The sequence below is a fragment of the Lysinibacillus sp. IITD104 genome (genome assembly GCF_036698265.2).
Lineage (GTDB): Bacteria > Bacillota > Bacilli > Bacillales_A > Planococcaceae > Lysinibacillus > Lysinibacillus boronitolerans.
Window position 1 is genome coordinate 2,825,655 of the sequence record NZ_JBAHYH020000001.1, and the last position, 50,630, is coordinate 2,876,284.

49 protein-coding genes (1 of these 49 only partly in view) are annotated in these 50,630 nt (G+C 39.6%); 14 read left to right on the forward strand and 35 right to left on the reverse strand.

What is annotated here, in order from left to right; all coding sequences use genetic code 11:
• From V1L66_RS14525 to V1L66_RS14550, 6 genes are all read right to left on the reverse strand, one after another.
• Window positions 1-26, reverse strand: partial view of a hypothetical protein gene (locus tag V1L66_RS14525; RefSeq protein ID WP_333005759.1) — the 5' portion only. It extends 232 nt beyond the left edge of the window; 26 of the gene's 258 nt are visible here — the first part of the coding sequence; it begins with the start codon at window positions 24-26; its stop codon lies beyond the left edge, outside the window.
• Between the two features lie 139 nt (window positions 27-165).
• Complete coding sequence (locus tag V1L66_RS14530; RefSeq protein ID WP_333005760.1) at window positions 166-1,410, reverse strand: ABC transporter permease; 1,245 nt, start codon at window positions 1,408-1,410, stop codon at window positions 166-168.
• Window positions 1,394-2,299 (reverse strand): ABC transporter ATP-binding protein, encoded by a 906-nt coding sequence (locus V1L66_RS14535; protein WP_036076356.1) that lies wholly within the window; start codon window positions 2,297-2,299, stop codon window positions 1,394-1,396. Before V1L66_RS14535 ends, V1L66_RS14530 begins: the two co-directional genes overlap by 17 nt.
• Before the next feature lie 13 nt (window positions 2,300-2,312).
• Window positions 2,313-2,843, reverse strand: coding sequence for a DUF2812 domain-containing protein (locus tag V1L66_RS14540; RefSeq protein ID WP_333005761.1), 531 nt, complete (start codon window positions 2,841-2,843; stop codon window positions 2,313-2,315).
• Window positions 2,844-2,920: 77 nt separating this feature from the next.
• Window positions 2,921-3,418: a DUF2812 domain-containing protein gene (locus V1L66_RS14545; protein ID WP_333005762.1), complete on the reverse strand. Its 498-nt coding sequence runs from the start codon at window positions 3,416-3,418 to the stop codon at window positions 2,921-2,923.
• Between the two features lies 1 nt (window position 3,419).
• Window positions 3,420-3,734, reverse strand: a complete 315-nt coding sequence (locus V1L66_RS14550) for a PadR family transcriptional regulator (protein WP_009374222.1) — start codon at window positions 3,732-3,734, stop codon at window positions 3,420-3,422.
• 153 nt (window positions 3,735-3,887) lie between these two features.
• Between V1L66_RS14550 and V1L66_RS14555 the strand changes: the two genes are divergently transcribed.
• Both V1L66_RS14555 and V1L66_RS14560 read left to right on the forward strand, forming a co-directional pair.
• Window positions 3,888-4,475 (forward strand): TetR/AcrR family transcriptional regulator, encoded by a 588-nt coding sequence (locus tag V1L66_RS14555; RefSeq protein ID WP_036076372.1) that lies wholly within the window; start codon window positions 3,888-3,890, stop codon window positions 4,473-4,475.
• A gap of 58 nt (window positions 4,476-4,533) precedes the next feature.
• Window positions 4,534-5,706: an ABC transporter permease gene (locus V1L66_RS14560; RefSeq protein ID WP_333005763.1), complete on the forward strand. Its 1,173-nt coding sequence runs from the start codon at window positions 4,534-4,536 to the stop codon at window positions 5,704-5,706.
• Window positions 5,707-6,251: 545 nt separating this feature from the next.
• Here V1L66_RS14560 and V1L66_RS14565 read toward each other — a convergent pair.
• On the reverse strand, window positions 6,252-6,833 hold the full coding sequence (locus tag V1L66_RS14565; protein WP_333005764.1) for a TetR/AcrR family transcriptional regulator: 582 nt from the start codon (window positions 6,831-6,833) through the stop codon (window positions 6,252-6,254).
• 155 nt (window positions 6,834-6,988) lie between these two features.
• Here V1L66_RS14565 and V1L66_RS14570 point away from each other — a divergent pair, with 155 nt between their 5' ends.
• Window positions 6,989-7,747 (forward strand): SDR family oxidoreductase, encoded by a 759-nt coding sequence (locus V1L66_RS14570; RefSeq protein WP_016994382.1) that lies wholly within the window; start codon window positions 6,989-6,991, stop codon window positions 7,745-7,747.
• Window positions 7,748-7,795: 48 nt separating this feature from the next.
• Here the strand turns inward: V1L66_RS14570 and brnQ are convergent, their stop codons facing one another.
• Both brnQ and V1L66_RS14580 read right to left on the reverse strand, forming a co-directional pair.
• On the reverse strand, window positions 7,796-9,136 hold the full coding sequence (brnQ, locus tag V1L66_RS14575) for a branched-chain amino acid transport system II carrier protein (RefSeq protein WP_333005765.1): 1,341 nt from the start codon (window positions 9,134-9,136) through the stop codon (window positions 7,796-7,798).
• Between the two features lie 166 nt (window positions 9,137-9,302).
• Complete coding sequence (locus V1L66_RS14580; RefSeq protein ID WP_048390156.1) at window positions 9,303-10,055, reverse strand: carboxylesterase; 753 nt, start codon at window positions 10,053-10,055, stop codon at window positions 9,303-9,305.
• A gap of 284 nt (window positions 10,056-10,339) precedes the next feature.
• On the opposite strand from V1L66_RS14580, the gene V1L66_RS14585 reads away from it, so the two are divergent.
• Window positions 10,340-11,221 (forward strand): LysR family transcriptional regulator, encoded by an 882-nt coding sequence (locus tag V1L66_RS14585; RefSeq protein ID WP_016994379.1) that lies wholly within the window; start codon window positions 10,340-10,342, stop codon window positions 11,219-11,221.
• 90 nt (window positions 11,222-11,311) lie between these two features.
• Window positions 11,312-11,878 (forward strand): DUF5412 family protein, encoded by a 567-nt coding sequence (locus tag V1L66_RS14590; RefSeq protein WP_333005766.1) that lies wholly within the window; start codon window positions 11,312-11,314, stop codon window positions 11,876-11,878.
• 142 nt (window positions 11,879-12,020) lie between these two features.
• On the opposite strand, the gene V1L66_RS14595 is transcribed toward V1L66_RS14590, so the two are convergent.
• Both V1L66_RS14595 and V1L66_RS14600 read right to left on the reverse strand, forming a co-directional pair.
• Window positions 12,021-12,809, reverse strand: coding sequence for a DUF1835 domain-containing protein (locus V1L66_RS14595; protein WP_333005767.1), 789 nt, complete (start codon window positions 12,807-12,809; stop codon window positions 12,021-12,023).
• A gap of 12 nt (window positions 12,810-12,821) precedes the next feature.
• Window positions 12,822-13,445: a LysE family translocator gene (locus tag V1L66_RS14600; RefSeq protein WP_016994376.1), complete on the reverse strand. Its 624-nt coding sequence runs from the start codon at window positions 13,443-13,445 to the stop codon at window positions 12,822-12,824.
• Window positions 13,446-13,659: 214 nt separating this feature from the next.
• Between V1L66_RS14600 and V1L66_RS14605 the strand changes: the two genes are divergently transcribed.
• The 6 genes from V1L66_RS14605 to V1L66_RS14630 all read left to right on the forward strand — a co-directional run bounded on the left by V1L66_RS14605 (window position 13,660) and on the right by V1L66_RS14630 (window position 19,136).
• Entirely contained in the window at window positions 13,660-14,043 is a 384-nt protein-coding gene (locus tag V1L66_RS14605; RefSeq protein ID WP_004229554.1) for a hypothetical protein, read from the forward strand.
• 390 nt (window positions 14,044-14,433) lie between these two features.
• Window positions 14,434-15,528 (forward strand): glutamate 5-kinase, encoded by a 1,095-nt coding sequence (gene proB, locus V1L66_RS14610; RefSeq protein WP_333005768.1) that lies wholly within the window; start codon window positions 14,434-14,436, stop codon window positions 15,526-15,528.
• 13 nt (window positions 15,529-15,541) lie between these two features.
• Window positions 15,542-16,792 (forward strand): glutamate-5-semialdehyde dehydrogenase, encoded by a 1,251-nt coding sequence (locus tag V1L66_RS14615; protein ID WP_333005769.1) that lies wholly within the window; start codon window positions 15,542-15,544, stop codon window positions 16,790-16,792.
• Window positions 16,793-16,836: 44 nt separating this feature from the next.
• Window positions 16,837-17,721: a DMT family transporter gene (locus tag V1L66_RS14620; RefSeq protein ID WP_004229564.1), complete on the forward strand. Its 885-nt coding sequence runs from the start codon at window positions 16,837-16,839 to the stop codon at window positions 17,719-17,721.
• Window positions 17,721-18,683: a carbohydrate kinase gene (locus V1L66_RS14625; RefSeq protein ID WP_279494563.1), complete on the forward strand. Its 963-nt coding sequence runs from the start codon at window positions 17,721-17,723 to the stop codon at window positions 18,681-18,683. Before V1L66_RS14620 ends, V1L66_RS14625 begins: the two co-directional genes overlap by 1 nt.
• 63 nt (window positions 18,684-18,746) lie before the next feature.
• Window positions 18,747-19,136, forward strand: coding sequence for an RDD family protein (locus V1L66_RS14630; RefSeq protein ID WP_036076345.1), 390 nt, complete (start codon window positions 18,747-18,749; stop codon window positions 19,134-19,136).
• A 129-nt stretch (window positions 19,137-19,265) separates the two neighbouring features.
• Here the strand turns inward: V1L66_RS14630 and V1L66_RS14635 are convergent, their stop codons facing one another.
• Together V1L66_RS14635 and V1L66_RS14640 are read right to left on the reverse strand one after the other, a co-directional pair.
• On the reverse strand, window positions 19,266-19,940 hold the full coding sequence (locus tag V1L66_RS14635) for a hypothetical protein (protein WP_333005770.1): 675 nt from the start codon (window positions 19,938-19,940) through the stop codon (window positions 19,266-19,268).
• A gap of 100 nt (window positions 19,941-20,040) precedes the next feature.
• Entirely contained in the window at window positions 20,041-20,472 is a 432-nt protein-coding gene (locus V1L66_RS14640; RefSeq protein ID WP_333005771.1) for a GNAT family N-acetyltransferase, read from the reverse strand.
• Window positions 20,473-20,594: 122 nt separating this feature from the next.
• On the opposite strand from V1L66_RS14640, the gene V1L66_RS14645 reads away from it, so the two are divergent.
• Complete coding sequence (locus tag V1L66_RS14645) at window positions 20,595-21,047, forward strand: MarR family winged helix-turn-helix transcriptional regulator (RefSeq protein WP_016994368.1); 453 nt, start codon at window positions 20,595-20,597, stop codon at window positions 21,045-21,047.
• A gap of 43 nt (window positions 21,048-21,090) precedes the next feature.
• Here V1L66_RS14645 and V1L66_RS14650 read toward each other — a convergent pair whose 3' ends face one another.
• Complete coding sequence (locus V1L66_RS14650) at window positions 21,091-22,446, reverse strand: aspartate aminotransferase family protein (RefSeq protein ID WP_016994367.1); 1,356 nt, start codon at window positions 22,444-22,446, stop codon at window positions 21,091-21,093.
• Window positions 22,447-22,586: 140 nt separating this feature from the next.
• Between V1L66_RS14650 and V1L66_RS14655 the strand changes: the two genes are divergently transcribed.
• Entirely contained in the window at window positions 22,587-24,224 is a 1,638-nt protein-coding gene (locus tag V1L66_RS14655; RefSeq protein WP_004229580.1) for a PucR family transcriptional regulator, read from the forward strand.
• Here V1L66_RS14655 and V1L66_RS14660 read toward each other — a convergent pair.
• The 13 genes from V1L66_RS14660 to V1L66_RS14720 form a co-directional block, all read right to left on the reverse strand.
• Window positions 24,213-25,040, reverse strand: a complete 828-nt coding sequence (locus V1L66_RS14660) for an ABC transporter permease (protein ID WP_103117800.1) — start codon at window positions 25,038-25,040, stop codon at window positions 24,213-24,215. The two genes, V1L66_RS14655 and V1L66_RS14660, sit on opposite strands and share 12 nt — an antisense overlap.
• Before the next feature lie 12 nt (window positions 25,041-25,052).
• Window positions 25,053-25,994 (reverse strand): ABC transporter permease, encoded by a 942-nt coding sequence (locus V1L66_RS14665; RefSeq protein ID WP_009374228.1) that lies wholly within the window; start codon window positions 25,992-25,994, stop codon window positions 25,053-25,055.
• 16 nt (window positions 25,995-26,010) lie between these two features.
• Window positions 26,011-27,567 carry an ABC transporter substrate-binding protein gene (locus V1L66_RS14670; RefSeq protein ID WP_036076341.1) on the reverse strand — a complete coding sequence of 519 codons (1,557 nt, stop codon included), beginning with the start codon at window positions 27,565-27,567 and terminating at the stop codon, window positions 26,011-26,013.
• Window positions 27,568-27,584: 17 nt separating this feature from the next.
• A complete protein-coding gene (locus V1L66_RS14675; protein ID WP_333005772.1) occupies window positions 27,585-28,556 on the reverse strand; it encodes a P1 family peptidase in 972 nt (323 codons plus the stop codon).
• A gap of 3 nt (window positions 28,557-28,559) precedes the next feature.
• Window positions 28,560-29,573, reverse strand: a complete 1,014-nt coding sequence (locus V1L66_RS14680) for a dipeptide ABC transporter ATP-binding protein (RefSeq protein WP_333005773.1) — start codon at window positions 29,571-29,573, stop codon at window positions 28,560-28,562.
• Window positions 29,542-30,576, reverse strand: a complete 1,035-nt coding sequence (locus V1L66_RS14685; protein WP_016994360.1) for an ABC transporter ATP-binding protein — start codon at window positions 30,574-30,576, stop codon at window positions 29,542-29,544. Before V1L66_RS14685 ends, V1L66_RS14680 begins: the two co-directional genes overlap by 32 nt.
• A gap of 15 nt (window positions 30,577-30,591) precedes the next feature.
• On the reverse strand, window positions 30,592-32,046 hold the full coding sequence (locus tag V1L66_RS14690) for an aldehyde dehydrogenase family protein (protein WP_333005774.1): 1,455 nt from the start codon (window positions 32,044-32,046) through the stop codon (window positions 30,592-30,594).
• Window positions 32,047-32,056: 10 nt separating this feature from the next.
• Window positions 32,057-32,803: a glucose 1-dehydrogenase gene (locus V1L66_RS14695; protein ID WP_333005775.1), complete on the reverse strand. Its 747-nt coding sequence runs from the start codon at window positions 32,801-32,803 to the stop codon at window positions 32,057-32,059.
• A 1-nt stretch (window position 32,804) separates the two neighbouring features.
• Window positions 32,805-33,893 carry a tartrate dehydrogenase gene (locus V1L66_RS14700; RefSeq protein ID WP_036076337.1) on the reverse strand — a complete coding sequence of 363 codons (1,089 nt, stop codon included), beginning with the start codon at window positions 33,891-33,893 and terminating at the stop codon, window positions 32,805-32,807.
• A complete protein-coding gene (locus V1L66_RS14705) occupies window positions 33,890-35,122 on the reverse strand; it encodes a M20 family metallopeptidase (RefSeq protein ID WP_333005776.1) in 1,233 nt (410 codons plus the stop codon). The genes V1L66_RS14700 and V1L66_RS14705 overlap by 4 nt, the downstream gene beginning before the upstream one ends.
• 484 nt (window positions 35,123-35,606) lie before the next feature.
• Entirely contained in the window at window positions 35,607-36,734 is a 1,128-nt protein-coding gene (locus V1L66_RS14710) for a virulence factor (protein ID WP_016994356.1), read from the reverse strand.
• A 12-nt stretch (window positions 36,735-36,746) separates the two neighbouring features.
• A complete protein-coding gene (locus tag V1L66_RS14715; RefSeq protein WP_333005777.1) occupies window positions 36,747-38,633 on the reverse strand; it encodes an ABC-F family ATP-binding cassette domain-containing protein in 1,887 nt (628 codons plus the stop codon).
• A 124-nt stretch (window positions 38,634-38,757) separates the two neighbouring features.
• Window positions 38,758-39,108 (reverse strand): hypothetical protein, encoded by a 351-nt coding sequence (locus V1L66_RS14720; protein ID WP_016994354.1) that lies wholly within the window; start codon window positions 39,106-39,108, stop codon window positions 38,758-38,760.
• A 33-nt stretch (window positions 39,109-39,141) separates the two neighbouring features.
• Between V1L66_RS14720 and gmtX the strand changes: the two genes are divergently transcribed.
• Window positions 39,142-39,420 (forward strand): gamma-mobile-trio protein GmtX, encoded by a 279-nt coding sequence (gene gmtX, locus V1L66_RS14725; RefSeq protein WP_333005778.1) that lies wholly within the window; start codon window positions 39,142-39,144, stop codon window positions 39,418-39,420.
• 230 nt (window positions 39,421-39,650) lie between these two features.
• Here gmtX and V1L66_RS14730 read toward each other — a convergent pair whose 3' ends face one another.
• The 8 genes from V1L66_RS14730 to V1L66_RS14765 all read right to left on the reverse strand — a co-directional run bounded on the left by V1L66_RS14730 (window position 39,651) and on the right by V1L66_RS14765 (window position 50,201).
• Window positions 39,651-40,229, reverse strand: a complete 579-nt coding sequence (locus V1L66_RS14730; RefSeq protein ID WP_333005779.1) for a GNAT family N-acetyltransferase — start codon at window positions 40,227-40,229, stop codon at window positions 39,651-39,653.
• Between the two features lie 277 nt (window positions 40,230-40,506).
• Window positions 40,507-41,349 (reverse strand): DUF5700 domain-containing putative Zn-dependent protease, encoded by an 843-nt coding sequence (locus tag V1L66_RS14735; RefSeq protein ID WP_036076332.1) that lies wholly within the window; start codon window positions 41,347-41,349, stop codon window positions 40,507-40,509.
• Between the two features lie 392 nt (window positions 41,350-41,741).
• A complete protein-coding gene (locus tag V1L66_RS14740; RefSeq protein WP_333005780.1) occupies window positions 41,742-42,356 on the reverse strand; it encodes an HD domain-containing protein in 615 nt (204 codons plus the stop codon).
• A 703-nt stretch (window positions 42,357-43,059) separates the two neighbouring features.
• Window positions 43,060-44,103 (reverse strand): DUF917 family protein, encoded by a 1,044-nt coding sequence (locus V1L66_RS14745; RefSeq protein ID WP_333005781.1) that lies wholly within the window; start codon window positions 44,101-44,103, stop codon window positions 43,060-43,062.
• A 16-nt stretch (window positions 44,104-44,119) separates the two neighbouring features.
• Window positions 44,120-45,694 carry an OPT/YSL family transporter gene (locus tag V1L66_RS14750; protein WP_016994349.1) on the reverse strand — a complete coding sequence of 525 codons (1,575 nt, stop codon included), beginning with the start codon at window positions 45,692-45,694 and terminating at the stop codon, window positions 44,120-44,122.
• A 22-nt stretch (window positions 45,695-45,716) separates the two neighbouring features.
• A complete protein-coding gene (locus tag V1L66_RS14755; protein ID WP_036076329.1) occupies window positions 45,717-46,469 on the reverse strand; it encodes an IclR family transcriptional regulator in 753 nt (250 codons plus the stop codon).
• Window positions 46,470-46,481: 12 nt separating this feature from the next.
• Entirely contained in the window at window positions 46,482-48,161 is a 1,680-nt protein-coding gene (locus tag V1L66_RS14760; RefSeq protein WP_016994348.1) for a hydantoinase B/oxoprolinase family protein, read from the reverse strand.
• Window positions 48,162-48,164: 3 nt separating this feature from the next.
• The gene (locus tag V1L66_RS14765; RefSeq protein ID WP_333005782.1) at window positions 48,165-50,201 is read right to left on the reverse strand and encodes a hydantoinase/oxoprolinase family protein; all 2,037 of its coding nucleotides are present in this window, start codon (window positions 50,199-50,201) and stop codon (window positions 48,165-48,167) included.
• Window positions 50,202-50,630: the final 429 nt, after the last annotated feature.

Consider the following 50,630-nt stretch of genomic DNA (forward strand, 5'->3'; position numbering starts at 1 on the left):
GCCTCCACCTCTGATTTAGCTAACATCGTCTCATCCCCTTTTATAAATTATAGCCTCTTTCTATCCAAAATTCGACTCATTCCGTAAATTCCTTTACATTGTTTGCTAACAATGGCATCATCTCACTAAAAAAGCAGCTACATTATCCATGTAGCTGCCATTATGTTATGTTGTTACTTTTAATACCGTTTTAATTTTTTGAATGACACCGCCAGAGCTATATGTCAATACACTACGTTTATAGAACGATAAACTAAATAGGTACACAACAACAATCGTTACGATTAAAATTCCTAATGAAAGTAATGGTACAATGCCACCGATATCTGTAGCGCCAATACGCATTGGCATGATCATGCCAGAAGTTAGTGGGATATAAGAGAATATTTTGATAATAATTGTATCTGGATTACCCATGCCTGTCAGCATAACATAGAAGCCGATGATCGTAATAATCATCGCAGGCATTAATACTTGACCCGCCTCTTCTACTTTCGATACTAAAGAGCCGAATAATGCACCGATGATAAGATAAAGAATAACTGTTAACAGTAGGAATACGATAGCATAGATGACATAGCCAACGGACAATTCCTTGACAATGCTAGCAGCTGCATCCCAAACCATCCCACCTTTGATAAACTTCGCATAGATAAGGAACACGGCCGCAATAATGCCCATCTGTGTTAAAGCAAGCAATAAAACGCCAGCAATTTTTGCTTTAAAATGTGTCCCAGGTTTGACACTTACTAAGAGCATTTCCATTGCGCGTGAGCCCTTTTCAGAGGCTATTTCAGTCGTAATCATCGATAGGAATGTAGAGATAAAGAAATAGATTAAAATCCCAACCGCATAGGAAACCACTAAACCAGATTGCTTTTCTTCCTCACTTTTTCCTCCTGCTGATTCCTCATTTAAGTTTTTCGTTGAAATCGTTGTTTGAGCCGCCATAATTTGTGCTGCTTGCTCTGGCGAAAGCGATAATTGCTGAACAGCATAATGCTGACCAGCATACTGTAATAAGGATGATAATGTAGATTGATCGTTCAATTTCAGTGGTGTGAACGTAGCAATTTCCGCATGTAGCTGACCATTTTGATCGTTAATCGTTACAATAGCATCAAGCTTGCCGTCCTTTACCCTTTTTTCAAGGGCTGAAACATCTTGTTCATCCTGAATAAAGGCCATATCTCCATTCGAGACAAAAATACCACTTAAATCGGCAGAGGTTTCATTGATAATCGCGATTTGCTGTGCTTCATCATCACCTGTGAATAGTTCCTTAATTTCTGACCAGAAGACAGCCACAGACATGACAAGGACATATAAACAAGTCATTAAGATAAAGGATTTTGATTTAATTTTAGCTTTATATAATTGCTTCATTAATAAATTAAACTTCGACAACATGGCCACCTACCTTATCTTTAAAGATTTCATCTAAGGATAAATAATCTAAGCTGAATTTTTCAATATACTTCCCGTTGGATAGCTGCTCAAAGATACTTTGAGCAAAGCTTTCGTCTGCTAATGTAAGCACTGTTTGTTCCTTCTCTACGCGCACATCCTTGACACCCTCTAGTGCCAATAACTGTGTCGTTGACCAATCCGTACGAACAGCAAGCTTTGTTTTACCATATTGTTTCTTTAAATCTAGTAAGCTTCCAGAAAATAAAGAAACACCTCGTTTTAATAAGCATAAATGATCACAAAGCTCCTCGACATTGTCCATTTGGTGACTGGAGAACAAAATCGTCGTACCCTGCTCTTTCAATAGTAAAATAGCATCCTTTAGTAAATCTTTGTTGACGGGATCTAGCCCACTGAACGGCTCATCTAAAATTAAAAACGCTGGTTTATGGATAAAGCTCGCAATTAGCTGTACCTTTTGCTGATTCCCTTTTGATAAAGTTTCTGCTTTATCCTTGCGTTTTTCTTCCAGTTCAAAACGTTGAATCCAAAAATCAATTTCCTTTTTCAGCTCTGCTCGTTTCATGCCACGTAGCTCACCAAAAAAGTAAAGCTGCTCTTCTACCTTCATTGTTGGAAAAATACCACGCTCCTCAGGCAAATAACCAAGGACATCTCGGTTTATGGCATTAACTGGCCGGCCATCCCACGTAATTGTTCCCGCCGTCGTCTCCTGTAAATCTAAAATCATTCGGAATGTTGTTGTTTTCCCTGCACCATTTTGACCAATTAGACCGAAAATTTCACCCTTTTCAATGGTAAAATTCAAATCATCCACAGCTGTAAAATCCTTATACTTCTTTGTAACATGCTGTAACTGTAACGTCATGTTGTCATCCTCCTTATCCTTCAAATATATGTAAGTCTTGTTTCAAGCCCTTTTTACGATTTCCATTTTTCACTATAGGAATGAATAGCAGTAAGGCTACAATCAAATTTATGCACCCCACGCTTGTGTTCATAGGTCCTGCAGCGAATTCCTGTAAACCTAGCGATAGATTGTAAATACCAATGATTAAATTTAACAGTAACACAAATATAAATATGCGATTCATGGATTTAATATAGTTTATTTTCGAGGAAGCATCTGAAAATATCTCAAAAGGCCCCTCCGATTTTGGTTTTCGATAATAGGCCCACCCACCAAACTTAGACACACACTCGATATTCATTTCGTCTAGAAACTCAAAGTAATCCTTCGATTTTCTATTGACAAATTCATTTCGATAAATATATTGACCTGGTGTTCCTTTTTCAAAAACAAAGTAGCCTACCACTGTCTTTTTAAGATTCCACCCCCAATCTGCCATGTCATTGACCCATCGTTCTTCCTTTTCGTAATCAATAAAAAAACGAAACATTCTTTTTTTCATTTTGCATCACCCCTACTATAAAATCACGCTTCCTTTTTCATTATTTTCTGATTTCCCGGAAAATAATAGACGCTTCGTTAATCCGAAAATACATTTAATTCTCTCTTTAATCGATTACGTATACGCATAAGCTTATAGAATGGGAGGGTGAATAATACAACAACCACAAGATTCAGCGTATTTAACATGAAACCAACCCAGTCTGTTGTTTTCTCCGAAAAATCACCAATTAAACCGATGAGACCAATGAACAAATTAAGTAGAATAAGAGAAAGTAAGAGCATCATCTTTTTTGACAGGTTACCAATTTTCGTTTTTTTATCAAATGGACCTTCCTGTGCTGCTTTTCTAAAAAATACAATATGGCCAGAGCGATCTACTTGCTCATAGTCCTCTTCATAGGGCGAACCGAATCGCCCTAATTCATCATGGCGATAAATATTACTATTTGGCGCTCCCCGTTCAAATGTAAAGCGAATCCATGTGAATTTTTTCAAATGCCAGCCCGCACAAGCCATGTCATTGACCCACTTCTCTATTGCATAGGGATTAATCATCAATCGATATTTATGCATATTATTCAACTCCTCTCGTTATACGGATACCATTGTCAAAAAGTTCCCTTAATCGTAAAATTTCATATTCCACCACTGTTTTTCCAGTTTCAGTAATAATATATTCTTTCTTTCTGCCATCTCCATCAAGTGCCTCTATCCATCCTCGTTCCAACAATGTTTTAATCGCACCATATATGGTTCCGGCCCCTAAGCGCACTCTTCCATTGCTCATTTCTTCCACCAATTGCATAATGCCATAGCCATGCCTCGCCTCATATAATGCTAACAAAATATAATAAACGCCTTCTGTTAATGGCGGATGTTCCTGCGTCATACAAATCCTCCTTTATATCGCCTATCAATATATCGTCAGTCGATATACTTAAAATATATCAGCAGTCGATATAATTGTCAACGTTCATTCATGGTGTTGCAGTTCACCGTACATTATGCTAGGATGTAAGTAATTACTTGCATGGAAGGAAGTATGTTTTTGACAACGAAAGGAACTGCACAACGAATTATCGAAGCTGCTCTACAATTGATCAGTGAAAAAGGCTATACAGCTGCAACTACCAAAACCATTGCAGAATTAGCAGGTGTCAATGAGGTCACTCTTTTCCGTCATTTTGGCAACAAACGTGGTTTATTAAAGGCCATCATTGAGCAATTTTCTTATTATCCTCTTCTACAGCAGGAGATCAATCAAAATGTAACGTGGGAATTAGAAAAGGATTTATTAAATTTCTCATTGAAGCATTTTCATTTTTTAATGTCGATTAAAGATTTTGTCATGATCGGCTTTAAGGAATCCATTCAATTTCCTGAAATTAGTGAGGAAATCGCCAATATCCCTCTCCTCATCAAAAAGGAGCTCATTCACTATTTTCAAGAAATGCATCAGCAAGGGAAAATAAGAGAAGTTGATTTTGAAGCAGCAGCGTTATCGCTTATTGCTTTGAATTTTGGTCATTTTATGTCACGTGCTCGACTTGGAACTATCGTGTCTGACTTACCAACTGAAGAACTTTTACAAACTAGTGTTGCTATTTTTTCTAGGGGACTTGTTTCCTAGAAAAAATTTTTCCAATCAATGCAAGTAAGTACTTACTTAATATTAGGGGGAATAAAAAATGACAGGTTTACAAGCACTATTGCGAGTTCGTGAAACCTATATCGGCATTGTTGCAACCATTGCCTTTCAATTAATCTTTTTTACGATCTGGATGACTGCCTATGATGGTGTCAATGAAAGAGCTGAACAGTTAAGCATTGGTCTTGTTGTGGAAGATTCTGCAATGGGTCAGCAGGTAGCACAGAACATCAAAGGCTCCATCCCCTTTTCAATGGAGGACTATCCATCAATGAAGAAAGCTGAGAGCGCATTAAACGAACGACAAATTAATATGATAATGCAAATTCCTGCCGATTTTACAAATCAAATACAAGCAGGGAAAGTGGCTGAAATTATTTATGCGATTAATCAAGCCAATGCAAGTGTAGCGAAAAATATGATGGAGGGGGTAGCAAAGCAATTAACAGAAGAGATCAATCAAGCCCTTTATCCAATGCAACAAAATCAAGCAGTTGAGGTCTTCGCTCAACAATTTGCTCAGCTTCCCTTTGAGCAACAAACTGCCCAACAAATTACCACTTCTGTCAAAACAACTGTAATGAATGTCAAAGACCATGTCGTCGATGGGACCATTATAAAAACAAATAATGTAAAGGGATTTGCCGCAAACTTTGTCCCACTTATGGTCATCATCTCTTCCTTCGTAGGAGCGATGGTCATGATTATGCAACACCAGCAAGCAGCACAGCTCGTTCAAGAAAGCCTATCAAAATGGCAATTGTTCCTCGCCCGACAACTACTCAATGTGGGCGTAGCCTTTACATTACCATTCATAACAATTGGTTTGATGCACCTTTTTAATATCGCTAGTCAGGAAAGCCTACTGTCGATTTATTTCTTTCAATCTGTAATGTATCTTGCTTTCCTTAGCTTGGCCCAAGTATTTGTGATTGCCTTTGGGAATATGGGGATGGTATTTAATATTTGTGCTCTCTCACTCCAATTAGTAACATCAGGCGTACTTGTTCCAAAAACCATGCTATCTGAAGGATACAAGCAGGTCGCTGCTATGCTACCTGCCACTTATGGAGCAGATGGCTACTACACGATCATCTTTGGTGGTAGTACCGACAATCTCCTGCAAAACAGTAGCTCCTTAGGCATCATTATCTTCGTAACACTAGCCATTGCTACGCTGATCGTCACATTTAAGCCAGCTCCAGTCCGATGATTTAATAGAAAAAAGAAGGTCTACATGCTGATGTAGACCTTCTCTTTGCGTGGTTATCCGCTACTTTTTCTGTTCTATCCTTCACTTTGAGCTGGCTATCCGCTACTTTTTCTCTTCTATCCTTCAAATCGGGCGTTCTATCCACTGCTTCTCTCACTATCCTTCAAATTGAGCGTTCTATACGCTACTTTTTCTCTTCTATCCTTCAAATCGAGCGTCCTATCCGCCACTTTTCTCTCTATCCTTCAAATCGAGCGTTCTATCCACCACTTTTTCTCTTCTATCCTTCAAATTGGGCGCCCTATCCGCTACTTCTCTCTCTATCCTTCAAATCGGGCGTTCTATCCACTGCTTCTCTCTCTATCCTTCAAATTGAGCGTTCTATCCGCTACTTTTTCTCTTCTATCTTTCTATTCTGGCGTCCTATCCGCCACTTCTCTCTCTATCCTTCAAATCGAGCGTTCTATCCGCCACGTTTTCTCTTCTATCCTTCAAATCGGGCGTTCTATCCGCCACTTCTCTCTCTATCCTTCAATTCAAGCGTTCTATCCGCCACTCCTCACATTCTTTAAAATAGCTGCTAGCTGCTGATTTAACATGGTCACGCTATCGCTGAAATCGCCGCGATACCATTGGATGATGAGTCCGATGATGGCGTTTGCTTGATAGGCACTATAATAGTCGATCGAGATATGATCCTCCATTTGATGCAGGTGATGTGTGGTAATATCTCGTTTTAGTAGGGAATAAATACCATCAAAAAGCATGTAATAGTAGGTCAACGGGACATTTTTAGAAAAGACGATACGATAAAACATTTTAAAGCGTTCAATATGATGAAAAATACGGATAGTATTGGGATCTAATTGATTTGTGTCCAATGTCGTGACGGCACGATAGGGTTCTTCATAGGATTGATATAAATCCTCCATAATCTCCTGAAAGTATTCTTCAAAGAGTCCCTCTTTTTGCTCGTAATGTAAATAGAACGTTCCTCTATTGACCTTTGCTTCTCTACAAATTTCAGCAATGGAGATTTGCTCCAATGGCTTTTGGCTAAGCAAGGTCAATAAGGCATCGTGGAGAGCTTGCTTCGTTTTAATAATCCGTAAATCCGTTGTACGCAATTTTTTCAGCTCCTTAATAAACAGTTTGTCCAAATGTGTTGATTACTCAACACATCCCGCTTTTTTGCATATTGAAATCGCTTTCATCTTTATTATATGATTTTAATGAACAGATGTTCAATAACTAATGAAATTACTATGAGGAGGTCTTTGAGATGAGATTAGCAGGTAAAGTAGCCATTGTGACAGGTGCAGCTTCAGGTATGGGGAAAGCCATTGCAGAAGGATATGCAAAAGAAGGCGCTAAGGTTGTCGTTTCAGACTTAAATTTAGAGGGTGCCCAAGCGGTTGTGGAGGGTATTCAAGCGGCTGGAGGAACAGCATTTGCCATTCAAACCAATGTCGCATCAACAGAAGACTTACAACGTTTATTTGATGAAACAAAAACGAACTATGGTCAATTAGATATTTTAGTCAACAATGCAGGTATTATGGATGGTATGGAGCCAGTTGGAGAAATTTCTGATGAACGATGGGAAAAAGTATTTGCAGTAAACACAACAGCTGTTATGCGCTCTATGCGTATGGCGACAGAAATCTTCCTTGCGCAAGGACACGGTGTCTTTGTCAATAATATCTCTGCTGGTGGCTTATATGGTGCACGGGCTGGGGCTGCTTATACAGCTTCAAAACATGCGGTAGTTGGTTTAACAAAAAATACAGCCTTTATGTATGCTGATAAAAATATTCGCTGTAATGGTATTGCGCCAGGAGCAGTGATGACCAATATCGCCTCTTCTATGACAAATATGAGCCAAACTGGTGCTGCACGACAAGCACTAGGACTATCCATTAATCCACGTGCTGGTCAGCCAGAAGAAATCGCTCAATTAGCGATCTTCCTAGGCTCAGATGAGGCTAGCTTTGTGAATGGACAAGTTATTGCCGTTGATGGTGGCTGGACAGCTTACTAATCCATAAGGAAACACGCACAGAGACATTTTCTGTGCGCGTTTCTTTCATTATATAACTTTTCGAGACGGAATCATGCTTCCAATTACTGCCCCTATTAACGCTGGCAGTATCCATCCTAAGCCAATATCATAAAAAGGAAGTATCGCAGAATAGTATTTCTCTACTGCATCCAATATACCTAACTTCGCATCTGGCACACTTTCTACCAGCGCTTTATAGCCATCAATCAGGCTAATGAAAAATGTAAAAATCATCGCTATGGCATACACTGTCTGCTTATTCTTAAAGAAGGATGAGCTTAGAGCAAGCAAGATTAGGACGATTGCTAATGGATATAAGAACATTAAAACTGGAATAGCATATTTGATAATATTGTTTAAACCAAAATTTGCAATCGTAAAGGATACGGCACACAACAGGAACACAAACCATTTGTAACTGATTTTTGGAAATACCTCATGGAAAAACTCACTACAAGATGTAATTAAGCCGATGCTTGTTTTTAAGCAAGCGAGCACGATGATGACGGCCAATAAAATAGCTCCAAATGAGCCGAAATAATGATCGGCCACTGCCGCAAAGATTAAACCACCATTATCAAAAGTCCCGACAGCATTCATACTGGAAGCGCCCATATACGTAATGAGACCATAAATAAGCGTCATTAAAGCCATCGCAAAAATACCTGATGTCCATGTAGCCTTGGCAATTTCCTTACGATCTGTAATCCCTGCACTTTTAATTGCATTAATGACAACAATTCCGAAGGCTAGAGAGGCAAGGGCGTCCATCGTATTATAGCCTTCTTTAAAGCCTGTCATAAAGGCAGCATCCATATATGCACCGATTGGCTGCTGGAAATGGCCCATTGGCTTCGTAATGCTTGTAATAATTAAAATAAATAAAACAACTAAAAATGCGGGCGTTAAATATTTACCGATATAATCCATTATTTTCGCTGGATTTAAAGAAAAATAGTAGACAATAGCGAAAAATACAAAGCTAAATACAGCTAGTAGCAGTGTTGCATGTTGTGCTTGAATATATGGCTCAAACCCTACTACAAAAGGTACAGTTGCTGTACGTGGGATGGCAAAGAATGGTCCGATTGTTAAGTACAGTGCCAATGAAAAAATAATGCCAAATATAGGATGAACACGATTGGCTAGATCACGTAAACCATTACTACCTGATAAGCCAATTGCCAAAATTCCGAGGAATGGTAAGCCGATAGCCGTCACTAAAAAACCGATTAATCCAAACCAAAAATTTGTCCCAGCAAATTGACCCATTTGAATAGGAAAAATTAGGTTCCCTGCTCCAAAATACAGTCCAAATAACATGGTTCCAATGACTGCGTAAGTTGAAAAAGGTATTTTTTGTTGCATAATTGATGTGCTCCTTAGAAGTTTTAAACTATAGCAAATTATTTTAATCGAATGATTTTTCACTACAATTTCATCATGTTATCAAGCATTTATTATAATTACAATAGTTTTTTCGTTTATCCAGTGAGATTCAACAAAAAAAGAGCTGTCTGCTGACAGCCCCTTCTTAGTTTGCAACTGACCATTCAATATGATCTAAAAATTTATAAACATCTTCATACACTTTATCGCGTTCTTTATCCAATGTAATAATGTGGCCAGAGTTTTCATACCAAATGATTTCTTTGTCGTCTGTTTCCACAGTATTTAAAATAAAAGGTGCGCTTTCTTGATATAGGTCATCATCTAGTGAGCCTTGTAACACAAGAGTTGGTGCTTTGATCGTTGATAATTCTTCACGCGTTTCTGTTGTTAAACGTGTTACGCCGTCCAATGAATCCTTCGGTGAAATACGTAATTCATGTAATTCTGAAATAATTTGATCTTTTGATTTATTTTCAAAGTGTTTATATAAACGAGCATAGTGGTACAAACGTGTAAATAAGCCTTTTGAATTATCACGTGTAATCGGTGCACACATCGCTACACATGCTTTCACTGGGAATGTCTCTGCCACCTTTAATGAAAAGACGCCACCAAGTGAAATCCCAACAACAGCAATTTCTTCATAGCCTTTCTTTTGTAGGAAGTTATAACCTTCTACTACATCGTTCCACCAATCTTCTGGTTTTGTTTCTAATAATGCTTCTGGTTCTACGCCATGCCCACTATAAATTGGTGCATGCACAGTATAACCTCGTTGAGATAAAAATTCTCCTAGCTTTTTCACATCTTTTGTGCTACCTGTGAAACCATGCAGTAATAGTACGGCTTTTTTGCCTCCCTCAATTGTTAGAGGTTGTGGCTTTGTTAACTTCATTTTATGATATCCCCTTCACGGAAATTAATAATTGTGTATTTTATGTGTCTATCTTATCACCCTTTATTCATAATGTACAATTTATAGTTTTTATCAAATCAATGTGTATCGTGCATGAATGATGTCAACTTAATGGCTGTACTATCACACTTTCTGCTACTTAACTTTTCCATTCTGCTAAATAATTGCAATCTGCTTTTAAAATTTTTTTGTTCCCTATACTTCCCGTCTGTTTCTCGTTATAATGCAGATAACTTAAAAATAACAAGAAAAGAGGTGAAAAAATGGAGTGGCAACAATTAGAATATTTTGTAACGGTTGCAAAGTTAGAGCATATGACACGGGCTGCCGAAGCATTAGCGATTTCACAGCCAGCACTTAGTCGTTCAATTTCAAAGCTGGAGGAAGAATTAGGTGTACCGCTTTTCGACAGACAAGGGCGCTCAATTATGCTAAACCGATATGGAGAGCTATTTTTATATCGTGTTCAGCGCATGCGGAAAGAATATGAAAAGGCTGTTTTAGAATTACAGGAGCTTAATAATCCAGAGCTTGGAGACGTATCACTCGGTTTTTTACATACACTTGGAACGAGTATTGTACCCGACTTGATTCGTGCCTTTCGTCAGAAACATCCCCATATCCGTTTTCATTTCACACAAAACTACTCCCATTCTCAGTTAAAACAATTGCTGGCGGGTGAGTTAGACCTGTGCCTATTAGCTGCGATTGATACAGAGCCGCCAGTATGTTGGAAGGAATTATGGCGAGATGAGCTCTTTATAATGGTCCCCATTGACCATCCTTTAGCCCATCGTAAAAGCATCAAAATGAAAGAATTGGAGCATGAAAGTTTTGTCTTAATGAAAAAGGGCTATGCACTACGCCGCTCTGCTGATCGCTTATTAAATGCTGCGGGCATAAAGCCAAAAATTTCTTATGAAGGCGACGAAGTGTCGACCATCGCTGGATTTGTTGGTGCGGGACTTGGCGTTTCCTTACTACCTGATGATGAGGATTTAAACCCGAAAAAAATCGTTAAAATCCATGTTGAGGATATGGTATGTGAACGAATTATCGGCATGGCTTGGATCGAAAATCGTTATTTACCGCCATCTGCACGTCAGTTTAAACAATTTGTCTTTGATTTTTATGACAATAAATAGAAAGAGCGAGTAACAACATCGTCTAGATGTCCATGTTACTCGCTTTATTTTCTAAAAGACACTGTTTCACCATACTAGGGAGGTAATAAATTGAATTTATTACTTAATACATTAGGTTTCTTTGTATTTTTATTTACCTTGATCGTATTGTTCATTTTTGTAATCAAATTAATGATTTTCTTTTTTAAACAGAAAAACTTCCCTAAAAAAACACTAACAGCACTATTGGCAGGTTTAGTCCTGTTTTTTGGGATATTTATATATATCCAATATTTTTTTACGTTTGGTACTTTAGATAAAAAAAATACGCAACAGGTGCCCGAATCTGTCTCATCTCCTACAGGGGAATATACAGCGCACGCTTATTATGAACCATATGGTGGTGCAGGCCCAAGTGGTGGTGTTCATGTATGGATAGAAATTTTAAATAATAAAGCTCACACAAACAAAATCGTCTATTATGCAGAGGCTAAAAGTCAATTTTCGATGAATTGGCTAGACGAAGAAAAATTATCCATTATTAATAAAGAGCCTAATTATACCAATTCAAATAGAAGTATAGTATTAAGTATTGATAAAGAAATTTATCATGAAAATGGCTTGGCTTGTCAAAGTTTGTTGATGAAAGATGAATATGAAAAGTGTTATCAAAATTAAAACGGTTAAGTTACTGTGCTGAATCATTATGTTGAAACGACTGACTTTGAGCACTACTAATACAAACAGCTTCATGCATTTGGAACAATAAAAAATCAGGCTTTGCTCGCCTGATTTTTTACTGTTCATTCACTTAAATGTATTAAAGTAATTTAACCTGATAGGAAAAAATATCCGTTGTATCGCCTTTCATGGCAAATACGCCTTGTTCGACGAGCGTTAGCAAGCGATACTCTACAAAATCATTTCCTACATAATGGACAAATGTTTCAAATGTCTGTGCCACAATATGCGTGGGCATTAGCCACTCTTCATTTTGCTGTATATGCAAATTTTTTGCACTGGCGATAATGTATGCATCCATTGCATCTTCCTCTACATGCAATAGTTCACTTTTCCATAACCGTAATGTACTTGGCTGTTCTTTGATGTTTTCCCATTCCTTAGCGAGTTGCTGACATTCTTGCACAGAGAATCGCTTTGCACTAGGGCGAAGCTTCATTAGCATTTCTGAGGAAAGCTCGCCTGTATGGCGAATGTCTAGATTGGGGTGAATACTCTTCAGACCCTCCGTAGCATCAATTCCATACACCATACTGCATTTATGAATTAACTCACTCATTACATAGCGCAATCCTATTTGTTCATGTGTGTTGTGACTATACCAAATCCACACATCCACATCACAGGGTAAATTAGCAATTTTCTTCTTCCAGTTTTCATACATCTCATCATACAATTGCTGGTCATCATTGTCTAAAATATGCGCGGCTAACCAAGCTTTACGTTCTTCAAAGTTTTGAAGAGGTCCAATCGAGAGATCATCATGGACACTTAGAACTGATTCATTTCGCTGCAAACGATGTTGACGGATTGCGAGTTTCATAGAACCCTGAGTTGCTAAGCTAAAGGTGATATGTAAAATAGACATGTCCATTCCTCCCTACTGTTTACTGATGGCAATCTGTATCCCGATAAATGTGAATAGGATACCTTGAATTGTATTTAGTCGTTTAGCAATCGCAGGTTTACCAATAATGACTTGTCTAACTTTCCCTGCAAATATGCTAAACAATGAAAATAATACAAGTGCTTGTATTAAAAATACAATACCCAAAATAAGCATTTGAAACGCCACATGTCCTTGCGATGGATTAACAAACTGTGGTAAAAGCGCTAGGAAAAATAACGATACTTTAGGATTTAAAATATTCATTAATATTCCTTTTTTATATAATTTGATATAAGCTTGCGTATTTTGCTGTTGCAACGTAAAGGGGTCCCCCTTAGCACGAAATGATTGCCAAGCTAGATACAATAAATACGCTGCTCCTGCAAATTTGACGATTGAAAAAATAATGGTCGATTGATAAATTATCGCAGAAATACCGAGTACTGCGGCACTAATATGAACAAGTAGTCCTGTACACAATCCAAGTGATGTGGCAATACCCGCTTTTTTATCTTGTGTAATACTTTGGGCAAGCACAAATAAATTATCGGGCCCTGGCATAATGGTTAAAATAATCGCAGCCCCTAAAAACGCAAATAACGTTGAGATTTCCAAAACTTTCCCTTCCTTCAACTTCTTTTAAAAAACTATTTACATTATACTACATGACGTTGTTCTCACTAGATGTAAGTTTATGACTTTATCCAAAACTTTTTTAAATTTCGGTTTCACAATTTATGCTCGCTCAAGCGATACTTTTCTTCCCTAATCCATTATAATAGTAGAAACTCATGATAAAACAGATAACTTCCATAAGAGGTGATTGATAATGGCAGTAAGTGATATTGTCACGCAATATGAGGATGAGCATGGACAGGTTTACTATAAAATGAAATCCCATGACATTGAGGTGAAGGCTACACAAAACGCAGGCTTAGCACCTGTCATCACGTATTGGATGGCTGACAAAGAGATTACGGATTCCATTCGAAATTTACGCTTCAGTCCACGTGCTCCATCTAGCTATATTCAAGATTACGAAGAATTTCAAGCAATGCTTTATGCGAAAGAGCAACGAGCCATTAACCAGTTATATGAACAAATGAGCATCAAACCCAAAAATATGTCATCTGGGAAACAGGTCATTTGGAGCTTCTTTGTCATTGTGTTGGCGATGCTTCCCCTTTTCATTGCTATTTGGTGGTTTAAATAATCGAATAATTGGCCTTTTCATCATTTTAACGCATCCCTTTCTTAATTTATCAAAACTTTCAAGTAATTTACCCATTCAGCTTGACAGACTTATAGAAGTAGTGCATCCTTTAGTCAATAGATGAGAAAACGAACGAAGACCAGTAGTTAGCCACTGCTTGAAAAGAGAGCGATGCCCATCGGCTGCAAGGCATTGTACAAGGAAGACTAATGAAACCTACTTTGTGAAACGTCCTAGCCAAACTAGGCGCAGTCTCTAGCGTTATGAGAAAAGTGGAATGTCGCATGATATTCAATGTAGGTGGTACCACGGAAGGCAAGTCTTTTCGTCCTAATTTTTAGGATGAAAAGGCTTTTTTTATCTTGATTCAGCAATGATGGAGGTCGTGAGATGGAGAGAAAAAGAATTGTTGTTAAGATTGGCAGTAGCTCTTTAACGAATGCAAAGGGTGAAATCGATAAAGTTCGCTTAATGGACCATGTGCAGGCAATCGCCGAGTTGAAGAAATTGGGGCATGAAGTTTTGCTTGTGTCGTCTGGTGCCGTAGCGGCGGGTTTTAAACAACTCGGCTACCCTGCTCGTCCTGTGACAGTGAAGGGTAAGCAGGCAGCTGCTGCTGTAGGACAGAGCCTACTCATTCAAACGTACAGTGCTTTGTTTAGTATTTATGATATCATGCCTGCCCAGATATTATTGACACGAACAGATTTTTCTAAAAAAGAATGCTATAAAAATGCCTATGCGACTTTCGAGGAGTTATTAGAACGATCCATGCTACCGATTATTAATGAAAACGATACAGTGTCTATTAGTGAATTAACCTTTGGAGATAACGATATGCTTTCAGCACTCGTCAGTGGACTTGTTCACGCCGATCAGCTCATCATTTTAACAGATATCAATGGCCTTTATAATGCCAATCCCAATAAAAACCCACAGGCAGAGCGCATTGATCGATTAGCTGCCATTACGGATGACTTGCTAAGCTTTGCGGATGGTACAGGATCAAAGGTTGGCACAGGAGGCATGGCCTCAAAGCTTCTGGCAGCACGAACAGCGCTACGTGCAGGGGTGAAGGTATTTATCGGTACAGGTCATGGTGCACAGAAGCTCGTCGAAATTTTAGCAGGACATGGTGATGGCACTTATGTGGGGCATGATGAGCTCGCTGTGTTAACAAATCATAAACAGTGGATTGCACTCACGGAAATTTCTGGTAAAATTTTTATAGACAGTGGTGCAGAACAGGCTTTAATGAATAATGGTAAAAGTCTATTACCTGCTGGCGTCTATCGTGTAGAAGGTGAGTTTGTCAATGGTGATGTTGTAGAAGTCTATAGTGAGAAGGACTTACTAGGACGTGGCGAAGTACTGTACTCTTCCCAAGAGCTTCTCTCTGCCATGGGAAAACGGACTGATACATTGCTGAAAAGCCCTATTGAGGTAATTCACCGAGACAAATGGCTGAAAATTCAAACGAATTAAGGAGGAATGACAAATGACAAGTGAAATTCAAGAAAAAGGACAACGCGCAAAAGCCGCAAGCTATATGTTAAATATTAAAACTACCTGCGAGAAAAATGAGGCATTGAAAAAAATTGCAGAACAGCTATTAATCGATCAACATGACATTATGGCTGAAAATGCAAAGGATTTGGCACAAGGTGAGCAGCAAGGTATACCTGCATCTACGTTGGATCGTATCATGCTCAATGAAGAACGGATTGCGGCAATGGCCGACGCCATTCATTTACTCGTCTCCTTAAACGATCCAGTAGGTACAATTGTTGAACATATTGAAAAGGACAATGGGCTACGCATTGAAAAACGAATTGTGCCACTTGGTGTTATTGGTATGATCTATGAAGCTCGACCAAATGTGACGATCGATGCAGCAACACTATCTCTAAAAACGGGCAATGCAGTTATTTTGCGCGGAAGCTCCTCCGCTAAGTTTTCTAATATGGCTCTTGTCGCAAGTATTCATCGCGCGCTTGCTAAAACTTCTATCCCTACCGATGCTGTTCAATTAATTGAGGATACAAACCGCGAAACAGCCAAAGAACTATTCCATTTAAAAGAGTACTTAGATGTGCTCATTCCTCGTGGGGGCAAAGCCCTGATTGATTTAGTTGTCAATGAGGCGACTGTTCCTGTACTCGAAACAGGTGCAGGCAACTGTCACATTTACGTGGATGAAATGGCGGATTACATAAAAGCAGAAAAAATCTGTCTGAATGCTAAAACACAGCGTCCTTCTGTTTGTAATGCAGCAGAAAGCTTACTCATTCATCAGGCTTGGTTTAAAGAACACGGCGTCCAGCTTTTAACGTCACTCCACAATGCAGGTGTAACCATCATCGGTGATGAGCAAGTATGTCAGCAATTTGAAGCTGCCCTTCCAGCTACAGCGGATGATTATGCGACAGAGTACCTTGATTTAAAAATAAGCGTTAAATTGGTGGAAAATGTCTATGAAGCGATTGAGCATATTCAATACTTTGGAACGAATCATTCTGAGGCCATCATTACAGAGGATCAATTAACCGCCGAGACGTTCTTAAACAATGTCGATGCAGCAGCAGTGTATCATAATGCCTCCACCCGCTTCACGGACGGCTTTGAATTTGGCTATGGTGCAGAAATCGGTATTAGTACACAAAAGCTACATGCCCGTGGACCAATGGGCTTGCCTGCATTAACATCAACAAAATATGTTATTCATGGCAACGGCCAAATTCGTGAATAGTTGTATACGTATAGCTTAATAAAATAATAGAAGGAAGGTTTCGTATGAACATCTCAGCAATCATTAAACTAACAGTCTCCATGGCACTGTTTGGTTCCATCGGCTTTTTTACCGTTCACACTGGTGTTCCCGCTACAGAGCTTGTCTTTGTTAGATGCATTTGCGCAACCCTCTTTCTAGGTGGTATGTGGCTCATCACTGGTGGACATAAAACAGAGGTATGGGATAAGAAAGAAATTTTTCAAACGCTTATTTGCGGTGTCTTTATTGTGTTAAACTGGGTATTTTTATTTAAAGCCTTTGAGGAAATGTCCATTTCAATTGCCATTTCCATCTATAATTTAGCCCCCATATTTGTGTTAATTTTAGGCGCTATCTTTTTGAAGGAAAAAATGACCATTCAGGCACTTGTCGCAACAATCACTTGCTTTATCGGTAGTATTTTTATCATCGGTCTCAATAATTTTGTGTCGTTCTCAGAATTTATGCAATCTGGCTTTATCTGGGCATTACTGTCAGCAGTATTTTATGCCCTTACAATGCTAACAAGCAAAACCATCACGAAGCTTAGCTCGTATGCGTTAACCTATATTCAAACAACAGTTGGAATCGTGATACTACTGCCTTTTATCGACTTCTCGCTGTTTGATGGATTAACGTCAACCAATTGGTTTTATATACTCGGCACAGGCTTTATTCATACAGGATTTGTTTACTATTTATTTTTTGATAGTATTCGTAGCCTGTCTACGATTCTTGTCTCTGTATTGGTTTTTGTCGACCCTGTTGTCGCCATTTTACTGGATATGCTATTGCTTGATTTTATGCCAAGCTTTACGCAAACGATGGGGATCCTTCTCATTTTCGCTGGTATTTTTTATACCATTTATGTTCCTAAGAAAAAGCGACTACCACAGGAGGTCTCATAATGGGCAAGCTCTTCACAATTGGAGAATTATTAGTTGACTTTACACCGACACAGCAGCACGGCTCCCTAGCCAACATTGAGCATTTTACTAAACATGCAGGAGGAGCACCTGCCAATGTAGCCGCTGTCTGTGCAAAGCTAGGACAGCAGGCGGCCCTTCTTACACAAGTCGGTCAGGATGCCTTTGGTGACTTCCTAATCAAAACGTTGCAGCAAGCAGGTGTAGATACACAGTTTATTCGTCAATCAACGGATGGTGAAACAAGTCTTGCCTTTGTTTCATTAAATGAACATGGCGAACGAGATTTTCAATTTTATCGCCGGCATGCTGCAGATCTCTTATACAAACAGGAATACCTCCCCTCGCAGCTATTAACAGCGCACGATATCGTTCACTTTTGCTCTGTTAATCTTGTAGAGAGTCCTATGAAACAAGCACATCTTGCCCTTATTGAACAGGCACATCAAGCAGGAAGCCTTATATCCTTCGATCCGAATGTGCGCCTTCCTTTATGGCAGGATAAGACGGCGTGTTGTGAAACCATTTTAGCCTTTTTACCAAAAGCCCATATTGTCAAGCTTTCAGAGGAAGAACTGTTGTTTTTAACAACTCTAGAAGATGAACAGGAAGCTGTTCAAACGTTATTCAAGGGATATGTAGAAGTTATCATCATTACACATGGTGCTGCTGGGGCTACCTTATATACGAAAAAGCATCATATGAAGGCTCCTGCTAACAAGGTACAAACCGTTGATACAACTGGGGCTGGTGATGCTTTTATTGGCGCGATTTTAAGTCAATTTCTTCATCATCAACTAACAGTAGATCAAGTGGTAGCTCATTGTGAACAGTATGCAATGTCTCTGCTATCTTTTGCAAACGGATATGCGGGCATTTCAACAACAAAGCATGGGGCAATTCCATCCTATCCTGTACTTTCATTAGATATGAATCTAGGATAAATCGAAACTTTTTGTCCTTATTGTTCGTATGTACTAGTGACAGGTCATTAAAGGAGGGCTTATATGGAATTGATGACAAAAAAACGCACAGCAGCATTTTTAATCGATACAGCTGTTTCAACGGCTGTCACGTTTGGGGTTGAATACCTCCTACGAAAAAAAGTAAAAAATGAGGCTGTTCATGCACTCGTTACGCCAACTGTAGTATTGTGGGCGCTAGAATATGCACAACTCCGTAAAAACGGACAAACGATTGGCTACAAAGCAATGGGATTAGCACTCGAAAATGAAGATGGTCGTCCATTATCAGCAGGTCAAATTATTAAACGCATGGCATATCGAGATACTATCAGTACGTTCGATTATCTAAAAGATCGCCAAGCCTTCGAGCAGCAGCACGGTCAACGTCTTCCTCATGATAGCTTTGCAGGTACGGTTGTAAAGCAAAAATAAATAAAAGCTGCCTTATGTTTGGGCAGCTTTCTTTAATTGGCGCATTTTGCTAAAGTGATAATCCGACTGAACCATTACAGAAGGTAGCATGGCATTATCCTTCAATATAAGCGTCTTTCGAGAAGTACACTAATCTTTGGAAATAAACGGCTGTATATCATCCGATAAAAGCGCGTTTTCTGACGGAAACCAAAAATAAGTAGTCCCATCAAATTGTATGCCATATTGAAAAGCAATGGCATCGTCTGTATATAGGAGTATATCATAACGTTTCGTATCTCCATTTGGCTCAAAGGATGGGTCTAGTTTACTGTTGGCTAAAATTGCCTTTATATTTTCCATGTCAGACTGATCTGTATAGCTAGCCGTTTTCCGATCGCCTTCTTCCATAGATGCGTAAAATTCTATTTTCTTCACTTCTTCTAATGGAACCTGATCAAAATTCCGTCGCGGCGCAGCTTCATCTCTTATCATATAAATTCGATAGCCATTAATAACCGACTGATCTTCTACCGCAATGGTATCGTCAAGACCCTTTATCGCATAAAGCTTTGTCCCCTTCTCGTGGAAGGCTGCATCGCCATCCTTAAAACGATAGGAAGTTCTTTTGATATGATCAGCTACTTTAAAATCAACTTCCCCTATTTCCTTATCAATGAATGAACGATCGGCTAACGCTACTTCATATACAGCTTCATATTGCTTACCATCCCATTTGATTAAATCAACCCATTCGATGATGACTTGACTACCGCAAGCAGTCAGTAACAAACACATGGTACAAAGGCATATCCATTTCTTCAACAACATCCCCCCTTTAAGCAGTAGACCCAAGCAACGATTAAAAAGTTACAAAGTATTATGCTAAGTCTGGCATGTTCTATCATCGTGTGATTTTCATCTGCTACCAGTATTTCTTCATTAAAATATGGGGAATGCCACAATCCATAAATTCTTCACCTTCACGCTGATAGCCTAATTTTTCATAAAAGCCTTCTGCATAGGACTGGGCATTTAATTTTGCCTTTGTTAGCCCTTTATCTCGTGCAATTTGCTCTAGGCCCGCAATAACTTCCTTACCAAGGCCAAATTTGCGGTATTCTTCTAATATACAAATACGCTCCAATTTGCCATAGCCCTCTACAACTCGTAGTCTACCTGTTCCAACCGGTTGCTCATTGTAATACACCAAAATATGATCGCATGGAGCATCTAGTGCATCAAATTCATCATATTCTTCTTCCTCAGGGACTTGCTGCTCTTCAATAAAAACGCTCCGTCTAAAATCAAATGCTGTTTGTAATTCTGCTTCCGTTGTTACTTTTTTTATATTCATTACTATTCCTCCTAGTTTCTCCTGAATCATCTTCTCTAGGTGCAATTTCACTTTGAAGATGATAGTATTAGTATAGAATGATTTTTATTGCAATTACAACAAAAATCTCAGGAGGATCGAACATGAAAGAAATCTTACGTGAAATAGGTGCCATTGCACGGGCATTAGACTCCATAAGCAATATTGAATTCAAGGAATTGGATTTGACGAAGGGGCAATATTTATATGTCATCCGTATTTGTGAAAATCCAGGTATTATTCAAGAGAAAGTCGCAGAGCTATTGAAGGTAGACCGCACAACGGCTTCACGAGCTATTCAAAAATTGGAGACTAAAGGCTTTATTGAAAAACGAATTGAACAAGGGAATAAGAAAAATAAATTACTTTTTCCTACAGCTAAAAGCATGGACATCTATCCTTTTTTAAAACGGGAGGGCGAATATTCCAATGCCCGTGCGCTTGAGGGGTTTTCCAATGAGGAGATTAACAGCATTCACAGTCTACTAACACGTGTGTTGCATAACATCGAAATTGACTGGGAAGAGGTGAAGAAAGGGCATAAACGACAGTATTAAAGGCGATTCCTCGTGTTTTTTGCACATTTGGAATCGCCTCAGGCTAGACGTTGGCTGCAAATACTCTTTTTAATACAGCAACCATAAACTCAAAGTCCTCGTCTGTACAGCAAAGCGGTGGACTTAACGTAATGATATTATTGAAGCCTTCGACTGTATCACCATTTCTTCCAACAATTAAGCCATTTGCTTGACAATCAGCCATGATTTTCGCTATTAGCTCGGGCTTGGCAGGTGTTTGAGATTGTTTATCTTCGACCAGCTCGATGCCAATGAGTAGCCCAAGCCCACGAATATCGCCAACGAAGGGCAGCTCTAATAGGTCTTGCAAATCATGTAGGAATTGAATACCCAAATCTCTTGCTCGCTGCACAAGTCCTTCCTCTTCCATGATTTTTATATTTTCTAAGGCCACTGCACAAGCTGCTGGATTGCCCCCAAATGTATTGATATGGCGAAAATGACTATAGCCGTCCGTCTCTTTAAATTTTTCATAAATGTCTTTACGTATAGCTGTAATGGATAGTGGTAGGTAGGCACTCGTTAATCCTTTCGCCATGGTAATAACATCTGGTCGAATATCAAAATGCTGATGGCCAAATAGCTTACCTGTCCGTCCGAAGCCACATATGACCTCATCCATGATGAGTAATACCCCATGCTTTCTACAAATGCGCTCGACTTCTTTGACATATGTAGGATGTGGGATCAGCACTCCACCACCCGTGATGAGTGGCTCCATAATGACAGCCGCAATGGTTTCTTTTTGCTCCCAAATAATCTTTTCTTCCATTTCTCGGGCAAGTGCTAGGCTGTATGTCTCAATTGACTGCCCTTTTGGACGACGATAGTGATCAGGTGGAGCAACATGTAAGAAGCCTGGTGTCAGCGGCTCGTACTTAAATTTACGTAATGCCTGACCTGTAGCTGCTAATGCCCCAAGTGAACTGCCATGATAGCCCCGATAGCGAGCAATGATTTTATAGCGGTTCCCTTCCCCATTTTGTTGATGGTATTGACGTATTAACTTAAACGCCACTTCATTCGCATCTGAGCCACTATTGGAATAAAACATCATATAGTCATCATCAAGTAGGCTGTTAATTTTTTCAGCGAGCCTAATAGCAGGTTCATGGCTTTGTGTTAAAGGAGCATAGCAAAGCTTTTTTAGCTGCTCATACGCAACCTTGGCAAGACGCTCACGCCCATACCCTACATTCACTGCCCATAAGCCTGACATACCATCTAAAAAGCGATTGCCTAAACTATCTGTAATCCACGCCCCTTCTCCCTGTTCAATAATGGGAGGTGCTTTGTCGTTATAGATAGACATGTGATGCCAAATGTTTTCATGATCTTTTTGCTGTAAAGTATGTGTAAACTGATCGTTTCGCTCCATATCATGACCTCCAATCGTGTATCATCGGTGTCTTTTTGTCTATCACCATTTTCCCTATTAAGCTAGTTAATATTGAAATTTTCTGATTTCTCTAACATAATGAAATAGACATTGTACATTCGAAGGGCAGGTGCTAATTGATGTCGAAACATCCTCTACTCGTACGTGATGTCCTCAAGCGCAAGCATTTTGAATCGGCGAAACTTATTGCAGGGCAGCACGGCCTAGATCGCCAAGTATTGTGGACACATATATTAGAAATTAAAGATTTTGAAACCTTAATCAATGGTGGTGAATTAATTTTAACCACGGGTGTCGGTTTACAGCTAGAACGAGAAACACAAATAGCCTACTTACAAAACCTTATTCGTAATGAGGCAGCTGGTCTTTGTATCGAAATTGGCGACTATTTTGACCATGTTCCCGTAGAATTGATTGCCATGGCAAATGCCCATCATTTCCCTATCATCATCTTTGAAGAAATTGTACGATTTATTGATATTACGCAAGATTTGCACACGTACATAATTAATCAACACCAGCAGGCACTTACACAGCTAGATACACTATCCAAAACTTTTATGGAATTATCATTAATGCCAAATGGTATTTTAAAAATATTACAAGTGCTCCATCAAGATACAAATGCTCCCTTTCTATTTGTTTCAGAAGATACAAAAAGCTTTTATTATCCTATGGAGGCTAAAAAATATTTACGTGTCATGGAGGAGCATTGTCAGCAGTTAGAACTACAAGAGCCCTTGCACCTTCTATCCTTGGGTAAAGACCATTTTGTCATTATTCCTGTTAATGGACTTGGACAAGTGTGGGGCTATTTATGTATGCATTCTGAACTGCCAAAGCAGAGTGATTACACCTTGTTAAATCTTGAACGAGCAACTATGTCAATTGCCCATATTTTAATGCGTAACCGCATGCTTCAGGAGCGACAGCAAAGCCGGGAAGATGAATTCATACTAGCCTTAATTCAAGGTCAGCCAGTAGATATTCAATACTACCAAAGCTATTTACCAATCGAAAGTCGTAATTTATTTTACCGAGTCGTCGTGTTCAATCTACATGATGAAGCCAATACTGTACCTGAAGAAGAATGGCAGGAAATCCAGCTACAAAATGCCATGTATGTTCGTTCGATCCTGAAAAAGCTTGGATTTTTCCCTACTGTTTCAGTAAGACAGCACGAGATAATTATTTTAGCCTTTTTCATTGCCGCAGATTATATGAAAGACAATCGCGACGCTTTTGATCAAGCAATTTCACAAATCATTGCAAGAAAAGCAGCACAATTTTTTGAGCAACTTACCCTTAGCTGTGGTATTAGCAATGTCTATCAAACGATCGAAAGTGTTCATCTGGGCTATAAGGAAGCCAAATCAGCCATCCAAATGCAGCATCATCAATTGACGAGCTCCATCTATTATAAGGATTTAGGTGTTTATCGATTGTTATTACAGCAGGATCAAACAGCTCTCCTACAATTTGTAAAAGATTATTTACAGGAAATTTTAGTATTAGATCAAAAAAGTAGCCATGATTTATTTCAAACATTAGCTGTTTATCTGTCCTGTAATGGAGCTAAAAATGATACAGCAGAACAGCTGTTTATTGTCCGTCAAACACTTTACAAACGAATAGAACGATTAGAAAGTATACTAGGTGCTGATTTTTTACAAGCTCCCCATCGCCTCAATATTGAGATGGCTGTTAAGGCCTATGAACTGTTGCAAAAGACAGCACCTGATCTATTACGATTTTGAACGTGGGTCCATAAAATCTCGTAAAGCATTACTGAGCATATATAAGCCTAAAACGAGAATCGTAATGGCTCCCCCAGGGGCATACGTATACCAAGGGGCACCGATTAAATAGGCTTGTGAATCTTTTAACATTCTACCCCAGCTAGGGTTTGGTGGCTGTACCCCAAGCCCTAAATAGCTCAGTGCTGCCTCGGCTAACATTGCTGTCGCAAAAGTCACGGTTGCTGCCACAATAATTTGCGACGAAATGTTTGGCAAAATATGACGAAACATGATGCTATAAGGCTTAACACCAATTAATTTCGCTGCCAGCACATATTCCGAGTCACGTTGTTGCACAAAGCCACTGCGGGCAATCCTCGCAATAGCAGGTATCGCGATAATCCCCAGCGCTATCGCTGTATTCGTTATTCCTGGGCCGAATACTGCTACAAGCATTAATGCTAAGATGATTCCTGGAAAGGCCATTAAAGCGTCCATCGTACGCATAAATATTTCATCGATCCAGCCACCAACATAGCCTGCAATTCCGCCTATGAGAATACCAAATATCGTTCCAATCGCAACCGTTAATAGACCCACGGCAAAGGCTGTTTGTGTCCCCTTCATAATGCGACTAAAAATATCTCGCCCAAATTCATCTGTTCCAAACATATAGGCACCACCTGGACCACGCAATTTTTCAGGTATATTCATCGCGTTGACATCATGGGGTGTATAAAAAAAGCTAACAATCATGACGAGCAGAAAGCCAACAATGACGAGGAGACCAATGACTAAATTGATTTTTTTAGTATAGCGCTGTAATTGTTTCATGGTAGTCACCTCTTAACGTAATCGAATTCTAGGGTCCAACACAGAATATAAAACATCGACGATAAAATTAATCATGACGACAGCTACTGTAATATACATAACGATCCCTTGTACGAGTGGAAAATCACGATTACTGATAGCCGTAATCAATAACTGACCAATCCCTGGCAATGAAAACACCTGCTCCACAATAATCGTTCCTGCCACAACCTCCGCCATAATCAACCCAAAAACCGTCAATATCGGAATCATGGAATTTTTCAAAACATGCTTATACATTACATTTTGTTCAGACATCCCTTTACTGCGTATCGTACGGACATAATCGAGCTGGACCTGCTCCAAAATGGCTGTACGAACATAACGAAAATTCACCGCAATTTGTGGAATCGCAATCGTTAAGGCTGGAAGTATTAGGGTACTGAGCGCCCCTGCTACACTTTGTGTCCAAGGTATATAGCCACTTATTTTAAAGAAGCTGAACTGTAGGCCAATGTAAAGAATAAGCATCATCCCTAGCCAAAAGGAAGGCACTGCCATACCGATCTGGGTTACAGTCGATAATGACACATCACTTAATTTATTTTGTCTTCTTGCTGCAAACATCCCTAAAGGTAATGAGATGATTAAGACAATGATAAGGGTGAGTCCTGCTAATGACATGGTGACAGGAAGTCGATCAAATAGTAATTCTTTTACTGGCATGGAAAATCGAATGGAATTCCCTAATTGCCCTGTCAATAAGCCCTTCATCCAATCCACATATTGTTCATAAAGAGGACGATCCAAGCCAAGCTCAGATCGTAAATTTTCAATTTGAGTGGGATCCGCCTCTGTTCCTAGCATTGTGCGAACTGGATCACCAGGTAAAATTTGAAAAACACCAAATGTAATAATGGATACTAGAAGGATGGTTGTTATTAACAGGATGATTCGACGTAGGATATACATCATAAGCACTCATCCCTTTCTAGTTTGAAAACTTGACCTCTGACATATCGTGGAACCAGAATGGATAGCTCTTGAGCCCCGTCACCTGTTTGTCAGATCCCCAAACGATTTGATAATCCGCAATATACACTGCTGTTGCCTGCTCAGCTAATATTTCCTGTGCACGATGATAGTACTCTATTTGCTTGGCTTGGTCGGTTTCCTTTAAAACATCAGCCATAATTTTGTCGTATTCTTCATTTTTAAATAAGAAGAAGTTTTCACTATCGTTTGTAGAAATGTAATCATTCAACACTTCAAAAGCAGATGCACGACCTGTTAAGTCAATCGTTGTCATTGCATAGTCACGGCCAAAGTAAACGCGATCTAGCCAAATTCCCCATTCCACTACTTCAATTTCTACATCAATTCCGATTTCTTGCAAATTAGCTACGACAATTTGTGCAATATTTGAGTAAATATCATTGTGTGAAGACACTGTAATTTTTGTTTTAAAGCCATCCGGATATCCTGCTTCTGCTAATAACGCCTTCGCTTTTTCCACATCTCGCTCATACATGCTTTCTAAGCCCTTCTTTTGGAAATCGCCCATCGCTGGACTCATATTAGAGCCAAGTGGCACAGCATAGCCTGCAAACACAGAGTCAATAATATCGGCTTTACTAATTGCGTAATTGATTGCTTGACGAACCTTCACATTGTCAAATGGTGCCTTTGTTTCGTTAAATGTAACAATAAGAGAAGAGTTATTATTTTGGTGTGATAAATTATAGCTTCCCTCTACCTCGCTCACACGGTGCCAAGGAACACTCGTTAAATCAACTTCGTTTGCCATTAAGCTCATAATGGCTGCCTGATCATCTGATTGGAAGGCAAAGGTTACTTTATTCAAATAAGGTAATCCTTCTTGCCAATACTGTTCATTTTTCTTAAGCTCTAAATTTGTACCTGGTGCATATTTCACAAAGGCAAATGGACCTGTACCAATTGGATTTTCATTATGCTTCCCATCATTGCTCTTTGGAATAATAGCTGATTGTCTGCCTGTTAATGAATACAAGAAATTTGAATTTGGCTCTTTTAGCTTAATCACAAATGTACTTGCATCAGGCGCCTCTGTAGATGCTACATTATCAAAGCTATTGGACATTTTTTCTCCACCATTTTTCCCCATTAAACGGTCAAAGGAATATTGAATATCCTCCATCGTTAAATCATCACCATTATGAAACTTCACACCTTGGCGAATTTTAAACGTATAGGTTAAGCCGTCCTCAGAAATTTCATAGCTTTCAGCAAGTCCCTCTTTTAAGGAGCCATCCGTTTCAGGAGCCATTAGCCCCTCAAAGATATTTAGAATCATTTGATACGAAATGGACGCTGTCGCTTTATGTGGATCTAAAAAATCTGGATCATCATTCACACGAACAACAATTTCCTGTGGAACATCTGTTGCCGTTTGACCATCTGTAGTACCTGAAGTAGTCGTCGTTTTCTCTCCATCACTTGAACAAGCTGCCATAACGATTGCCATCAACACTGTTAGTAGTAACAATCCGCTTTTCTTCCATTGCATGGCTGTTCCCCCTTTTCCTAAATGCTTTTCTTTTGAATGCTTGTATAACTTTCAACATCCGCCAATTGCTCAGCGGCTTTAATGCCAGCTAGAATCGCTTCCTCCATCACCTTTGTCGCTAGCTGCCCTAAATAATCAAGTGCATAGCATTGATCTCCTGTACCGAGTACAAAAATCGTATCGCCATCCAGCATCGTATGAACAGGATAAATCGTGCGTGCTAAGGCATTTTGCGTAAGCTGCGCAATCTTTTTAGCCTCTGCCTTCGTTAGCTTGGCATTCACTGCCACAACACCAATGGTTGTATTGGTACCCGCTAAAGCCTCTGATTGCGCATGCTCCTCTAGATAGGCACAGCAATCCACCCATTGACCAGAATGCTTATCTCTTGCTCCAGCTAAAATTTGCCTTGTTGTAGGGTCCTTGACATCTCCTACTGCATTGACAGCCACGATAGCACCTGCTACAAGACCATCTTTCCCCGCATAGGAAGCACTACCAAGCCCACCCTTCATTGCAAATTCTGGACCAGCTAATTTGCCTACAGTTGCTCCGTAGCCTGCGCCTACATTGCCGTTTGGAAATGAGCCAACTTGTGCCGCTTGTGCCGCTTCATAGCCCATAAGTGCTGTAGGTCGTGCATGCGGATCACCGATAAACAAGTCAAAGAGTACTGCACTTGGTACAATCGGTATTTTCGCTACCCCTGCATCGACCCCAATCCCTTGCTCCTCTAAAAATTGCATGACGCCTGTAGCAGCATCTAACCCAAACGCACTACCCCCAGCTAAACAAATGGCATGGACCCGGTCAATTTCATTGATGGGATCTAACGCATCAGTTTCACGAGTACCTGGTGCAGAGCCTCGAACATCCACTCCACAAACAGCTCCGTTTTCCACTACTAGCGCCGTACAGCCTGTGATGCCCTCCTTATTCTCGCGATGTCCTACCTTAACACCTGGCACATCCGTTATATTGCCAAACATTCTTCACACCTCACTTTTTAAATAATTATAATTTTCTGATTTTTTGTCATATAAAAAACAGGCAACTCGTTGATGATCATTTTCATTGAGAAGCTGCGGTCTCTCCTGATGGCATCTTTCCATCACATACGGGCAACGTGTATGAAAGACACAGCCAACAGGTGGATTCATTGGACTTGGTAACTCGCCCTGTAAAAGTATTTCTTGTTTGGGCTCATCAAAATTAACAACGGGTATTGCAGATAGTAATGCTTGTGTGTAGGGATGTAACGCATTGGCATATAGCTCCTTCTTTGTCCCAACCTCCACTACTCTCCCTAAATACAGCACTGCCACACGGTCACTAATATGTTTCACAACGCTTAAATCATGTGAAATAAATAAATAGGTTAATTGAAATTCATCCTGTAAATCCATCATGAGATTGAGCACTTGTGATTGCACCGACACATCCAGTGCTGAAACGGGCTCATCAGCAATTATGAATTCTGGATGAATCGCTAATGCCCGTGCAATCCCAATACGCTGCCGCTGCCCACCAGAAAATTCATGGGGAAACTTATGCATGGCATCCTCAGGTAGCCCTACCTTTTGTAATAGCTCCTTCACACGCTCTTTGCGTTGCTCCTTCGTCAATGTTAGTTGCAGCTTCATCGGTTCTTCGATTATAGAACCGATTCGCATCCGCGGATTGAGAGAGGCAAAGGGATCTTGAAAAATCATTTGCATTTGATTGCGATAACTTTGTAGCTTATTCCCCTTTAAATGCTGGATGGGTTGTCCTTTATACAACACTTCTCCTGCTGTTGGTTCAACAAGCTTTAAAATTGTTCGCCCAAAGGTGGACTTTCCTGAGCCTGATTCGCCAACAATACCAAGTGTTTCCCCTCTATAAATCTCAATCGAAATATCATCAACCGCTTTAATGACCTTTTTCTCTTCCTTCATCGACTTACGCTTCACAGGAAAGTAGGCTTTTAAATGATTAATTTCCAACAAAACTTCTTTCTCCGTCATGAGCCAGCTCTCCTTTCTCCGTGAATAAATGACAGCGTACCTTATGTGCTTCTTGAATATGATAAACAGCAGGTTGCTCCTGATGACAATGTGCCAGCGCATGAGGACAACGTGGCGCAAAGCGACAGCCGTCAGGTAATGCATATGCTGGTGGCACTGTACCAGGAATCGATGGTAGCCTTTTGACATCTGTTTCAAGGCTTGGCATCGTCTTTAAAAGTGCTGTTGTATAAGGATGCTGTGGATTTAAAAAGAGCTCTCTTACTGGGGCTTCCTCGACAATCTGTCCTGCATACATCACCATAACGCGGTCTGCTGTCTCTGCAACAACGCTCATATCATGGGTAATGAATAAAATGGCCGATCGATGCTCTTCCTTCATTTTTAGCATCAGCTTTAAAATCTGTGCCTGAACCGTGACATCAAGTGCAGTAGTTGGCTCATCCGCAATCAATAGCTGCGGATTATTAGACATTGCGATCGCAATCATAACGCGTTGTCGCATCCCGCCTGATAGTTGGTGAGGATATTCCGCAATGACCTTTTCTGCATTCGCAATCCCGACTTCTTTTAAAAGCTGTAGCGCTTTATTCCATGCCTCTTTTTTCGATACCTTTTGGTGTCTTCGTATGCCTTCAATCATTTGATTGCCAATCGTAAAAACGGGATCTAAAGAGGTCATAGGCTCTTGAAAAATCATACTAATTTCATTGCCTCGAATACGGCTCATTTCTTTATTTTTATAGGTAAGTAGATTTTTACCGTTTAAAGTGATAGAGCCTGTCGTAATTTCTCCTGGAGGTATAGGTAGCAACCGCATAATGGCTAAGGATGTAATACTTTTGCCACTTCCCGATTCACCGACCAGTGCAACGGTTTCTCCTTTATGAATAGTAAAATTCACATCTTCAACTACTTTTGCCTCTTTCCCATTCTTTAAATGGAATTTAATTGATAAGTGATTGACCTCTAAAAGTACATCTTTTTCTTTTGGCTGTTCCATATGCGTCCCTCCATCTCAGTGTTGATTAGGTGGTGCATAGCGTATAGCGATATTTTTCATTTGCGTATAGTTTCGCAGTGCAACAAAGCCCTTCTCTCGACCAATTCCGCTTTTTTTATAGCCTCCAAATGGCATTTGAATGCCTCCAGCAGCCCCATAATTATTGACAAATACTTGGCCAGCCTGCACACGACTTGCCACATAATGAGCCGTATCGATATTTTGTGACCAAATGCCCGCCACTAGGCCATAGTCCGTACTATTAGCTAATGTGATGGCCTCCTCTACAGTGGAAAATGTCAAGACGGTTAACACTGGACCAAAAATTTCCTCCTGAGCTAATGGATCATTTGGATCGACACCATCAAGTATAGTTGGCTGAACATAAAAGCCTTTCTCATAGCCTGCCAATGTCAATGGTTCCCCACCTGTCACAACATAGCCATCTACCTTTGCTTGCTGTAATAATGCAGTGATTTTTTTATATTGTTGTTCATTCAGTAATGGTCCCATCTCCATATCTGCTTCACCTGGTCCTACTTGGATCGCTTGGAATCTTTGCGCTAATCGTGAAATGAAGGAGTCTTTTATACGTTCCTCAATGAGTAAACGTGCCCCTGCTGAACAAGTTTGACCAGCATTTTGGATAATCGCACGTACGACTCCCTCTAATGCCTGCTCCATGTTAGCATCCGCAAAAACAATATTAGGAGATTTACCACCAAGCTCTAATGTCACAGGCACAACATTTTCTGCAGCCGCCTTCATCACCGCAATTCCTGTCGGAACAGAACCTGTAAACGTAATATGATTAATATCGGGATGTGAGGTTAAATAAGGACCAACCTCTCGTCCCAAGCCCGTAATATGCTGGAAAATCCCTTTCGGCAACTTATCGGCGAACCATTCTGCAATGGCATGCGTTGTTAGCGGTGTATCCTCCGCACTTTTCACAATGACTGCATTACCAGTTGCTATAGCGGCTGCTACACTTCTTGCCGTAATTTGAATCGGATAATTCCATGGCACAATATGTACCGTAATGCCCACTGGTTCTAGCACTACTGCATTTAATAGCCCATCCTCAATCGGAATTGTATCTCCCATCACCTTATCCGCTGCACCGCCATAAAATTCAAAATAGCGAGCCGCTGATTCAATATCTGCTCTTGCCTGTGATAAGGGCTTTCCTACATCCCGACATTCTAGTAAACTCCATTCCTCTGCATGCTTACGAATATAATGAGCAAATTCGATCAATAGCTGCCCACGTTCATAGGCTTTCCATTGACGCCAGTCCTCTCGCTCAAAGGCTACACGAGCTGCACGTACTGCTTCTTCTACATGTTCTTTACTCGCGTTGCTAATTTGTGCAATCACTTCACCTGTTGAGGGATTCTTAACATCGAGGTATGCCTGTGCATTACCGTGGACCCACTCACCATCTATCAACATAGGAATTTTTTTCATTGTACCCCTCCTATAATCCACGGCCACCATCTACATGTAATGTCGTTCCTGTGACCATGCTTGCTGCATCTGAGAGTAAATAATTAACAGCTCCTGCTATATCCGCTGGCTTCACTAATCGTCCTAATGGCACTGATTGCACAAAGACACTTTGCTTCGTCTGCTCTACGTCTGCACCCTGTGTGGCAAATTGACCAAGCATTTGTGTGTCTGCTGGTCCTGGATGAATTGTATTAACCCGAATTTGACTAGATGCTAGTTCAATTGCCAGTCCTCTCGTAAAGCTCTCTGCTGCACCCTTTGACGCAATATAAGCCTGTAAGCCTGGTCTTGGTCGCACTGCTGAAATGGAGGCAATTGTAATAATAGAACCCCTTTGCTGTTTTTTCATAAAAGGGACAACTGCCTTTGTCGTGATAAATAAACTTTTCACATTAACATCCATTAAACGATTCCATTCATCCATTGTGACCTCTTCAATCGGTGTAGCTGACTGGGCAATTCCCAGTGCATTAACAAGACCATCTATTCTGCCATACTTATCAAAAACCTGCTGACAGATGTCTTGCACACGTTCCTCCTGTAATACATTGACCTCAAAGCATTGAAGGGCATCCTGTGCAATATCTGATAAGGCATCTATGGATAGATCAAGTCCAACAACTCGATTGCCCTGCTTTAATTGCTCTTGAATAATAGCCTTTCCCATACCGCCTCCTGCACCAGTAACCACAATCACCTTTTGCTCAACTGACATGCTAAACACCTCCTGCTGTTAAAGTTCTATTAATAATTTCCTGACAGATCGCATCACCCATTTGTGCTGTTGTCGCTTGTCCACCAATATCTGCCGTTTTCACGACCCCTTCTTGTAGCACTGCTGTAATGGCTTTAACAATGAGCTGTTCTAAATCTGGTCTGCCTTGATGGCCAAGCAATAAAGCAAGCGACCAAATTTGAGCGATTGGATTGGCAATGCCCTTACCTGCAATATCTGGTGCTGAGCCATGAACAGGCTCAAACATCGATGGAAAATCCTTTTCTGGATTTAGGTTGGCCGATGGAGACAGGCCAAGTCCTCCAACAATAGCAGAGCCTAAATCGGATAAAATATCGCCAAACAAATTGGACGCCACCACCACCTCAAAATTCTGTGGTCGTTCTACGAAATAGGCGACGAGTGCATCGATATAAATGGATTCAAGCTGTAGTGCTGGTGAGCTTTGCGCCACCGTTTTGCTAGTATGCTCGTCCCAGAATTTCATCGAATGAATAATGGCATTCGATTTTGTCGCACTTGTTATTTTGGTTTTACCGTGTTGCTTCGCATAATCACAGGCAGCATGGACAATCTTTTCAATCCCAATTCGTGTCATGATTGTATTTTGAATCGTCATTTCCTGCGGCTGCTGTTGGTACAGTCGGCCACCACTGTCCGAATATTCACCCTCTGCATTTTCACGGAAGATCACAAAGTCAATTTCTTTTCCGTTAGCCAAGGGCGACGCTATTCCAGGTAGCGATTTAATAGGACGGAAATTCACATATTGCTGAAAATGCTTTCGAATGGGCATAATTAATTCCCAAACGGTAACATCATCAGGCACACGAGCATCGCCAATAGCACCAAATAAAATCGCATCATATGTTTGAAGTGTTGCCAGTGCATCATTAGGCATCATACAGCCATGCTGCACGTAGTAATCGGAGCTCCAAGGAAAGATGGTTGTTTCAATTTGTAAGGAGCTATGTTGTTCTTGCAAACAATTTAAAACTTTTAACGCTTCCTGCATAACCTCTTTTCCTATGCCATCTCCTGGTATTACTGCTATTTTGATAGCCGTCATTGTGCATCACCCGCCAAAAATTTTAATGCTGCTAAACGGTAAATGGCTGTTGTTTCTGCCAATTCTTCAACATCCACATACTCATTGATTTGATGAGGGATTTCTCGATCTCCTGCACCAACCGTTACAATGGGAATACCATGCACATGAAGAAACGTACCATCTGTCGCACCTGGAACACCGTTATATTTTGGTTCCTTTTCTGTTACCTCTGCCACAGCCTCATAAATAGCCTGTACAACAGGGTCTTCCTTCGCTGTTGCAGTTGCAGGTCGGTTATCAAGAACCGTCAGTTCAACTTTGAAATCAGGATCATCTGCTTGTAATCGTTTAATAATCGCTTCAATCTTGCCGAGCAGTTCATCATGGTCCTGCGCAGGCACCGTACGAATATCGAGTGTTGTCATACAATGATCCGGAATAACATTGATTTGTGCATCGCCTTTTACAGGCGCACGTAAAATCGTAGGTGTAATAGATGGCCAATTCAGCATTGGATCACGCCCTAATCGTGCTTGCTCCTCTTTTTCCAGCTTTTCAAGCTCTACGATGAAGCGCGCCATACGCCAGTTAGGATTGATGCCACTCCATGAAATCGCACCATGCGCCATTTTTCCGAAAATATCTACCTGTAAACGAATAGCCCCACGTTGTGCAATACACACATTATTTTCCTGTGGTTCACAGATAATCGCACCATCCACACCATCAGCCCAACCATTTTTAATAAAATGTTTAATGCCTAGCATAAGCCCTTCTTCATCACAAGGAATACATAAAATAATCTTGCCCGTAAACGCCTCTTGATCTAGTAGCAATGACTGACAAGCCGTAATCATACAAGCAAGATTCCCTTTTGTATCATTCGTTCCCCTGCCATACATACGCCCATCTACAATTTCTGCTCCAAATGGATCATAGGCCCAAGCCTCTCGATTGCCCTCTGTCACCACATCCGTATGTCCTTCGAAAAGTAATGTTTTCCCAGGCTTGCCCGAATCAATAATGCCAATGACATTCGGTCGCCCTGGCACAACCTCCTCGATATGCGTCTCGATCCCGATATCTCGTAAATACGCCGCTACAAAAGTTGCCACCTCTTGCTCATTGCCCTTCGGATCGTTCTCACGGTAAACGCTTTCAATGCGCACGAGCTTCTGTGTTAGATCGATGACCGCCTCACGATCACGCACATACGATTTTGTTGTCTTTAAACTAGTTACTGTCATGCAAAGGACCTCCTATCTTTAAAGAATATTCTGAATTTATGTTATTTTAACATTGTCCTTTCTCTATGAAACTAGACAATATGTTAATGATTCAAAGAACGCCCTTAACTTTTTGTTTAGCAATAAATCACTAGAAAACAACATTTTTTTCTGTTTTACACGGTTTTTCGATCAATTCATCGAATGAAAGAGAGTATTGTTTTTAATTTTGAGTTGGTTAGAATATTGTTAGTTTGGAAGAGGGCAATACTTTTTTGAGCGGATTTCTTTAATTTGGAGAAAGAGTCTTTGGTTCTTTTGAGCAGGTCCTCACTTCTGAGGAGCGGCTTTCCAATTTTTTGGAGTAGGTCTTCATTCCTTTGGAGTGGTTCGCTCACTTCTTGGAGCGGACCCTCACTATTCGGAGCAGCCTCAACCACTTATGAGAGCAAATCCCAACCATGACAAAACAGAAAAAAACCAGCACATGCTGGTTTTTTCCTGATTATTGTTGACGGGATTCGGTCATTTGCTTCCAGACCGAGCCTTTTGCTTCCTCGCCCTGTTCGATACGGGCAATGGCCATTTTCACTTGTAGCTTCACTTCGAATTCTTTGTCGTCCTCAGCAGCCTTCAATGCTGGTAAGGATTGCTCCGTGCCGACCTCATATAAATACATCGCTGCCCGCCAGCGAACCAATTTGTTTTTGTCCTGTAAGGCTTGCTGCATGGCTTCTTCAAATTCTACAAAGCCAAGGTCACTCATACAGTCACCTGCTGTTCGACGCACTGCTGCACTTTTATCTTGTAGGGCTCTTTCTAAATAAGGTACAACTGCCACATCCTCAATCATGCCTAAGTACACGGTAGCTAGTCGACGGATAGACATTTGTTCATCCTGTAAGGCTAAATCTAATAGCGGTAGATCGTCTAGCTCAGGATCAGCCATTTGATCGAGCAGCTGGAAGCGTTTCTCCCATTCAGGTTGCTGGAACTGCTCTACCGTCACTTTGAGTTTGTCCGTTTTCACAGCCGCTTTTTCACCATCATTATTGATTGCTGCGACAATTTCCGCTAAACGGTCTGCAGAATAAGTGACATCGATCTCCTGCTTGACTGTTTCAGCGATTTCCTCCAGCTCACCGTAGCGAACTCCATAATCAATCCACTTACGTTGGAAAATATAGTTTTCATCTACTGCTGACTCAATAATTTGATTAAAAGCATCGACAAAACGGTCTCCACAGCTAATACGATATTCGCGTTGGTTATCAAAAACTTTTACTTGTAAAGGCACCTGCTTGTAAAACTGTACATGCACATAAACCTCTCCATAAAATTCATTGGCCACAACCGTTTCTTCTTGTGTTTGGACATCTTCCCCTAACACTTGACGAATACCTGCTAAAATACCTTCCCATGCATATTTGGCATTGCGCTCAACCGCAAAGAAATCGGCTACGTGGTAAACGCCCTTTACTCCTTCAATCGCTAAAATAGCAGCCGCCTCGCCAGTTGCTTCGTCTTTATTATCCTTTGTAAAATTATAGCTTTTCCCAAACGGTAGCTCTGTATCAACAACAATCTTCATAGAATTGGGACTTGGCGTCGGTTCAATGGTAATAATCTTCATGTCTATCGCTCCTTATCCGTTAACTATTTCATCTAAGTACGACCATCTTTCAATTAGATGCTCATACTGTGCATTTAGCTCATCCAACTTAGCAGTTAATTCCTGTAGCTTGCTAAAATCTGAGCCTGCATTTGCGATTCCTTCTTCGGTCTCCATAATAGCAGTTTCTGTTTTCTCTATCTCGTCTGCAATCGTTTCCCATTCTTTTTGCTCTTTAAATGAAAGCTTTTTCTTGTCTGATTTTGGCTTTTCGGATTTGGCCTTTTCCACTTTTGGCGTTTCTACTTTGACAGTAGCTGCCTGCTCACGTTTCTCCAGATACTCACTGTATAGATCCAGCGTTTCCTCTACTTGTCCCTGACCATCTAGTATCCATAGCTTTTTCGCAATACGGTCGAGGAAGAAACGATCATGGGAAATCGTGATAACCACGCCTGGGAAATGCTCGATGAAATCCTCTAGCACACCCAATGTTTCAATATCCAGATCATTCGTGGGCTCATCAAGTAATAACACGTTTGGTTGCTCCATCAATAAACGTAATAAATGAAGGCGCTTGCGCTCACCGCCCGATAATTTTCCAATTGGTGTACCATGAGCATGCAGCGGGAATAAAAAGCGCTCCAGCATTTGAGCAGCTGAGTAACGGACACCCTCTGCATCTGTAATATCATTTGAAGCCTCACGTATATATTCAATCATGCGCTCATTTTCATTCATTTTCGGCAATGTTTGCTTGAAATGTGCCAGCTTGACTGTTGACCCAACAAGAATTTCACCTTGATCGGGTGTCAGCTCTCCTGCTAGCATGTTCAATAAAGTTGATTTTCCTACACCGTTTGCGCCGATAATGCCAATTCGATCACCCTGCTGTAGTAAAAATGAGAAGTTTTCAAGGATTTTTTGCTGTCCAAAGGCTTTCGAAATATTCTCAGCCTCCAGCACTTTACGACCAAGACGTGTTGTCGCAAGTCCCATATCCAAGGAAACATCTTCTGATTTACGTTCTAGGTTTTCTTCTAGCTTTTCAAAGCGTTGAATACGAGCCTTTTGCTTGGTTGAACGCGCCTTCGCACCACGACGAATCCATTTTAATTCTGAACGGTAACGATTGCGATCCTTCTGTGCGGAAGCAGCTTGCATCTCCTCACGAATAGCTCGCGCCTCTAAATAATCACCGTAATTCCCTGTATGACGATACAAGGTTTGATTCGCTAACTCGTAAATATGTGTTGATAATTCATCTAAGAAATAACGATCGTGGGTGATGAAAATCACTGCACCCTTTAATCGTAAGACCATCTCTTGAAGCCATTCGGTAGACTGTACATCTAAATGGTTGGTGGGCTCATCCAATAAGTAAAGATCAGCTGGTTCAATTAACACCTTCGCTAATGCAACACGTTTTTGCTGGCCGCCTGATAGCGTTAGTACCTCTTTTTCAAAAGTTTCAATCCCTAGCTTTGTTAAAGCTGTCTTCGCAAGGGCATTGACATCCCATGCCTGCTCTTCATCCATGCGCTGTTGCAGACTAAATAACGTCTTTTGTAAACTTTCGGATGTTGGGTTACTTGCTAGTGCAGCAACCGTTTCCTCATATTGACGATTCAGCTGTAAAATGGGCGAATCGCCTGCAAAGACAGCTTGTAAAACCGTTTCGCCCGACTTAAATGTAGGCTCCTGAGGTAAATAAGCAACACGGTATTTATTCGGGCGATCTACTGTCATCGAATCCGCTTCCATGTCCCCAGCTAAAATGGATAACAGGGTTGATTTTCCCGTTCCATTTATACCGATTAAGCCTGCCCGCTCTCCCTCATAAATGGTAAATTCAATATTTTGAAAAAGCGTTTTATCGCCCACTGTTTTGGTTAAATTTTGTACAATTAAATGACTCATTCCACTATTCCATCTCTTTCATGTTAGGTATTGTTCATGCCCACACGATTTTTATGTAGACGATTATTGATATCCACTATTCATCATAACATCAAACAGCAGGTAAACAAAGAACAACAAACTATCAACGAACTGGTGGCATGTCCTGTAAATAGGATTCCATAAGCTGACAAAGTTTGATGATTCCTTGTGTTAAGTCGTGCGGTTCAGGAAAAGAATAACTAATTCTCAAATGGTGATATTGTGGCTCTCCTGGATAACAAGCTGAGCTTGGTAAAAAGGTCATTTGGGCTTGTTGAGCCTTCCATAACAGCTCGTCCGTATTGCCATTACTAGGTAAAGACACCCAAATATTAAGCCCTCCCTTTGGTTCGATCCACGTAACGCCCTTTGGTGCATGCTTATTCAACAATGCAATCGTCTGATCTCTTCTTATCTCAAGCGCAATGCGCAGTTTTTCTAAATGGGCATGCATTCGGTCTGAACGTAAAAATGGAATCAGTGCCTTTTGCCTGTAAACGATGATATCTTAGCAAGTATCTCCGAACCAACAACAAAGGCATTGGTTGGAATGCTTATGGCAGAGAATAAAAAGCTCAAAAGAGAAAACTCTCTGCTTAAAGAACAAACAACCTTTACGATTGATATGCGTCCTATAAACGATCTAAGCAAAAATAAGGATGTCGTTATAGTCGAGCCTTCTTATAATCTGGCAGATACCGAAATAGATGCACTGAGAAATGCCATATATGTAACTGCCATACAAAAAATTCTTAATGAGATATAAATGTAGCTTTAAAATAAAGTTTGTACAAAAACACCTCGTTAATCCTTAAATTAAGATTAATAAGAAGCAACCATTTTGAAAAAAGATTAATCAAAATGGTTGCTTCTTTAGCATTTTTTAGTTTGCTTATTATAAAAAAATTTGATCATTTTCTACAGCGTTACTTCATAAACGCGCCCGATTGTTGAATAGTATTATTGATAAATATGTCATTCATAACTTAGAAATGATTAAAATGATTTTTCAAAACAAACACATTGGTGAATACGTTTATTATTTGTAAATTGGTCAATATCTTTCCCAACGTAATGAGTAAAAGCATTAACTAAGTATAGATTGGGCATTTTGCTTTGAATTCGATGATTCATTTCATTTTCTTCAAAATAAACGTGATAATAGGAATCAACGATATTAAAATTCATTTTTTCATACCATTTCTGAACCCATAAATCATCTCTTGTCCAAGCCTCAAAACGATTTAAATTCACTCTTCTAGCTTTATTTTCAGCAGCATAGAGTAATTGTTGTCCTATTCCACGCCGGGAGAAATCCGGATGAACAGCGATATGCCAAATCATCCCTCCTAACCCTTCTCCCCTGGAGCAAACTGTTCGTTCTTCTATTTCATATTCTACATCAATAAGCCCAACGATTTGACCGTCCAACTCTGCGACTAGCTCGATTGCTGGATTTTCATAACATTCTTTCTTATTTAGTACATTATCAAAATAGGCAGTCTGTAGAAACGCAAGTGTTCGGCATCTTACCCAACCAGTCTCGTCATTAACCCTATAGTCTCTAATAATCACTTTTTTCCCTCCGGATTTTAGGGACCACGCAGTTTATAGGGGATTTATACGCTCTTCCCTTAAAATAGATTCACCCCGTTAAATATGTTCGCGATTTTCATAATATACCGCCTCCTTCTAATTATAATTATTTAAATTTTATCAGATTTTTCCAAAATATACACTGATAAATGACAGATTCCATACACTATAATATCCCCCAAAAAAAAGAAAAAGCACAATTCTTGCTACAGAAATGCGCCCGATTGTCGAATAACTTAACTGTAAATTAAACATTTTAAGTAAGTTCTAAAAGCACAGTCTCTATTTCTTTATTGAATGTAGATTCTTTCCAAAGTGTAACGGCCTCTTTCTCTTGATACTTTTCAATTAAGATTTGAATCACATTGTATCCAATAAAATACCCTAAACGTGTGAAACCAAAGTAGGAACCTCCATTAATTGAAAACCATTCATGGATAACTTCAGGTTGTGTACGTTTATTTATATCTTCCAAAAAAGTAATGATAATATCATTTTTGTTATCTTCTGCAAATTTTAACCATTCTTCTCCATTATCTTCATATAAAAAATAGACCGATTTGTCAGCATCAGCAACTTGTTCTGAAAAATACGTTGCACATCCTTCCTGAAACAACGTTGTAAAGGGATGAAACCACTGAACTTTAGACCAATCCACCCCCTCCTGATCTGATAAAATATTATGAAGAGTATGACCAAATTCATGAGCAATAATTACTTTTAAATGTTTATCATCAGAAGAGAGCTTTTCTAAACAAAATGTCACTTCAGGAATAATTTGACGATGTGTAAATGCATTTGACCCATATGCTCCAACAATAATATGTACATCTTTAGTGAACTCGACATTATATTTTTGTCTGTAAGTTAACACCACTTCTTGAATTAGGCTTTCGATTTTTCCACTCGATTCCTTTATCTCACTCATTTTGGAAGGGTATCTTTGAATTGCGTTTTTAATCTTCTCATCTGGATTTTTACAATGATACAGAAAGTATTCCTTGAAGTGTTGTGAGAACTTTTCATGGTAGTGTTTTAAGAACCGCTCCGAGGGCATGTAGTTTAATAAAAAATATGGAACTGTATTATAAATTTTCATAATTACCGTCCTCCATTTCATAACAATCCTCTTCGTTAATTTGAACTATACTTTTATATTTCTCCTAATAATTATTAGTTCCTGCTTATTCCACAATCTGGCCCGATTGTGGAATAAGAAAACTGCATTCCATACAGTTTTTTTATCAAACTTTATTATAAATGATCGAACTTAATTATAAATCATCAATCTTTATTTAAAAAACCACAATAAAAAATACATCCATTATCTCAATAAAGATTTAATGGATGTATTTTTATATACGAAAAGTTTGATTATAAAGTTTGATTATATATAATCAAACTTAAATCCTCTAAACATAAGGTCTGGTTTTGTTTTGTTATACTATTTACCCTATATTATTTTAAAAAAGGCGGTTTTTGTATTATGTGCTACTGACCGATTTCTTGCTGGAGTTGCTTTAAAAAACTTTCCATAAATTGATGTCGTTCAAGTGCCATTTGCTTGCCCTTTTCCGTTACCATTAAATCTTTTAGCAATAATAATTTCTCATAAAAATGAGTAACAGACGAGGTATTTTTCTGACGATATTCTGTCTCTGACATAGTTGTTCGTGCTTCTTCTTCCTTATCATAAAGCTTGCGACCTTTTGCTCCACCATAAGCAAATGTTCTAGCAATGCCAATAGCTCCGATCGCATCTAAACGATCTGCATCTCGAACGATTTTTGCTTCTAATGATGTTGCTTCTAGCTCATTCCCACCATTAAAGGACACTTGGGCAATACAATCACGAATATGTTGCTTTTTTTCCTCGCTAACAGGTAATTCCGCAATAAGCTGTTCTTCCTTTTCCTTGCTATCGGTATACTTTTTGTCACTGACATCATGTAAAAGCACCGCTATTTTCACAACTTCTTCATCTGCTGTTGGCTCGCTATGTAGGATAGCTACTGCATTTTGATAGACACGTTCAATATGTTGAAAATCATGACTAGCATCAAATTGCTCATATATTTCACGTACTTTATTCATTAAATGATCCATAGTCTACACTCATTCCTTTCCTACAAAATTATACTGTATTTTATTACATAAGAGGTAATCTAGAAAAATTAAAAATCAAATCTATTTCAATTGACTAATTTTTCAGAATATTGCATGATGAACGTACAGAACAGCTATTTGTTCTGTACCTCATATTTTTCAGCACTGTACAACAGCTGTGTGTTTAACTGATTTAACATTAACTTCAGCGGGCTTACAATTGAATAACTGTTTAAAAGATGACGTGCGTATTGAAAACCAATCATCTAAACAAATAAAAGTGAACACTTTCCCTTAGAAATTCTTTGTTTAACCCGCATAGCCAAATGTACATGCCGAAAATGTGAACAACAGGTTAGTTTGTTGCATGACCAAAAGGATTTCGCCAGTTGTAGCAGAAGTGCATTGTTTTTTCATTACTGGTTGTTACCTTCTTCTAGTCAATTCCTTGATTATGTATGAACGTAGCTCCTCCCTTTAATGAAAATCGTACACAATAATTGCTTACAGCTTGTGAATATCACGTTTTATGAGTTGTGCAAATCAAGAAGAAAATTCATTTAAGCCATCAATGTATGAAGTGAAAAAGGAAGTAGGAACGATTGTGATAAAATGTATTACCCTCCCGCTGAAGGACAAATAAAAGCTGCCCATCTTACATTCAAGTAGATGATGGCAGCTTTTACTGTTTTGTTTTCTTTCTTTATAGAACGCCTTTGATCACTTCATCAATTTCCTGCAACAGTGCTTCGTTTTGCATTGTTGAACTTAATTTTAAGTTAGATTGGTCTACATGAATCACTGCGACATGCATTCCTTCTTGGATACTTGCACTTGGAACAGGAAGCATTTTCTCCGTATCGAACGTCATGATGAGATCTGGGAATTTGGATTGTACCTGTCCTTCCTTCGATAATGTCATATATTCATTCCAGAACGTCAGATGGTAATCACCCACTGATAACTTCCCGACATCGAAGCCATTTTCCTTTGTTAACGAATAATTTGTGACTTCACCTGATATAATGTGCACCCCATTCAAATACTGCAACACATGGGCTAGCTTTTCTTCAAAGGTTTGCCCTTTTAAGAAGCGATAGCCAAGCTCTATGGCCATTGTGATTGCATTTGGCGCTCCATGTTTTTGTAAATAGTCAATCGTCACAGGATTTCGAGTTACCCCTACTAGCCCACCTGCTAAAATAGATGCTTGACGTGCCGTTTTTGCGGTGCTGTGTAAATTCCCTTCCACAAAGCCTTGGACGGCGAAGTCATCTTTTCCTCCTGCATAAAATTGTACGGATTGATAGTCTCGTTTTTCATGGAGATTTAAAGAGCCCATGATTCCCGTTGGATGTGCTCGTCCATTACAAGGAGCATCCACAACCGGTACATTTAATAAGATGGACTGCAGCCAGCCATTGATCGTCGTGATGGCACCATTTTCATTGGTAATGATGCCCTTTAGACGTTGATTGGTATGGTTGTTCATATGGCGATAGCTCCAACAAAGCTGTTCATTCGAAATGTATTGATCGGCTGCTGATGGCGCACCTACCATTGCCACACAGGCAACTAAATCTTCTTGATCTAATTCGGTAATATCCACGATTTGAGGTTCGCCTGCTGCAAAGATTTCCTCTACCAGCTTGAGTCCCTCCTCTAGGAGACCACCGCCTCCACCGCCAAGGATTGCTCCTCCATAAACGGCAGCAATCCCATCCTCATAGGACAATACTTTTGTCATCCTCTATTACCCCTTTCTATTTCCCTATTTTTAGAATCGAAGAGAAGAAGCTATACAACGCATCCCCAGCAATGACACCTGCTGCAAAGACCGTCATTTCAGATTCTCTCTTACCTTTCGTCATATATGTGAAAATAACACGAAGTAAGATACCAGCTAATACAGCCCAACCAGCAATTGGATTGACAAGTAATAGACCTGTTGCAAATAAAATACCCATTTGACGTTTTGAACCACCGATTAGCTGAATTAATGCACCTGGAATCGCCCAAATCATTAATTGTTTCGCTACATCGCCTGTAACGCCTGATTGAATTGTTGCTGCATACACATGGTTAACAGGTGCTACTAAACCTTGTGCAAAATAAGATTTATAAGAAAGTAGTACAACTATTGCTGAAATGGAGAAGGCTAACATCCCAGCAATCATTTGCTGTTTACGTCCTTCTTTTTCTAAAGCAGGATCACTACCATTACCACGTAAAATGAAACCAGTTTTTAAGTCATAGCCCATATCCGCAAATGCTACCCCTGTAGCGGCACTATACCCTGCTAATAACGCAAGTGCTGGAGCTGGGAAACCAATTAAAATACCAACAATTAGTGTAATAAATGCCACTGCAAATGCTGGGAACCAACCCGCATGCATCGCCGCGATCCCTACAATTAGCTCATGGACAAATGCGGCAATCGTTGCAAAGATGATGAATCCTATTAACATACCGAAAGACATATGCGTAATAATACCACCTAAAATGGCGATTAATAACGCAATGGCTAGATAGGCAATAAATCCTACACCGAAGCCTTGACGAATTTCTTTTGGATCTTTCGAATAGCTTAACTCTTCTGACTTTTTCGCAGAGCGTTTATTCAATAATGTAAACGCTACTTGGAAAAGAGCCACAATGCCGGCACCAATCATAATACCATGTGGAATATAGTAAGCATTTAAGTCAACATTAAATAATTGAACAGAATAGCCTCTTAGTAAAAGACCTATCCCAAACATTGTCAGCGCCCAAATGTTACCGATGAACGCTACCCCAAAAGCTGACATTGGAATTTTCAACACAGATCCCACGATACCAATTAACACACCACCAATTAATACCTTTGCATTCTTACCGCCTTTATCGCCTGCTTTAATGGCTTCAGCTGTTGCAACCCCTGGTGGCCAAGTACCCGCTGCTGGGAAAATCTTTGTATCAAAAAATTTATATAATAATAAAGCATCAACAAACATCGCTAAAATAACACCGATAAACAATGGTAATACTAAATTTTCATAGCCTAATACATATGGAATACCAATTGGCAACATTAAACTACTTGCTGCACTAAATGTAGCAGAAGAAATCGCCGTTTGAATAATATTTTGTCTGTGTACAGATTTAAAGGCAATTAGCTTGCCAATCGGTATTCTTCCAAGAATCATCGCAAATATTGCCCCTACGATTGATGTATTGGCAGAAATCCCTAAAGTCGTAATTAGCTGTATCCCAATAATTGCCCCCACAACAGATGTTAAGACGATCATTAGTAGAGTTACAGGCTCTAAAGCCCTTGGATGTAATACTTTATTATTCATAGTGTCAGCTCCCCTATTGTTGTTATAATTTTGAAATGTGTGATTGTATTTGCTGAGCTACTTTCACTAACTGTTCAAGCATATTTTTCTCCCTTTGATCATCTAAATCATATACTAACCCAGAAATTGTAAGAGACGCAGTGATTTCCTTTTTATAGTTAAATAATGGTACACTGATGCCAAATGCATGTTCATTATACTCCCCGACGGTAACACACCAATTGTTTTGGCGAATTTGTTGCAGCTCTTCCTTTAATGATGCGAGGAAAGAAATTTGCTCTTCCTTCGATTGTTCCTCATGAAAGAAGGCGATTAATTCCAACTGCCTGTCCTCATCTAAATAAGCAAACATTACCTTACAGGAAGCACCGATGTAAAGGGGTGTCTTTGTTCCTAAAGACACCGCATACTTTACATTTTTATTGCTTTCGGCTATTTTCGTTGTGACACCATATTCATTGTCCATATAAGTAAGAAATACTGATTCATTGATTTCACTGGCAAGATTTTGCATCAATTCATAAATGGTCGAGTGAGGGTCTTTGGAATTCGATAACACATCATAAAAAAGATACATTTTATAACCTAATTTATATTTTTTCGTGTGTTCATCCTGTATTAAGTAACCCGCTTCTGTAAATGTATTAATGGTTCTTTGCACGACACTTGTCGGCAGTTTCATCATGCGTGAAATTTCACGAACACCTAATGCATTTTCTTTCGTTGCAAAGCATTCTAGTATATCCAATGAGTTTTTTAATGTCTTGACAGTCATCTATTTCTCCCTTTAAGCGTTTTGATAACCGTATCGCTCTTTCGCTACATCTACAGAAATATATTCATTTAATAGATCACGTTCAATGGCCTCTGTGCTTCGTTCATGTGGATGACCATACCCACCGCCAGTTGCTGTAACAAGCTCAATACGATCGCCTTTTTGCAATTCATAATTGGCAAGTACGCCAACAGGTCCAATTTTCGTTCCATCCTTTTTATGAATGATTAAATAGTTGTGAGAGCCTTCTCCACCACCATTTAAACCGAATGGCGCGAATTGATGTCTACCTAAGTTCACAGAAACCTTTTGACCATCATGATTGACTGTATAAACGCGACGAACACCTAAGCCACCTCTAAATTGACCAGCACCAGCACCGTCACAATTTAAGCTATATTCATCAATTTGAATACCATATTTTGTTTCTGCAATTTCAACTGGAAGATTATAAGTTTCACCATCTCCCATACAGTATTGCCCGCTTTGCCCATCCTCATCATTCGCTGCTCCCCAGCCACCAACAGATGGCTCAACAATTAGGAATGACTCATCATTTTCAGGATTTTTCCCAGTGAGAATAAACGTACAAACAGATTGTAGATGCCCTGCTGATAAGCGTTCTGGTAAATGTGGGGCAAGAGCTTTCCAAATGAGATCTGCTGCTCCAATACGTGCCTCAAAGTTCATAGACACAGGATGTGGACGTTTGGCTGAAACAATGGAATTGTCATCTGTGATAATCGTTAAGCGTTTAAAGACACCTTCGTTAATTACGTCAATATCGCCCAGTAATGCTAGGAACATAACGCGCACACTTGCCATTAAACCAAATTGAGAACAGTTCATTGGCACATTGACCGCAGGATGTGAGCCTCTGAAGTCACAAATAAACTCCTCATCACTGATTGTGACTTTCACTTTAATTGGATAAGGTCCACCTTTTAAAGGGTCGCCTTCAATAAAGTCCTCCGCATAAAATTCACCTTTAGGTAGGTGTTGAAGCTCATGCTCTACAATTTTCTCACCCTTGTCCAATAATTTTTGAATGGACAATTTCACCGATTCCGCACCAAACTTCTGACAAAGCTCTGCGATTCGTTTTTCTCCTGTTTTTAAGGCGGCTACTTGTGCAAACATATCACCAATTGAAAGCTCTGGTAAACGAACATTCGTAGAAATGATTTCATAGACTGCATCGTTCAACTCACCTTTATGATAAAGTTTGACACCTGGTAGCTGTAAACCTTCCTGATAGATTTCATTAGAATTACTTGTAAACGAACCAGGGTCCATACCCCCTACCTCTGTCCAGTGTGCTTTATTGGCAGAGTACGCAATAATTTCACCGTTGTAGAAAATAGGGAGAACTAAGCCGACATCCGATAAATGCGAGCCGCCTCCAACATAAGGGTCATTAATAATAATGACATCACCTTCGTGTAGTTTTTTCCCATTATCAAACTTTTCAATAACACGCTGTACCATTGGACTTAGCATCCCAATAAAGCTCGTTACACCGTTCCCTTGACTAATTAAATTACCCTTGGCATCTGTTAAACCACAAGCGTAGTCTAATACTTCATAGATAACTGGGCTCATAGAAGAACGTGCTAGGGCAACAAACATCTCATCTCCTATAGCTAGCAATGAATCTTGAATAATTTCTACTGCAAAAACATCTTTTTTCATGTTTTATTTCCCCTCCATCTCTACAATCAAGTTGCCATATTTATCAATTTCAATCGATTGCTTGTCATTGATTACGACCGTAGATGTTGGATTTTCCACAATAGCAGGACCCGTAATGACATAGCCAGGTACTAATTTTTGTTGGTCATAGACATTGACCTCTACCCAACCTGTTCCCTTCACATATAAATTGCGTTGTGCCTTAATACATGTGGAATTATCGATATGAGAGAAGTCTAGCTCTTTAAATTGAACCGCCTCATCTTTACCGTAGATTGTAAGATGTAAGTTGACTAACTCGATTGGCGTAGCTGGTAACTCAAAAGAAAACTCTTGTTTATGTTTGACGTGGAAGGCTTCTGCCAATTCAAGGAGCCCCACTTCATCAAGCGTAGTCGTCGATGCATTTAATTTAACGGCATGCTCTTGACCCTTGTAGCGTAAATCATAATTAATTTCAAAATAATAATGATCCTTTGATAATGGTGCATCTGCATAGGCATTGGCAATCACTTGATCAATATTTTCTTGAATAGCCGCAAGATGGTCTTTGTCAAAGTTCATTAAACTTGTTTGAATATAATCTTGTCGGTATTCAGTCATCATCATTCCTAATGCTGAAAAGACGGATGAGCCATAAGGAATAATGACTTTTTTCATGCCAAGTTCTTCTGCTAAATTAATCGCATGTAGTGGACCACCACCACCAAATGCCACCATTGTAAAGTCTTCAGGGTCATAGCCTTTACGAATAGAGATCAGCTTCAGTGCATTTAACATATTGGAGTTTGCAATATCTAAAATACCTTGTGCTGCTTCTTCTGCTGACACATTAAATGGTTTCGCAATTGCTTCTACAAGAGCCTCCTCCACTTTGTCAATGGATACCGGGTTATCAAAGTTTTCTAAAGATAATCTTCCTAAAAAAACATTGGCATCTGTAATTGTTGGCTGTGTATTCCCTAAGCCATATGCTACAGGACCTGGATTTGCCCCCGCAGAATCTGGTCCAACCTTTAATGAGCCAAACTGATCTACACGTGCGATGGAGCCACCACCATTCCCGATTTCCACAATGTCCACTACAGGGGTTTTAATCGGATAACCTGCAAATTTTTCATTTCTTTCAATATAGTAATCTGTTGTGACATTGACTTTGCCATCTGTAATCAGCGAGCATTTTGCCGTTGTCCCACCAACATCAAAAGCGATAATATTGGATTCATTGAGAAGTTGACCTAATTTTGCAGCTCCAAACATACCTGCTACTGGACCCGATTCTACAAGATTAATCGGTAGCTCCATTGCTTTATCAAAGCTTGTAGTCCCGCCATTCGATTGCATAATTTTTAAATGGTCTGTAATGCCAATTGTGCTTAGTTTCTCTTTTAAGCTTTTTAAGTAGGCATGTGCAATTGGCTTTACATAAGAATTAAGGACTGTTGTGTTTGTTCTTTCATACTCACGGTATTCTTTAATCGTTTCACTTGAAAGTGTGATATACACTTCAGGCCAAATTTTTAAAATAGCTTCTTTTAACTGTTGTTCATGAATTGGATTTTTATAGCCATGAATTAAGGAAATAGCAATCGCCTCAACCCCCAATTCCTTAAATTTATGAACGATCTCGTCAACTTCCTCGGTATTAAGCGCTTTCATAATATTTCCTTTAAAATCGATTCGCTCATCGATTTCTTGTCGTAAGTAACGCTCTACAAATGGTTCTGGTTTTTTATATTTGAAGTTATATAAGTCTGGTCGATTACCGCGTGCAATTTCTATAACATCACGGAAGCCCTTTGTTGTAATTAACCCAACTACGCCCCCTTTTCTTTCCGTTAATGTATTGATGATAACCGTCGATCCATGAATAAAAGATTCAATTAGAGAATCCTCCGTTACATGTCGTCCTAATACATTTAATATGCCATCCTCAAAGTGACCAGGTGTCGTATGTCCCTTATCAAAATGAAGATTTCCTTTTTCATCTGTGAAAACTAGGTCAGTAAAAGTACCGCCAATATCTGTTGCGATTTTCAAGACTTCATCCCTCCGTGTTCCTATTATCGGTACAGCGTTCCGAATTAGAATTAAATAAATTATATTTAAAAGAAAAAGAAAATTCAATGTATTTTTTAAATAAAAATTCATTTGACAATTGTCCTTCGTTGTAAAAATCCGCTCTATCTTTCCAATATCAGAGAACTATTGATAAAAAATACCAAACACATTTATATAAGGAAGGTTCTCATGATTTTTTTGCAACACAAAAAAGATCCTAGTTTTCACTAGAATCTTAAAATCGCTTTGAAAAAATTAATTTTTGTGAATTTTTACTCAAGGAATGGATGAGGAAATCATCCGAAATTTTACTTTTATACCATGTTTGCATTGTAGATAGACGATGAATTAGGTCACCTCCTACGAGCCATGTTTACCCATTATCAGTAAAAAAAGCTGCCCAATTAA

What these genes read in the sequence shown, in the direction of transcription:
- V1L66_RS14530 (WP_333005760.1), bottom strand. Translation starts at nt 1,410, where the DNA reads ATGTTGTCGAAGTTTAATTTATTAATGAAGCAATTATATAAAGCTAAA.
- V1L66_RS14535 (WP_036076356.1), bottom strand. Translation starts at nt 2,299, where the DNA reads ATGACGTTACAGTTACAGCATGTTACAAAGAAGTATAAGGATTTTACA.
- V1L66_RS14540 (WP_333005761.1), bottom strand. Translation starts at nt 2,843, where the DNA reads ATGAAAAAAAGAATGTTTCGTTTTTTTATTGATTACGAAAAGGAAGAA.
- V1L66_RS14545 (WP_333005762.1), bottom strand. Translation starts at nt 3,418, where the DNA reads ATGCATAAATATCGATTGATGATTAATCCCTATGCAATAGAGAAGTGG.
- V1L66_RS14550 (WP_009374222.1), bottom strand. Translation starts at nt 3,734, where the DNA reads ATGACGCAGGAACATCCGCCATTAACAGAAGGCGTTTATTATATTTTG.
- V1L66_RS14555 (WP_036076372.1), top strand. Translation starts at nt 3,888, where the DNA reads ATGTTTTTGACAACGAAAGGAACTGCACAACGAATTATCGAAGCTGCT.
- V1L66_RS14560 (WP_333005763.1), top strand. Translation starts at nt 4,534, where the DNA reads ATGACAGGTTTACAAGCACTATTGCGAGTTCGTGAAACCTATATCGGC.
- V1L66_RS14570 (WP_016994382.1), top strand. Translation starts at nt 6,989, where the DNA reads ATGAGATTAGCAGGTAAAGTAGCCATTGTGACAGGTGCAGCTTCAGGT.
- brnQ (WP_333005765.1), bottom strand. Translation starts at nt 9,136, where the DNA reads ATGCAACAAAAAATACCTTTTTCAACTTACGCAGTCATTGGAACCATG.
- V1L66_RS14580 (WP_048390156.1), bottom strand. Translation starts at nt 10,055, where the DNA reads ATGAAGTTAACAAAGCCACAACCTCTAACAATTGAGGGAGGCAAAAAA.
- V1L66_RS14585 (WP_016994379.1), top strand. Translation starts at nt 10,340, where the DNA reads ATGGAGTGGCAACAATTAGAATATTTTGTAACGGTTGCAAAGTTAGAG.
- V1L66_RS14595 (WP_333005767.1), bottom strand. Translation starts at nt 12,809, where the DNA reads ATGTCTATTTTACATATCACCTTTAGCTTAGCAACTCAGGGTTCTATG.
- V1L66_RS14605 (WP_004229554.1), top strand. Translation starts at nt 13,660, where the DNA reads ATGGCAGTAAGTGATATTGTCACGCAATATGAGGATGAGCATGGACAG.
- proB (WP_333005768.1), top strand. Translation starts at nt 14,434, where the DNA reads ATGGAGAGAAAAAGAATTGTTGTTAAGATTGGCAGTAGCTCTTTAACG.
- V1L66_RS14615 (WP_333005769.1), top strand. Translation starts at nt 15,542, where the DNA reads ATGACAAGTGAAATTCAAGAAAAAGGACAACGCGCAAAAGCCGCAAGC.
- V1L66_RS14620 (WP_004229564.1), top strand. Translation starts at nt 16,837, where the DNA reads ATGAACATCTCAGCAATCATTAAACTAACAGTCTCCATGGCACTGTTT.
- V1L66_RS14625 (WP_279494563.1), top strand. Translation starts at nt 17,721, where the DNA reads ATGGGCAAGCTCTTCACAATTGGAGAATTATTAGTTGACTTTACACCG.
- V1L66_RS14630 (WP_036076345.1), top strand. Translation starts at nt 18,747, where the DNA reads ATGGAATTGATGACAAAAAAACGCACAGCAGCATTTTTAATCGATACA.
- V1L66_RS14640 (WP_333005771.1), bottom strand. Translation starts at nt 20,472, where the DNA reads ATGAATATAAAAAAAGTAACAACGGAAGCAGAATTACAAACAGCATTT.
- V1L66_RS14645 (WP_016994368.1), top strand. Translation starts at nt 20,595, where the DNA reads ATGAAAGAAATCTTACGTGAAATAGGTGCCATTGCACGGGCATTAGAC.
- V1L66_RS14650 (WP_016994367.1), bottom strand. Translation starts at nt 22,446, where the DNA reads ATGGAGCGAAACGATCAGTTTACACATACTTTACAGCAAAAAGATCAT.
- V1L66_RS14655 (WP_004229580.1), top strand. Translation starts at nt 22,587, where the DNA reads ATGTCGAAACATCCTCTACTCGTACGTGATGTCCTCAAGCGCAAGCAT.
- V1L66_RS14660 (WP_103117800.1), bottom strand. Translation starts at nt 25,040, where the DNA reads ATGAAACAATTACAGCGCTATACTAAAAAAATCAATTTAGTCATTGGT.
- V1L66_RS14665 (WP_009374228.1), bottom strand. Translation starts at nt 25,994, where the DNA reads ATGATGTATATCCTACGTCGAATCATCCTGTTAATAACAACCATCCTT.
- V1L66_RS14670 (WP_036076341.1), bottom strand. Translation starts at nt 27,567, where the DNA reads ATGCAATGGAAGAAAAGCGGATTGTTACTACTAACAGTGTTGATGGCA.
- V1L66_RS14675 (WP_333005772.1), bottom strand. Translation starts at nt 28,556, where the DNA reads ATGTTTGGCAATATAACGGATGTGCCAGGTGTTAAGGTAGGACATCGC.
- V1L66_RS14680 (WP_333005773.1), bottom strand. Translation starts at nt 29,573, where the DNA reads ATGACGGAGAAAGAAGTTTTGTTGGAAATTAATCATTTAAAAGCCTAC.
- V1L66_RS14685 (WP_016994360.1), bottom strand. Translation starts at nt 30,576, where the DNA reads ATGGAACAGCCAAAAGAAAAAGATGTACTTTTAGAGGTCAATCACTTA.
- V1L66_RS14690 (WP_333005774.1), bottom strand. Translation starts at nt 32,046, where the DNA reads ATGAAAAAAATTCCTATGTTGATAGATGGTGAGTGGGTCCACGGTAAT.
- V1L66_RS14695 (WP_333005775.1), bottom strand. Translation starts at nt 32,803, where the DNA reads ATGTCAGTTGAGCAAAAGGTGATTGTGGTTACTGGTGCAGGAGGCGGT.
- V1L66_RS14700 (WP_036076337.1), bottom strand. Translation starts at nt 33,893, where the DNA reads ATGACGGCTATCAAAATAGCAGTAATACCAGGAGATGGCATAGGAAAA.
- V1L66_RS14705 (WP_333005776.1), bottom strand. Translation starts at nt 35,122, where the DNA reads ATGACAGTAACTAGTTTAAAGACAACAAAATCGTATGTGCGTGATCGT.
- V1L66_RS14710 (WP_016994356.1), bottom strand. Translation starts at nt 36,734, where the DNA reads ATGAAGATTATTACCATTGAACCGACGCCAAGTCCCAATTCTATGAAG.
- V1L66_RS14715 (WP_333005777.1), bottom strand. Translation starts at nt 38,633, where the DNA reads ATGAGTCATTTAATTGTACAAAATTTAACCAAAACAGTGGGCGATAAA.
- V1L66_RS14720 (WP_016994354.1), bottom strand. Translation starts at nt 39,108, where the DNA reads ATGCATGCCCATTTAGAAAAACTGCGCATTGCGCTTGAGATAAGAAGA.
- V1L66_RS14735 (WP_036076332.1), bottom strand. Translation starts at nt 41,349, where the DNA reads ATGAAAATTTATAATACAGTTCCATATTTTTTATTAAACTACATGCCC.
- V1L66_RS14740 (WP_333005780.1), bottom strand. Translation starts at nt 42,356, where the DNA reads ATGGATCATTTAATGAATAAAGTACGTGAAATATATGAGCAATTTGAT.
- V1L66_RS14745 (WP_333005781.1), bottom strand. Translation starts at nt 44,103, where the DNA reads ATGACAAAAGTATTGTCCTATGAGGATGGGATTGCTGCCGTTTATGGA.
- V1L66_RS14750 (WP_016994349.1), bottom strand. Translation starts at nt 45,694, where the DNA reads ATGAATAATAAAGTATTACATCCAAGGGCTTTAGAGCCTGTAACTCTA.
- V1L66_RS14755 (WP_036076329.1), bottom strand. Translation starts at nt 46,469, where the DNA reads ATGACTGTCAAGACATTAAAAAACTCATTGGATATACTAGAATGCTTT.
- V1L66_RS14760 (WP_016994348.1), bottom strand. Translation starts at nt 48,161, where the DNA reads ATGAAAAAAGATGTTTTTGCAGTAGAAATTATTCAAGATTCATTGCTA.